This is a genomic window from Streptomyces sp. NPDC001502, from assembly GCF_042894785.1.
Taxonomy (GTDB): Bacteria; Actinomycetota; Actinomycetes; order Streptomycetales; family Streptomycetaceae; genus Streptomyces; species Streptomyces kutzneri.
Map to the genome: position 1 here is coordinate 56109 of NZ_JBIAVW010000023.1, position 56829 is coordinate 112937.

Sequence of the window (56829 nt, forward strand, 5' to 3'; positions counted from 1 at the left end):
CGCCGGCGGCCTGCTGGGCGGACTGTGGCTGCTCGCCCGGCCGGGCCGCGCGCGGCGCTCCGAGGACAGCGCGACCGGGGCCCCGGCCGGGTCCGCGGGCGGCTCCCCGGTCGAGTCCTCGGTGGAGGCCGCCGCCCCGTCGCCGGTCGAGGAGTACGCCTCGCTGCCCGCCCAGGGTGAGCCGGCCTCGGCCAAGGAGAAGGAGTCCGTTCGATGAGTTCGGGCTCCGCCGGGGCCCTGTCGGTGACGCTGTGCCGCGACCCCCGGCAGTTCGCCGCGCTGGAGGAGTCCTGGAACAGGCTCTTCCGCGGCTGCCCCACCGCCACCCCCTTCCAGAGCCATGCCTGGCTCCACTCCTGGTGGCTGTCGTACGGCAAGGACGGCCGGCTCCGGATCGTCCTCGTCCGGCGGGGCGAGGAGCTGGTCGGCGCGGCCGCGCTGATGCTGGTACACCGGCCGATGCCCCTGCTGGTGCCGCTCGGCGGCCCCATCACCGACTACTTCGACGTGCTCGTGGCGGCGGAGTACGCCGACCAGGTCGTCCCGGCGCTGGCCCGCGGGCTGCACCGGGCCGCCCGCGGCGCCGTCGTGGACCTGCGGGAGGTACGTCCCGGAGCCGCCGCCGAGGAGCTGTACCGGCAGTGGCCCGGGGTCTCCAGCATGCTCGCCGACTCCACGTGCATGGAGCTGCCGACGCTGCCCTTCGACGAACTGGTCAAGCGGATGCCGGCCTCCGGCGCCCAGCGGGTCCGGGCCAAGCTGCGCAAGACCGACGCGGCCGGGATCGAGGAGCACGAGGTCACCGAGCAGGAAGTGCCGCGTGCCGTACGGACCCTGCTGCGGCTGCACGAGAAGCAGTGGCGCGGCCGCGGGGTGACGCCCGAGCACCTGCGGCCCCGCTTCGCCGAGCACCTGACCCGGGCGACGCGGCGGATGGTGCGGGCGGGGGAGAGCCGGCTGACGGAGTTCCGGCTGGACGGCAAGGTGGTGGCGGCCAACGTCACGCTGCTGTCGGCCGGGCTCAGCGGCGGCTACCTGTACGGGGCCGACCCCGACCTGCGGACGCGGAAGGTGGACGTCGCGACGCTGCTGCTGCGCTACGAGGCGGGGCGGGCGCTCGCCGAGGGCCGGCCGGTGGTGAGCTTCCTGCGCGGCAACGAGCCGTACAAGAACCACTGGCGGCCCGAAACGGTCGTCAACCGGCGTTTCCTGCTGGCCACGGCGGCGCTCGCGCCCCTGCTGCGTGTACACGAGTCGCAGGTGACGGGGCGCGAGCGGGCGGTGGACGTACTGCGGGAGGCGCTGCCGGCCGCCAGGGACTGGCGGGCGCGGCTCAACGAACTGCGGGTGCGATGACCCGTCTAGAAGGGCCAGAAGCTGGATTCCTTCCCGAAGTCCAGCTTGATGCAGACCGACTGCGTGCCGACCAGCTTGGAGAGCCACTCGCCGAAGTTGAGCGGCACGCACCAGTGCTTGCTGTTGACCGGCGGCGGCGTGGGCTGCGGCAGGGGCTTCGGCGGCGTGGGCTCGGGCTTCGGCGTGACCGGGCTCGGCGTGAGCGGGCTCGGGGCGACCGGGCTCGGGGTGACCGGCGAGGGCGCCGGGACCTGGGGCGTCGGGACCGCCGGCGAGGGCCGGGGGGAGGGCTCGGGATCGGTGTCGGGGTCGGGGACCTCGGGTGTCGGGACGAGCGGGCTGGGCGTGACCGGCAACGGGACCTGCGGGCTCGGGGCGACCGGGCTCGGGGTGACCGGCGCCGGGACGACCGGGCTCGGGCTGACCGGCAGCGGGGTCTGCGGGCTCGGGACCACCGGAGTGGGCTTCGGGACCTCGGGCGTCGGGACCACGGGTGTGGGGACCAGGGGCGTCGGGGCGACGGGCGTCGGGACCACCGGCGTGGGCGTCGGGACCTGGGGCGTCGGGACCTGAGGTGTGGGGACCTGAGGCGTGGGCACCTGCGGGATCGGCACCTGCGGGGTCGGCACCTGGGGCGTCGGGATCTGCGGGGTCGGCACGACCGGCGTGGGCACCACGGGGGTCGGGACCACCGGGGTCGGCACCACGGGCGTGGGCACCACCGGGGTCGGGATCACCGGGCCGGGCCGCTCCGGCGTCAGCGCGTCGCGGAAGGCCTTCGAGGACTCCGGGTTCTGCTTGCACTGCCACACGCCGTGCGGGCAGTAGTCGGTGATGGTGTGGTACAGCGGCTTGTGCTGCCCGATCCACTTCAGCATGCGCCGCACGTACTCCGGATTGTCCCCGCGCCGGAACAGCCCCCACTCCGGGTAGGAGATCGGCTTGCCGTGTGCTTTCGCGAAGTCGACCTGCTGCTGGAGCCCGTACGGCTGGGTGATCTGGTCGTCGAAGGTCTGGCCGGGACCCTGGTCGTACGAATCCATTCCGATGACGTCGACCACGTCGTCGCCCGGGTAGCACCTCGTCCAGCCGATCGCGTCCGCACCCCTGTTCGGGGCGAAGTCGAACTTGAACTCCTGCCCGGGTACGGCGCGCATCGTGTTGACGATGCGCTTCCAGTACAGCTTCCAGTTCTCCGGGTCCGGTGCGCACCGGTGGGTGTACGTGACGCCGTTCATCTCCCAGCCGAGCACGATCACCGTGTCCGGCACGCCCAGCTCCACCAGCCGCTCGGCGAGCCGCTCGAAGTGCCGGTCGAACCGGCCCTCGGCGCCCGCCCTGATCAGGTGGGCCACCTGGTAGTCGGGCACCCGGCCCTCGTTCCGCTCCTGCATGGGCACGTTGAGGACGAACAGCCGGTCGTCCTCGGCCAGGCGCCAGTCGGCCCAGTCCTCCAGGAACGAGACCCTGCCCTCGATGCCGGCCCAGTTGTCGCCGGGGAGATAGGTGTGCCCGACCCGGATCTCCTTGCCGCCCAGCCAGCTCGACAGGTACGGGATCCGGGCCACCCCGGGCGGCCCGTAGTCGAGATAGGCGCCCATGGCGATGTCCGAGCCCTCGGGCCGCTCCTTCTCGGGTGCCGCGAGCGCGGCACCGGTGGCCAGCAGTCCGGCCGTGACCGTACCGATGCAGGTGCTCGCCAGTCGGCGGCGTGGTCTGGGCATGGCGTCTCCCGAGCTTTCCTGAATCGGTGTGCTTACCAAAGACGTTAGGCATCAGATCTGACGAATGGCCTGTCCGGTGACTGCCGCGTAGGCCATTAGCAGGTGCGCACCACCCCCGCTTGGTCCGACTAGGTGAAAGACACCGTTGCCATGCACGCGTATCTCAACCATGTGCCCGCCGTTGTGCTCAGACTCGACCGCAATCCGTTCCACCACGGAACCCTCGGCGCCGTCAGATCCCTTGGCCGCAAGGGCGTGGAGGTCCATGCCGTCGTCGAGGCCGGGGGAGGTCCCATGGGGCGTTCGCGTTATCTGCGCGCCGTGCATCCCGGGCCGGCGGGCGGGCTGGACCCCGAGGCACCCGAGGCGCTGCTGGAGTGCCTGACCGGGGTGTCGGAGCGGATCGGCCGCCCGGCCGTGCTCATCGCCATGGACGACCTGAGCGCGATCGCCGTGTCCCGGGTCGCGCCGATGCTCCGGGAGCGTTTCCGGATTCCCCATCAGCCCGACAACCTGCCCGCCCGGGTGGCCGACAAGGCCGAGCTGTCGCGGCTCTGCGCGCGGTGGGACGTCCCGCACCCGGAGACCGTGATCCCGGCGAGCGGGGCCGAGGCGGCCGAGGCGGCCTGGCGGCTCGGCCTGCCGGTGGTCGCCAAGTGGAGCCGGCCCTGGCTGCTGCCCGCCGGGGCCGACGGGCTGCGCAGCACCATGCTCGTGCACACCACCGCCGAGGCCCGCCGGCTCTACGAGCGCTCCGCCGAGGCCGGGAGCAGGCTGCTGCTCCAGCGGTTCCTGCCGGCCGGTCCGGACACGGACTGGTTCTTCCACGGCGCCTTCGCGCGGGGCGGGCGTCCGCTGCTCGCGGGCTCGGGCCGCAAAGAGCTGTCCTGGCCGGTGCGGACGGGGCTGACGGCCGTGGGGCGCTGGCTGCCGGATCCGGCGGTGGAGGAGGCGGGGCTGCGGCTCGCCGAACGGCTCGGCTACCAGGGGATCCTGGACCTGGACTTCCGCCGCGACGAGCTGGGCTGCTTCCGGCTGGTGGACTTCAATCCCCGGCCTGGCGCGCAGTTCCGGCTGTTCGCGGACTCGGCCGGGCTGGACGTCGTACAGGCGATGTACCTGGACCTGACGGGCCAGCAGGTCCCGCGGCCTTCGGGCGGGCCGGGCCGGGTGTTCGTCGCGGAGAACTACGCGCTGCTGGCGAGGATCCGGGGCGGGTCGATGCCGCGCCGCCCGGCGGCGGTCCCCGCGGACCCGGCCGGGCCGGCGGGGGCGTCCGCGTCCTCGGGCCCGGGCGGGGCCAAGGGGCCGGACGCGAAGCAGGCCCCCAGGCGGTCCGCCGAGCGGGGGCGCGTCGAGACGGCCTGGTTCGCCGCCGACGATCTGCTGCCGTTCCTGGCGATGCTCGGCGCCCTGCTGGGGCGGGGTGCGGGGAAGGGCGTACGGGCGCTGCGCGGGGTTCCGGAGCAGGGCCGCCGCACGGCGCTCGCGGTCGTCCGCGCGCCCCGGCAGCGCGGCCGGAACCAGGCGCCCGCCGGATCCGGTGGTGCCGACGGTTCCGCCGGATCCGCCGCGCCGGCCTCCCGTGCCGTTCCGCCGGAGGCCTCGGCCGAGCCGGACGAGCTGGTGACCCGTTGACCCGGACCGGCGCGGCCGACCGGGCCGGGCCGGTGACCATCGAGCTGGAGGAGCGGCGTTGACGCGGATCGACGATCTCGTGGTGATCGGTGCGGGCCCGTACGGGCTGTCGATCGCCGCCCACGCGGCGGCCGCGGGGCTCGGCGTACGGCTGCTGGGGCGGCCCATGGCCTCGTGGCGCGACCACATGCCCGACGGCATGTACCTGAAGTCGGAGCCCTGGTCGTCCAACCTGTCCGCGCCGGACGGGCGGCACACCCTGGCCGATTACTGCGCGACCCTCGGGATCGCCGCGGAACACGGCACTCCGCTGCCGATCGGCACGTTCAGTGCGTACGGGATGTGGTTCGCCCGGCAGGCCGCGCCCGAGGTGGAGGAGGTGACCGTCCTGGAGGTGACCCCGCAGGGCGACGGCTTCCGCGTCCGCACCGCCGAGGGACCGCCCCTGCTCGCCCGTACGGTGGCCCTCGCGGTCGGGGTGATGCCCTTCGTCCGTCACCCCGAGGCGCTGGGGGACCTCCCGCCCGCGCACTACTCGCACAGCAGCGGCCACCGGGACCTGAGCCGGTTCGCGGGCCGCGAGGTCGCCGTGCTCGGGGCCGGGCAGGCGGCCCTGGAGACCGCCGCGCTGCTGGCCGAGCAGGGCGCCCGGCCCTGCCTGGTCGCCCGGCGCTCCCGGCTGAACTGGAACACCGTCCCGCAGCCCCTGGACCGGCCCCCGCTGCGGGCCCTGCGCGATCCGCACAGCGGCCTCGGTACCGGCTGGCGCAGCTGGGTGTGGTCCGAGCTGCCCTGGGCGGTGCGCCGGCTGCCCGCGCCCACCCGGGAGCGGATCGCGGCGACGGCGCTGGGCCCGGCCGGTGCCTGGTGGCTGCGGGACCGCTTCGAGCGGCGCGTCCCCGTCCTGCTCGGACACCGGCTGCACCGGGCGGTGGCGGTGGGCGAGCGGACCCGGCTCGGGCTGACCAACCGGGCGGGGGAGTCCGTGGTGCTGGACACCGCGCACGTCATCGCGGCCACCGGCTTCGTCCCGGAGCTGGCCCGGCTGGAGCTGCTCGACGCGGGATTGCGGGCGGCGCTGGAGACCGTGGGGGAGAGCGGGGCGCCGGAGCTGAGCCCCGGATTCGAGTCCTCGTGGCCCGGGCTGTTCTTCGCGGGGCTGCTGACGGCTCCCTCATTCGGCCCTTCCATGCGATTCGTGCACGGCGCGGGCTTCACGGCGGGGAGACTGGTGAGAGGAGTCCGCAAGCGCCTCGGTGCCCGGGGTCCGCGGCCGGGTTCCCCCGGTGTCGCCCGGCCGGGCCGGGCTGCTTTCCCCGGGCACGTTCCGGGGGTACCCCCAGGGCATCCGAAGACGTATCTGCGGTGAGATCCGCGGAGAGAAGGGGTCCGTGATGAGCTCGGAGCGAGCGCAGGGCCGCGGCTGGGTACGCATTCCCGCCAGCCGCGGGGAACAGCCCGCCGGTCGGGCCAGGGCCGCCGGGTACGACCGCACCGCGTACCCGGGGCCGTACGCGGGCCCGTACGCGGGTCCGTACGCGACGGCCTCCCACGCCGACCAGCCCACGATCTACCTCTCCGTGGTCAAGCGCTGGAAGGAGGCCGGGCGCACCCTTCCGGGGCATCCTGACGAGGAGTGGGAGCGGTTGATCTCCCAGCCGTGCTGGCCCGGCCGTTAGGTGGTGTGGAACGTGGCAGCGGCGGAACGGGACGGACCCGAGCCGGTCCGGCAGTCCCCCGTGACCGTGCCCGGGGAGCGGTTCGCGCTCAACGGCATGGGCAGTCTCGAATGGGACCTGGGTGCCGGGACGGTGGTGCTGGACGAGGCCGCGATGGAGGTCTTCGACCTCGGGCCGGAGGAGTTCGACGGCACCGTTCCCGGTGTCGGACGGCGCATCCCGCACGAGGACGGGGTCCGGCTGACCGAGATCATCGACGGTGTCCTGGCGGACGGCGGGGACACGTACGGCGCGTACTTCATGGTGCAGCGGCGTGACGGCCGCGACCAGTGGACGCACACCTCGGGCCGGGTGCTCCGGGACGGCGCCGGGCAGCCCGAGCGGATCGTGGGGATCGTCCGGGACGCGACCGCCGAACTGGCCCACGCGACGCTGCTGCGCAAGCTGGAGGCGGCGCGCGCCCAGCAGACGACGATCGTGCAGCGGACCACGGAGGCCCTGTCGCGGGCGGTCACGGTCGACGACGTCACGGCCGCGCTGACCGGGGCGGGCGCGCTGGAACGGCTCGGTGCGGACGGGCTGGCCCTGGGGCTGGTCGAGGGCGGCACCATCAAGATCATCGCGCTGAGCGGGGAGTCCCTGGAGATCCTCAGCGAGCGCCGGTTCACCCGGCTGGACGGTTCGCTGCCGCTGTCGCGCGCGGTCCTCACCCGGCAGGCACGTTTCGTCACCTCGCTCACCGACCTCGGCGGGGAGTTCCCGCTCCTCGCGGACTACCTGAACCGGATCCGGTACGACGCCGCCGCCTACCTGCCGTTGATCGCGCAGGCCAAGGCGATCGGCGGGCTGGTCCTCTTCTACCGGCGGCGCACCGAGTTCAGCCCGGAGGAACGCAACCTCTGCCTGGGCCTGGCGGGCATCGTGGCCCAGTCCCTCCAGCGGGCGCTCCTCTTCGACCAGGAACGGGAGTTCGCGACCGGCCTGCAGGCCGCCATGCTGCCGCGCCGCATCCCGGAGATTTCCGGCGGGGAGATCGCGGTCCGCTACCACGCCGCCTGGAGCGGGCGGGAGGTCGGCGGGGACTGGTACGACGTGATCTCGCTGCCCCGCGACCGCGTGGGCGTCGTGGTGGGCGACGTCCAGGGTCACGACACGCACGCGGCGGCGATCATGGGCCAGCTGCGGATCGCGCTGCGGGCGTACGCGGGGGAGGGCCATCCGCCGTCCACCGTGCTGGCCCGGGCCTCGCGCTTCCTCGCCGAGCTGGACACCGAGCGCTTCGCCACCTGCATGTACGCGCAGGTGGACCTGGAGACGGGCGGCGTACGGGCGGTCCGGGCGGGGCACCTCGGACCGCTGATCCGGCACACGGACGGGCGTACGGGCTGGCCCAAGGTGCGCGGCGGCCTGCCGCTCGGGCTGGCCTCGATCTTCGGATACGAGGAGTTCCCGGAAACCCGGCTCGACCTGGTGCCCGGGGAGACCATGGTGCTGTGCACGGACGGCCTGGTGGAGGAGCCGGGCACCACGATCACCGCCGGGATGGACGCCCTCGCCCAGGCGGTGCGCAGCGGCCCCCAGGGGGCCGGGGCGCTCGCCGACCACCTCTCCGACCGGCTCTGGGAACGCTGGGGCTCCGGGGACGACGTGGCCCTGCTGGTGCTGCGCAGGGCCCCCGACCCGGGCACCCACCGGGCGCCGCGCATCCACCAGTACGTCCACCAGGCCGACCCGGAAGGCCTCTCGGAGGCCCGCTACGCCCTGCGCCAGGCCCTGCGCGACTGGGGCATGCCGGAGCTCGCCGACGACGTGGAGCTGGCGGCCGGGGAGCTGCTGGTCAACGCCCTGCTGCACACCGACGGCGGGGCGGTGCTGACGATGGAGGTGCTGCCGGAGCCGGTCCGGCGGATCCGGCTGTGGGTCAAGGACCGCTCCAGCGTGTGGCCGCGCCGGCGCACCCCGGGCGAGGCGGCCACCACGGGGCGCGGGCTGCTGCTGGTGGACGCGCTGGCCACGCACTGGGGCGTGGAGTCCCGGGGCGACGGCAAGGCGGTGTGGTGCGAGTTCGACGCGGGCGGCAGCCCCCGGAGCGCGGGGTGAGCGGACGATCACCCCGGGTTGTGGGGCGCCGGGGGCGGGGTGATGATGCGAGCCATGGAACGGATCGTGTTGTGCGCGGGCTGAGCAAGGCCGCCGTGACGGGCGCCCTGGCCGTGCTCCTGCTGGTGGCCGGGGTGTCGGCCGTCGTGGACCGGGCGACGGGGCGGCCGCACGCGGACCCCGCGTGCCGGTCGGTGGCCTTCATGTCGATGACGGACGTCGCCCCCGACTGCCGGTAGCGGCGGCTACCGGCCCCGGCCCCGGCCCCGGGCGCGAGCCGCAGGCCCGTGCCGCAGGCCGCCACCGCTCAGTGCCCGTGGACCTCGACGTGCTGCGAGTCCTGGGCGACCGTGGTGACCGACCTCGGCATCAGGCCCGAGAGCCGGACCTCCTGGAGCTCCGCGGTGACCACCGCGGAGCCCGGGTGCACGTTCACGAAGGCGCCCGGGGCGTCGGCCACCCAGCGGCGCTCCTGGCCGTCGCAGACGATCTGCTCGGCGCCGATGCTCAGCCGGCCGCCGCCCTCCTGCTCGACGGTCGCCTTGATCTGCATCGCCCCCATGGGTGACGCCTGCTCGCAGTGGTACATCCCGGAAAGAGTGACGGCGCCGTCCTTGGCGACGTAGGCGTCACGATGTACGGAAATCCCTTGATTGAAAACCGTGGCGCCGGCCGGAGCGGTGAATAGCGTGGTGGCGGCCAGTGCGGAGAAGGCCGTCAGGGCCATTCGGCGGGCGGGGATGAGCATTCTTCCTCCAGGTTCTGCGGATGGCGGGATTCCACCGGAACGCATTGTGCTGGCAGGTGGGCGTACGCACTTGCTCCTTGCGCTCGTGTCGTTGTGCGCAATTACCTGCCCGGGCGCGTGAAACTGGCCGAAATACGTCCCCGAAGGGATCTTGCATGCGCCAGCCCGCCCTCCCCCTGCCCGTCCTCGTCCTGCTCCCGCTCCTTCTGTTCGGTGCCACCGCCTGCCAGAGCGCCCCGGAACCGGACGCGCTCGCGCCCGCTGCCGCGCCGGCGGTCGTGGTGGACGACGGGGCGCCGGGCGCGGCCCAGGCCCCCGCACGGCCCGGCGTGCGGGACGCCCATGTGGGCGGTACCGCACGGATGCACGGCAGGCAGGTCGGCCGGCACCTCCAGGTCGAACTCGGGGCGTTCGTGGACCCGGCGATCAGCGTGGACAAGAACTTCGCCCCGCCCGCCGGGAAGCGCTGGGTGGCCGCCTCGATGTCCTTCGTCAACGTGGGAGGAGCCTCGTACGGGGCCCTCGGACGCATGTGGGCGCACGACAGCGCGGGGCAGCGTCACCCGGTGGTGACGACCGGCGAGCTGACGACCGGCAAACCGATGGTCTTCGATTCCCTGGAGGTCGGTGAGCGGGCCGAGGGGTGGGTGGTGTTCGAAATCCCGGAAAGCGCGCGCATTGTGCGGCTCCAGTACCAGGACGCGAACACGCAGGCGAATTCCGGAGAGGGATTCTGGGCCGTCTAGCCCGCCCGGGTGAAGGGCCGTGAAAGGCGCGGCGGAGAGACCACTAGGGTGCGCGCATGACTTCTACTCAAGCCGAAATCGACCGGTCCCAGCTCGGCACCCTTTCGGTGCTCGCCTGGATCGGAGACCCCGAAGAGGCGCACGACATCCCGTACCTCCTCGCCTACACCCTCGGTGACGGACCGCAGGGCCGGGAGGCCGGCGAGGCGGCCGCCCGCGGGCTGCTGGAGGAGATCGGCCTGCCCATCGGCGACGTGGTCATGGACGGCACCCTCAAGGCGGCCACCTTCCCGGTGCAGATCCTGCTGGAGGGCAACCAGATCGCGCTCACCCTGCCCGGGATGAACGCGCGCTGCACCGCCCCCGACGAGTGGGTCGCCGCGGCGGACGAGAGCGGGCAGGCGTACTTCCTGTTCGCCACCCGTGCCTGGCCCGAGGCGGTCCCGGGCCGGCCGGTCGCACCGGAGACCCTGCAGGCCTTCGCGGGCGACGAGTCCGTGCTCACCAGCAGCGCCCACTGCGTCCTCGCCGTGCGGCGCGTACAGCGGTAACAGCGGTAACCACAGGCCGGGTGCCGCCACCACCCGCTCCGGCCGCCGGGCTCCCAGCCTGCCCGGTGGCCGGTCCCGCTTCACCCGGGGCCGGGGTCAGGGCCGTTCGAAGACGAACCGCAGCGAGCGGACCCGGTTGTCGAAGTTCGACCCCGCCAGGTCCGGCAGGCCCACCGCCCGCAGCCCGACCGGCCGGGTCAGCAGCTCACGGAAGAGGGCCTTCATCTCCACCCGGGCCAGGTGCGCGCCCAGGCAGAAGTGCGGTCCGCCGCCGCCGAACCCCAGGTGCGGATTGGGCGAGCGGGTGATGACGAAGGCGTCCGGGTCGGGGAAGACCGCCTCGTCGCGGTTGGCGGAGGCGTAATAGAGGACCACCTTGTCGCCAGGCCGGAACACGTGCCCGTCCATGGTGTGCTCGGCGGCCACGGTCCGGCGGAACTGGATGATGGGCGTCGAGTGCCGGATCATCTCGTCCACCGCCCCGTCCGCGTACTTCTCGAAGTCCGAGAGCAGCAGGTCCCGCTGGTCCGGATGGTCGGTCAGCAGGGACAGCCCATGGGTGATCGCGTTCCGGGTGGTCTCCACCCCGGCGACCATCAACAGGGAGAAGAAGGCGCCGAGCTGGCGGGCCCCGAGGGCCTGGCCGTCGACGTTCGCACAGACCAGCGCCGAGATCAGGTCGTCGGTCGGGTGCTTGCGCCGCTCCCGCCCGATCCCCGCCACCATCCGCTGCATACGGGCGAGCGCACGCAGCCCGCGCCCGGGCATCCGCAGCCGGGAGGCCAGGCCCCGCTCCACCCCGATGTTCTCCGAGGCGTGGTTGACGCGGTCGGCGATCTCGGCCCGGTAGTGCTCGGGGATGCCCATCATGTTGCAGATGACCTCCAGGGGCAGGCGCGAGGCCACGGCCGAGACGAACTCGTCGGGCCGCTCGGCCAGTACGTCGTCCACGATGCGGGCTGCCACGGCGTGGATGTCCTCCTCGGCGGCCGCCAGCAGGCGGGGCGTGAAGGCACGCTGCACGATCTTGCGCAGCTGGGCGTGGTCGGGGCCGTCCAGATTCACCATCGAGTCCCCGAACAGCGCCCGCACCCAGCGGGCCGGCTCGGGGGTGGTCACGCCGGGGGCACTGGCGAAGACCTTGGGGAGGCGGCTGGCCTCCTGCACCTGGGCGTGGCGCACGAGGGCCCAGTGGCCGCGCCCGGACCCTTCGGGGACGAACACCGGGCCCTCGGCCGCGCGCAGCCGGGCGAAGGCCGCGAGGCGGTGGGCGGGGGGCTGCTGCCAGAAGCCTGGCTCGGCCAGCTCCCTGCCGGGGTCGGTGCCGTGGCGTTGTGCCGGGAGTGTCAAGGCAGGTCCTCCAGTAGGTGCGCGTCGTTCTGCGCTGGAGAACGGCGGCGGGGGCGCGGGAGTGACGGTTCGGCGGGGTGCGGGTGCGGGCCGCAGGGGCGCAGGCGCGGCCCGGGGGAGTCAGACGGCGGCGCCGGCGCTCGCACCGGCCCGCGTGGACAGGGTCAGGCCGACCGCCACCGTCAGCACCCCGACAAGGCCCGCCCAGAGGACGGCGTACGTACCCGACCAGGTGCAGGCGAGCGTCACGAGGGCGGACACCGGCAGGACCAGCTGCTGGGCGAGGCCGCGCTTGAAGTGCCGGGAGTGCAGCAGCCACACCATCATCAGGAACAGCGCGGTCGGGACCATGACGGCGGAGTTCGCGGCGACCTGGGAGATGTGCGCCTTGCCCACCGCCTGCTCGACGGCGACCTCGATGCCGGCGCCGATCGCCGCGCCCGAGGCGAAGATCAGCAGGTGCCCGTAACCCCACGGGATGGCCTCGCGGTTGGAGGTCAGGTGCTGGTGCATCGGCACGGCGAAGTAGATCCACCACGCGGCGAAGACGATCAGCAGCCCGCCCGCCGCGATGGGCAGCAGCCGGCCCAGCGCCTCGTGCTCGTCGATCGCGGACTTGACCGCCACCGTGGCCGCGGCGATCGTCTCGCCGAGCACGATGATGGTGAACAGGCCGTACCGCTCCACGATGTGGTGCGCGTGCCAGGGCGTCTGGTGCCCGCGCTCGGCGATCACCGGAACCCCCAGCTCGGCGATGAGCAGCACGAGGAACAGCCAGCGCTTCAGGTCGTCCGGGACGAACAGCAGGCCGATCCAGCCCAGCTGGCAGATCACCAGTCCGGCCGCGTACTTCAGCGCCGACGTCCGGGCCTCGCCCTGCTCCCCGGAGGCGGCCCGCAGCCACTGCGCCGTCAGGGCGACGCGCATGATGATGTAGCCGGTGACCGCGACCGCCCAGTCGTTGTCGTCGAAGGCCCGGCTCACCCCGGCCGCGTACACGAGAACACCGGCGATCTGTACGAGCGTCGCGATCCGGTACGGGACGTCGTCCACGTCGTACGCCGAGGCGAACCAGGTGAAGTTCATCCAGGCCCACCACACGCCGAAGAAGACGAAGAAGTAGCCGACCACCCCGGCGCCGGGATGGCCCTCCGCGAGCGAGTGCACCAGCCGGGCGCCGGCCTGGGCGATGGCGACGACGAAGCAGAGGTCGAAGAACAGCTCCAGCGGGGTGGCGGCACGGTGGAGCTCGTCGGGGCTGCGAGCGGTCATGGGGGAGAAGGCCATACCGGCCAGGAGACCAGAGGCAGGGACCTCCGGCAGGGCGGACGCGCGGCCCGCAGGGCCCGTGTGCCCCGGGCGGATGCCAGGCGCGGTCCGCGGCCCCGAAGCGGTCGCGGACGGAGGCGGGCGCCGTCACCGGCCCCGCATCGGCCTCCGTGCCAGGTGCCCGGCGGTGTGCCGGTGGTCCGACGCCCGCCCCGGAGCCGGGGCGCCCGGCCGGATCCGACCGGGGAACGGGGCGGGGGACGGGCCGGGGGACAGGTGGGGGGCCGGGGCGGGGGAGAGGGCGGCCGTACCCTGGAGACATGAGCAGCGCCCCCGCCCCCGACCCGCAGCCCTCGCGTACCGCCCCCGAGGCCGCCAAGCCGCGGCCGAAGCCCAGGCTGGTCTTCGACGACCCGCTGGACCAGCAGTCCTCGGACGACACCGACCACGGCTGGGGCGAGCGGCCGCCCGCCGGCGGTAGCGCGGCCGACCTGGCCCGCTTCCTCGACGAGAAGCCCCCGCACCACGTCTGACCGGCCCGGCCGGCCCGGCCGGCCGGAGAGGTCAGAAACCGTTGCGTGAACCGGTGGGGGGCGTGCCACCACCGCGCTGCGCGACCAGGGCGTCCCGGATCTCCTTCAGGAGCTCCAGTTCGGTGATCTCGACGACCTCCTGGACACCTTCCTTCGCCTTGCGCCGGGCCTCCTGCTTGGCGAGGTACTTCGACATCGGCAGCACCATCAGGAAGTACACGACCGCGGCGGTGATGACGAAGGTCAGCGTCGCATTCAGCACCGAGCCCCAGAGGATCTCCACGCCCGTCGGCTGGCCGTCCGGGCCGATGGCGCAAGGAGCCTTGAGGCAGGACTTGTAGCCGTCGAGGCTCTTCGTGCCGACCGCGCCCACCACCGGGCTGATGATCCCCTTGACCACCGAGTTCACGATGCTCGTGAACGCGGCGCCGATGACCACGGCCACCGCCAGGTCGACCACGTTGCCGCGCATCAGGAAGGCCTTGAAGCCTGCCAGCACGCTCTCCTTCTTCTTCTCGCTCACCACTGAGCCTCTCTTCACATCTGCCGAACACGGAGCCAACGGTTCCGAAAGCTACGGCAGTCCAGGAGCGGAGTGTCCAATCGGCCCCCACCTTGAGGTGAATTGACTGCCCGTGTGTGCGAATCAGCACAACGTCACCGCCAGCCGCGTCGTGGCGCCGGCGCCCACGAGACCCGGCGCGGCATCCCGCGGAACGGACAGCACCACCAGCGCCCCACCGTCCGCAACATCCTTGTCCGGATCGGGAACTTCGGCGACCAGCACCCCCGCGGCCACCACCCTGGGCGGCCCGGCGCGCTCCGCCGCGACCACGTCCACCCGGTCCCCCGGCCGCAGCAGCCGCACCGCCGCCGCGTCCGCGATGCGCACGGGCGCCGACACCATCCGCACCGCGGCGGGTGGCGCCGCACGCTGAGAGGCCCGCACCTCGGGCCGCGCGGCGCCCCGCGAGGCCTGAGCCTCCGCCCCGCCCACCGCCACGGCCGCCGCCACCACGGCCAGCGCGGCCGAGGCGGCCCGGCGCCGCCGTCGCACGGCCCGGCGCAGCCGGTCCCCGCCGCGCCCCACGCGAAGCGGCGGGAACGGCGGGACCGGGCGCGCGGGGGGACACGCGGAGGACGTCGCGCACGCGGCGGGAGCGCGGGCGGCAAGGGAAGCGGAGGAAGCGCAGGAGACGGAGGGAGCGGATGAGGCGGAGGAAGCGGATGAGGCGGAGCGGGCCGAAGAGGACGCGGACGTACGGGACATGACGAACACCACCAGACCGAGTGAGTCGCTGTGTCCGGACCCGGCGCCCGGACACATCTCACGATCCCGCCTCCCCGGAAATCCCGTCGGAGCCTGTGGACGATCCCCAGCTTGTGGACAACCCCGTCACCCTCACGAGTCAGTCGGCGCAGGCACGCACCCGCCGCAGCGCGGCCACCGGGTCCGCCGCCCGGCCGACCGACCGGCCCACCACGACGTGCGAGGCCCCGGCCGCGAAGGCGGCCCGCGGTGTCCCCGGCCGGGCGTGCCCGCCCGCCGCGCCCTCCGGCTCCAGGACCACCCCCGGCGTGACGATCAGCCGGTCCGGCCCCAGGAGTTCCCGCAGCACCCCGGCCTCCCGCGGCGAGGCGATGACCCCGTCGCAGCCCGCGCCCGCGGCCAGCCGGGCCAGCCGCAGCACCTGCTCCTCGGTGCCGGCGGCCACGCCGATGTCCGCGAGGTCGCTCCCGGTCATGCTGGTGACCACGGTCAGCGCCAGTACCCGCAGCCGCGGGAACTCCCGCGCCGCCTCCACCGCCGCGGACAGGATCCCCGTACCGCCCATGGCGTGCACGGTCACCATGGACGCGCCGAGCGCGCCGGCGGCCCGGACCGCCCCGGCGACGGAGTTCGGGATCTCGAAGAGCTTCAGGTCGAGGAAGACCTCGTGCCCCCGCCCGACGAGGTCCCGCGCGAGTCCGGGGCCCGCCGCGGTCAGCAGCTCCAGGCCGATCTTGTAGAAGCCGCACGCGTCGCCGAGGCGCTCGACGAGCGCCTCGGCGGCCCGGCGGTCGTCGAAGTCGAGGGCGACGATGACCCTGCGGTCGGCGAGAGGGAGGCCGGAGAGAGGGAGGCCGGAGAGAGGGAGGTCGGTGTTCACGCCGCCATTGTCGAGGTCACCGCCGGGCCGGGACCTGGCAGGCCTCCGCGAACCCCTGACTGGTCAGGCCGAAGGCGCTGTTGACGCGCGAGCGCAGGTTCTCCAGCGCGACCATCGCGGTGAGCTCGACGAAGGCCTCCTCGCCGAGCCGCGCGATCAGTTCGCGCGCGAGCTCGTCCGTGACCGTCGGCTCGGTCTCCGTCATGGCCTCGGCGTACTCCATGACCAGCAGTTCCAGCTCGGTGAACACCTCACGGGCCTCCCGCCACTGAGGCACCCGCTCGATCTTCTCGGCCGGCAGGCCCAGCTCGTGGCCCTCCCAGTAGCCGAAGTCCATGCACCACGAGCAGTTGATACGGGCCGCCGCCGCCATCACGGCGAGATGCTTCAGCCCGGCGTCGAGCGCATTCCACTTCGCCACGCTCCGCTCCAGCCGGACGTAGGAGAAGAGCACGCGCGAGTTGTGCCCGTAGGCCTGCCCGGGGTCGAGCACCTTGCCGTAGGTACGGCGCGAGTACCAGGCCCCGATCCGCATGAGCAGGGTGCGGGGCGGGGTGAGCGAGATACGCGGCATGTCAGTCATCTCCCTGGCTGGGGCGGTCTTCGTTTCCGCCTTCACCAGGGAGGACCGGACAGCCGCGCCGGATGTGACAGCCGCCGGCCCCTTTTCTAGACGCTTTCCTCACCGGGCGCCGCGGGCGCGATCCCGAGCGCGCCGAGGAGCCGTTCCGCGAGGTCCTCGGCGAAGGCCTCGGAGCCGGTGAGGACGGCCCGCACACCCTCCGGGTCGGCGGTCAGCCCGCCCGCGGCCGCCCAGTCGAGGGCGCCCGCCAGGGCCGCTTCGACGGGGAACCGGTCGACGGGTATCTCGTAGTCCTCGGCCGTGTCCCGGTTGAGCAGCGCCTTCCAGCGGCCCCCGGCGAAGGTGGCGCCCTCGACGAACCCGACATCGCTGTCGAGGAAGGCCACCGTGAGCACCGGCGCCCCGGTCCGCCGCGCCAGCGCCGCCGCGGCGCCGTCCGGCTGGTCGGCGCAGTACACGACCGACCAGCCGCCACCCAGGTCCGCGTCGGCGTCGACGCCCTCGACCCCGGCCTCCGCCGCGAACTCACGCAGCTCCGTCACCGTGGCGCGCGCCACGGCCATCCCACCCGAACTTCCCATGCGCGCAGGCTAGGGGCCGCCACTGACAACCCGGCCGGGGCGTCCACAGGGTGGCCCCAGGGCGTTCCCCCGGGCAGCCCGGAGGGGGTTACGGGAGCTCGATGCCCAGGTCCCACCCGTCGTGCGCGTGCGTGCACAGGCAGGCCCGGGTCTCCGTGGCCGGCAGGGCCGCCACCGCGTCGAAGAGGACCTCGCGCAGCCGCCCGACGTTCTCGCCGAACACCTTCAGGACCTCGGTGTGGGAGACGCCCTCACCGGTCTCCGCGCCCGCGTCCAGGTCCGTGACCAGGGCCATCGAGGTGTAGCAGAGCCCCAGCTCACGGGCGAGGACCGCCTCCGGGTGGCCGGTCATGCCGACCACCGACCAGCCCGCCGCCGCGTGCCACCGTGACTCGGCGCGCGTCGAGAAGCGCGGTCCCTCGATGACGACCATGGTGCCGCCGTCCACCGGCTCCCAGTCCCGCCCGCGGGCCGCCGCCATCGCCACGGACCGGCCCACCGGGCAGTACGGGTCGGCGAAGGTGGTGTGCACGACGTTCGGGACGGAACCTCCCCCAGAGCCTCCGGCCTGGGAGGGACCCCCGGGCAGCGGCTCACCGTCGAAGAAGGTCTGGATGCGGGCCTTCGTACGGTCGACCAGCTGGTCGGGAACGAGCAGCGTGCCCGGCCCGTACTCGGCCCGCAGACCGCCGACCGCGCACGGGCCCAGCACCTGGCGGACGCCGACCGAGCGCAGGGCCCACAGGTTGGCCCGGTAGTTGATCTTGTGCGGGGGGACGGTGTGGCTGCGTCCGTGCCGGGGCAGAAAGGCCACCTGGCGCCCGGCCAGCTCACCCACGTACAGGGAGTCGCTCGGGGGTCCGTACGGGGTCTCCACCTGGATCTCGGAGACGTCCTCCAGGAAGGAGTAGAAGCCCGAGCCGCCGATGACACCGATCTCTGCGTTCACCATGCGGTCCACCCTAAGGCCCTGCCGTGGGCATGCCGAAGGCCCCGCTGCCGGTAGGGGCGGCGGGGCCTCGGGGAGAAGCGATCAGGCGGCCGACGTGGAGCTGCTGCTCGACGAGCTCGACGACGTCGAGGAGGACGAGGCGGCAGGAGCGGCGGCAGCGGTCGACGTCGAGGACGACGAGGAGCTGGACGACGGCTTCGAGGCAGGGGTGCTGCTCGACGACGCGCCACGGCTGTCGTTCCGGTAGAAACCGGAGCCCTTGAAGACGATGCCGACCGCGGAGAACACCTTCTTCAGGCGTCCGTCACAGCTCGGGCACACGGTCAGTGCGTCATCGGTGAACTTCTGCACGGCCTCAAGGCCCTCACCGCACTCGGTGCACTGGTACTGGTAGGTCGGCACGAATTTCCTCCTGGCACTCTGACTCAATGAGTGCTAACGACGCTCCATGGTGACGTATTCCGGCGGATCAGTCCACCGTCACCGGCACGCGGTGACCCATCCCACGCTCGTTCACCCGGTTACGGGAGGCCGGCGAGGGGGTGGTGCGGGTGGCCACCTGGGTGTTCGCCTGCGTCTTCGCCGGAGCGGCGGCCTCCTGCGCGGACGCGTTCACGATCCGGCTCGGGGCCTTCGGGGCCAGCTTCGCGCGCAGCGCCAGCAGGGTGGTCAGCGCGAGCGCGGTGGCACCCATGGGCACCAGGAAGCCGAACGAGGATCCGTGCGCGTCCGTCAGACGGCCGGCCAGGATGACGGCGATGGCCTGACCGAAGGCGATCGAGCCGGTCAGCCAGGTGAAGGCCTCGGTCCGCGCGTTCGCGGGGACCAGCTGCTCGACCATCGTGTAGCCGGTGATCAGCGCCGGGGCGATGCACAGGCCGACGACCAGGCCGAGCGCGCCCAGCAGGATCATCGAGTTCGCCGCCCACAGGACGGACGCGGCGGCGGTGAGGCCGATGTAGCCCAGGATCAGCCGGCGGCGCGGGCCGATCTTCCAGGCGATGGCGCCCATGGCGATACCGGAGATCATGTTGCCCGCGGCGAAGACTCCGTAGAGCAGGCCGTTGGCGCCGGGGTTGCCGATCTCGTCGGAGAAGGCGGCGAGCGAGACCTGCATGCCGCCGAAGACGGCGCCGATCCCGAGGAAGGCGAAGATCAGGACGCGCAGGCCCGGGAAGGACAGCGCGAAGGCGCGCTTCTCACCGGTGAGCGACGGGGCGTGCGTCTTGGGCTGGCTGGCCCGCTGGGCCGCGAAGAGCAGGCCGCCGAGCAGGGTCAGCGTGGCCTCGGTGACGAGGCCGGCCGCCGGGTGGACGCCGGTGCACAGCGCGGTCGCCAGGACCGGGCCGACGACGAAGGTGAACTCGTCGGTGACGGACTCGAAGGCGGCGGCCGTCGGCAGCAGCGGCGAGCCCTCCAGCTTGGCGGCCCAGCGCGCCCGGACCATCGGTCCGACCTGCGGCACCGAGGCACCGGTGGGTACGGCGGCCAGCGCCAGCGCCCAGACCGGCGCGTCCAGCAGCGCGAGCGCGGCCAGGCCGGTGACGGCGGCGGAGTGCGCGAGGACCACGGGCAGCAGGACGGCCGTCTGGCCGAAGCGGTCGGTGAAGATGCCCATCAGCGGGGCGGACAGTGCCATGGAGATACCGGTGACGGCGGCGACGATGCCGGCGCTGCCGTAGGAACCGGTGGTGTGCTGGACCAGCAGCAGGATGCTGATCGTCAGCATGCCGAAGGGGAGCCGTGCTGCGAAGCCGGGGAGTACGAAGCCGAGGGCGCCGGGAGTGCGCAGGAGCTGCCCGTAGCCGGGGCGGGCGGACGTGTCGGTCGTGACCGCGGATGTCACGGCCTTGCCTTTCCGCTGCCTGGTAGAGCGTCCCCGTCTGCGGACGGTGCTTCGCCTTGTGAGCGACCGCACCCGTACATGTGGGAGCCCCGAGAGCTGTCCTCTTGCGCAGAACCGAGTGATACCTGGGCGCCCACGTCGGGGTGGTGCCACGGCCGCTTTGCGGTCGCGCCAGCTCTGCGTCAGGCAGAGTTGGTTCGATCTGGTGTGCCTTCATCGTACAGGGAAAGCCACTACCACGCCCTGTGAATTCGGCGACAAGGGGTGTCTTCACCTGGGATTAACGGCTGCTTCGCATGTAAAGAGCCCGGAAAATTAGGCAAAAGCGGGCATATCTCAGCTAAATTGGCGAATTAGAACGACGCTCAAACGGCGCTCTGGCGGTGCGCCGACGACGCTCCGGCGGCGCTCCGGCGGCGCACTAGCGCGAGACGGGTCCGCCCGTGCCCAGCCACCCCGCGAGCTTGCCGCCCCGGGCCACCGCCCGCAGCCGTGCCTCCGCCGCGTCCCGCACCGGATCCGTGGCCACCACCAGCAGCTCGTCCCCTCGCCGCAGCACGGTCGACGGCGCCGGCACGAAACTCTTCGCGTCCCTGACCACCAGCGTGACCGAGGCCCCCGGCGGCAGCCGCAGCTCGCTCACCTCCACGCCGTGCATCCGCGAGGCCGGCGGGATGGAGAAGGAGAGCAGGTGTCCGCGCAGCTTCTCCAGCGGCGCCGACTCGATCCCGAGGTCGAAGGCGCCCTCGTCCCCGCTCCCGAGGTTCAGCTTGCGCGCGAGCCAGGGCAGGGTCGGGCCCTGCACCAGGGTGTAGACCACGACCAGCACGAAGACGATGTTGAAGACCCGGTCGCTGCCCTCGATCCCGGACACCATCGGGATGGTCGCCAGGATGATGGGCACGGCCCCGCGCAGGCCCGCCCACGACATCAGCACCTGCTCCTGCCAGGTGATCCGGAAGGGCAGCAGGCTGATGAAGACCTCCAGGGGGCGCGCCACCATCGTCAGTACCAGCCCGATGACCACGGCGGGCCAGAAGTCGCGGACCAGCTCGTGCGGGGTGACCAGCAGGCCCAGCAGCACGAACATGCCGATCTGGGCGATCCAGCCGAGCCCGTCGGCGAAGCCCCGGGTGGCGGGCCAGTGCGGAAGCTTCGCGTTCCCGAGCACCATCGCCGCCAGGTACACCGCGAGGAAGCCGGAGCCGTGCGCGATGGCGCCGGCCGCGTACGCCACGATGGCGATGGCCATCACGGCGATCGGGTAGAGGCCGGAGGCGGGCAGTGCCACGTGCCGCAGCCCGTACGCGCCCAGGAAGCCCACCGTCAGGCCGATCGCGGCGCCGATGGCCAGCTCCAGGGCGATCTTCCCGATCAGGACGTACCACTCGTCCACCGGGCCGACGGTCGAGAAGGCCACCACCAGGATGACGACGGGTGCGTCGTTGAAACCGGACTCGGCTTCCAGCACACCGGTGATCCGGGCGGGCAGCGGCACCTTGCGCAGCACCGAGAAGACGGCCGCCGCGTCGGTCGAGGAGACGACCGCGCCGATCAGCAGGGCCTGGCGCCATTCCAGTCCGACCAGATAATGCGCTCCCGCCGCCGTCACGCCCACGCTGACCGCAACGCCCACGAGTGACAGCATGACCGCGGCCGGCAGGGCCGGCTTGATCTCTTTCCACTTGGTGCCCAGACCACCCTCGGCGAGGATCACGACGAGCGCGGCATAACCGATGACCTGGGTCAGCTCGGCATTGTCGAATACGACGTTGCCGATGCCGTCCTGTCCTATCGCGATGCCTATGCCGAGGTAGATGAGCAGGCTGGGGAGGCCGCTGCGTGAAGAGATGCGTACCGCCGCCACGGCGACGAGCAGCACGAGCGAGCAGACCAGCAGAAGCTCATTGAGCGTGTGGACAGTCAGCGGGCGGCCCTCCTCAATGCGCCCGGCGGATCGATCCTCCCGGCGACAAGTTCGGCAAGTAGTTCGTTACCTTACCTAATCTTTGACGCGCCCTTTACGCGATAACCACATTGTGAAACGCCTGTTCCCCCCTGTCCTCAGCACCTCGACCCCTGGCGGATCAACGAAGGCGGTCGTGCGCCTATGGTTGCTCCCAGTACTCCCAGGACCACCCTGCCCCTCTAAGGACAGCGATGCCCGCCAACGAAACCGCTCCTCCCGTCAAGAAGAAGGGACGACGCGCCCGTCTGATCGTGCTCGTCCTGGTCCTGGCGCTCTTCGCGGGCCTCGGCTACGGGGCGTACTGGAGCGTGGACAGCGTGCGCGCCTCCTTCCCCCAGACGACCGGCTCCCTCAAGGTGCCGGGCCTGACCGGGACCGTCGACGTCAAGCGCGACGCCCACGGCATTCCGCAGCTCTACGCGGACAACGACGACGACCTCTTCCGTGCGCAGGGCTTCGTGCACGCGCAGGACCGGTTCTGGGAGATGGACGTACGACGTCACATGACGTCCGGCCGGCTCTCCGAGATGTTCGGCTCCGGCCAGGTCGAGACCGACGCCTTCCTGCGCACGCTGGGCTGGCGCCAGGTCGCGCAGGCCGAGTACGACACCAAGCTGTCGGCCGAGACCAAGAAGTATCTCCAGGCCTACGCCGACGGGGTCAACGCGTACCTGAAGGGGAAGTCCGGCAAGGACCTCTCCGTCGAGCACGCGGCGCTCAAGCTCAGCGACGACTACAAGCCCGAGCAGTGGACGCCGGTGGACTCGGTGGCCTGGCTCAAGGCGATGGCGTGGGACCTGCGCGGCAACATGCAGGACGAGATCGACCGCGCGCTGATGGCGACCAAGCTCTCGCAGGCGCAGATCGACGAGCTCTACCCGCCGTACCCCTTCGACCGGAACAAGCCGATCGTCGAGGGCGGCAAGGTCGACGGCGGGAAGTACACCCCGCAGGGCGCCGCCGCGGGCAGCGGCTCGGGCACCGGGACCGGCACCGGGACGGGCACCGGCACCGGGACCGGCTCGGGCAGCGGTAACGCCGCCGGAACCCAGACCTCGGCCGTCACGGGCCCGGTCGACGGCCCGGCCAACGGCCTGGCCGGCAACACCGCCGCCCAGGGCGCGACCGTGGGCCTGCGCACCCAGCTGACCTCGCTCGCCGGCACCCTGGACAAGATCCCCGCGATCCTCGGCCCCAACGGCAGCGGCATCGGCTCGAACTCCTGGGTCGTCTCCGGCAAGTACACGACCACCGGCAAGCCGCTGCTCGCGAACGACCCGCACCTGTCCCCGCAGCTGCCCTCGGTCTGGTACCAGATGGGCCTGCACTGCCGCGCGGTCTCGCCCCAGTGCCAGTACGACGTGGCCGGCTACACCTTCTCGGGCATGCCCGGCGTGGTCATCGGCCACAACGCCGACATCGCCTGGGGCATGACCAACCTCGGTGCCGACGTCACCGACCTCTACCTGGAGCAGGTCAAGCCCGAGGGCTACGTCTACGACGGCAAGGTGCTCCCCTTCACCACCCGTGAAGAGGTCATCAAGGTCGCGGGCGGCGACAGCAAGAAGATCACCGTCCGCACCACCAACAACGGCCCGCTCGTCTCCGACCGCAGCGTGGAGCTCGGCACCGTCGGCACCCGCGCCCCCGTCGCCAGCTCCGCCCCCGACCGCGGTGACGGCTACGCCGTCGCCCTGCGCTGGACGGCGCTGGACCCGGGCAAGTCCATGGACGCGGTCTTCAAGCTCGACAAGGCCAAGACCTTCGACGACTTCCGCAAGGCGGCCGCCGACTTCGAGGTCCCGTCCCAGAACCTGATCTACGCCGACAACAAGGGCGCCAACGGCAGCATCGGCTACCAGGCCCCGGGCCGCATCCCGGTGCGCGGCCAGCACGACGGCCGGATGCCCGCCCCGGGCTGGGACTCCAAGTACGCCTGGAAGGGCGGCAAGGACAGCAACGCCGGCTACATCCAGCAGAACGAGATGCCCTGGGACCTCAACCCGTCCCGCGGCTACATCGTCACCGCCAACCAGGCCGTCGTGGAGAGCGGGACCGGCGCGGGCAAGTACCCGTACCTGCTGACCACCGACTGGGGCTACGGCGCCCGCAGCCAGCGGATCAACGACCTCATCGAGGCGAAGATCAAGGACGGCGGCCGGATCTCGACCGACGACATGCGCACCATGCAGATGGACAACAGCAGCGAGATCGCCGCGCTGCTGACCCCGATGCTGGCGAAGATAGAGGTCTCGGACCCGGGCGTGCGCGCCGCGCAGAAGCTGCTGGACGGCTGGAACTACACGCAGGAGCCCGACTCGGCGGCCGCGGCCTACTTCAACGCGGTCTGGCGCAACATCCTCAAACTCTCCTTCGGCGACAAGATGCCCAAGGAGCTGCGGATCGAGGGCAGCTGCATGAACGTCCTCGGCAACGGCACCGGCCCGGCCGACGACCTCGCCAAGACGGTCCGCGAATGCGGCACCCGCGACTCCGACTCGGCGCAGCCCGACGGCGGCGACCGCTGGTTCGAGGTGGTCCGCCGCCTGGTCAAGGACGAGAAGTCGCCGTGGTGGACCTCGCCGCAGACCGTGACCCAGCCGGCGGCCACCACCCGCGACGAGCTCTTCGCCCGGGCCATGAGGGACGCCCGCTGGGAGCTGACCGCCAAGCTCGGCAAGGACCAGTCCACCTGGAGCTGGGGCCGGCTGCACCAGCTGACGCTGAAGAACCAGACGATCGGCACCGAGGGCCCCGGCTTCATGCAGTGGCTCCTCAACCGCGGCCCGTGGAACGTGGGCGGCGGCGAGGCCACGGTCAACGCCACCGGCTGGAACGCCTCCAGCGGGTACGGGGTCACGTGGGTGCCCTCGATGCGGATGGTCGTGAACCTGAACGACCTCGACAAGTCGCGCTGGATCAACCTGACGGGTGCCTCGGGGCACGCGTACAACGCGCACTACACGGACCAGACGACGATGTGGGCCAAGGGCGAGCTGCTGGAGTGGCCCTTCGGCAAGGACGCCGTCGAGAAGGCCACGGTCGACACCCTGACCCTCAAGCCCGAGGGCTCGTAAGGGTCAGGGCGCGGACCAGGTCGTCATGCACTGAAGCGGCGCACCCCTGACGGGGTGGCCACCGCCTGGACGGGGTGGTCGTGCGGTTCCTCCGGGACCCGCGCGACCACCTCGTCGTCGTAGAGGAGCACGACGAGTGCGGGATGCGCCCCGGCGCGCTCCAGCCGCTCCAGCACCCGGTCGTACGAGCCCCCGCCGCGGCCGAGGCGCATGCCGCGGCCGTCCACCGCGAGCCCGGGCAGCAGCACGGCGTCGGCCCCGGTGACCGCGTCCGGTCCGAGCGCGGGGCCGGTCGGCTCCAGCAGCCGCATCTTGCCCGGGTGGGCGGCTTCGGCGAGTGTGGCCGGGCCTTCGTACGCCGCCCAGTCGAGGTCGTCGTCGGGCAGCAGCAGGGGGAGCAGCACCCGCTTGCCGGCCGTGCGCAGGGCGTCGAGGAGCTCCCGGGTGCCGGGTTCGGTGCCGACGGAGACGTAGGCCGCCACCGTGCGCGCACCGGCCAGTTCGGGCAGTTCGAAGGACCTGACGGCGAGTGCGGTGGCCGCCGTGCGGCGGTTTTCGGGGGACAAGGCGCGGCGCGCGGCAAGCAGTTCTCGGCGCAGTTCGGCCTTGGCGGCGGCGGTGGGCTGGTTCTCTGCCACGAGGAAATCAAATATCCTTCCGAATCGGGGCATACCTGTATCTACCTGATGCGATCTCGTCCGGTGTTCGACGGAAGCCCACTATCGTTCGGGGCATGACTATGTTGCACCCCGTGATCAAGAAGGCCGTGATTCCGGCCGCTGGCCTCGGCACCCGCTTCCTTCCGGCGACCAAGGCGACCCCGAAGGAAATGCTCCCGGTTGTGGACAAGCCGGCCATCCAGTACGTGGTCGAGGAGGCCGTCGGGGCCGGGCTCGATGACGTTCTCATGATCACTGGGCGTAACAAGCGTGCCCTGGAAGACCACTTCGACCGGAACTACGAGCTGGAGTCGGCCCTCATCGCCAAGGGCGACGACGACCGCCTGAAGAAGGTCCAGGAGTCCAGCGACCTCGCCACCATGCACTACGTCCGCCAGGGTGACCCGCGGGGCCTGGGCCACGCCGTGCTGTGCGCCGAGCCGCACGTCGGCCGCGAGCCCTTCGCCGTCCTGCTCGGCGACGACCTCATCGACCCGCGCGACCCGCTGCTGCGCCAGATGGCCGACATCTACGCCCGCACCGGCGGCACCGTCATCGCGCTCATGGAGGTCGACCCGGCCAACGTCCACCTCTACGGCTGCGCCGCCGTCGAGGCCACGGACGAGGACGACGTCGTCCGCATCACCGGCCTCGTCGAGAAGCCGGACCCCGAGGACGCCCCCAGCAATTACGCGGTCATCGGCCGCTACGTCCTCAACCCCGCGATCTTCGACATACTGCGGGAGACCGAGCCGGGCCGCGGTGGGGAGATCCAGCTCACCGACGCCCTGCAGAAGCTGGCCGCCGACGAGACCGTCGGCGGTCCGGTGCACGGCGTGATCTTCCGGGGCCGTCGCTACGACACCGGGGACCGCGGCGACTACCTGCGGGCCATCGTCCGCCTCGCGTGCGAGCGCGAGGACCTGGGCCCCGAGTTCCGCACCTGGCTTCACCGTTACGTCACGGAGGAGATGTAGCACCTTGAGCAGTTCCGCACCGCAGGACACCGGCCACCGTCTGTGGTCCGTGGACGAGCACCTCGCGGACGTCCTCTCGGCCGTCCGGCCGCTGGAGCCCATCGAGCTCCAACTGCTGGACGCCCAGGGCTGTGTCCTGGTCGAGGACGTGACCGTGCCCGTCGCCCTCCCGCCCTTCGACAACAGCTCCATGGACGGCTACGCCGTCCGAACGGCCGACGTCCAGGGTGCGAGCGAGGAGTTCCCCGCGGTGCTGACCGTCGTCGGGGACGTCGCGGCGGGCAGCGGTGAGCTGCCCACCGTGGGCCCCGGCGAGGCTGCCCGGATCATGACCGGCGCCCCGCTGCCGCCCGGCGCGGAAGCCGTCGTACCGGTCGAGTGGACCGACGGCGGCACGGGCGGCGGCGCGGCCGCCGGGATGACCCCGGCCAGCGCCGCCCCCGAACACGCGGGCGGCGAGGTACGGGTGCACCGCGCCGCCGAGGCACGGGCGCACGTCCGCGCCCGCGGCAGCGACGTACAGGCCGGTGACCTGGCCCTCGCGGCCGGCACCGTCCTCGGGCCGCCGCAGATCGCCCTGCTGGCCGCCATCGGGCGCGGCACCGTACGGGTGCGGCCGCGCCCCCGCGTGGTGGTCCTGTCCACCGGCAGCGAGCTGGTCCAGCCCGGCGAGGCGCTCACGGCGGGCACCATCTACGACTCCAACAGCTTCGCGCTGGCCGCGGCCGCGCGGGACGCCGGCGCCATCGCCTACCGGGTCGGCGCCGTCGCGGACGACGCCGACACCTTGCGCTCCACCATCGAGGACCAGCTGATCCGGGCCGACCTGCTGGTCACCACGGGCGGGGTCAGCGTCGGCGCGTACGACGTCGTCAAGGAGGCGCTGTCCTCGGTCGGGCAGTCCGACGAGGGCGCGGGCGAGGACGTCGACGGCGGCCGGATGGACTTCCGCAAGCTCGCCATGCAGCCCGGCAAGCCGCAGGGCTTCGGCACGATCGGCCCGGACCACACCCCGCTGCTGGCGCTGCCCGGCAACCCGGTGTCCTCGTACGTCTCCTTCGAGCTGTTCGTGCGCCCCGCGATCCGCACCCTCATGGGGCTGCCGGAGTCCGAGGTCCGGCGGCCGAGCGTGCGCGCGGTGCTGAGCGCCGACAAGGCACTCGGCTCCCCGGCCGGCCGCCGCCAGTTCCTGCGCGGCAAGTACGACGCCGAGAGCGGCACGGTCAGCCCGGTCGGCGGATCGGGCTCCCACCTGATCGCCGCGCTGGCGCACGCCGACTCCCTCATGGTCGTACCGGAGGACGTCACCTCGGTGGAGCCGGGGACGGAGCTGGAAGTGATCCTGCTCGGCTGAAGTCGGGCCGGTGCGGGTAGCGTGTGTCGCACCACACAGGCTCCCCGGGAGCCCAGAGCGGAGCGGCGCAGCAATGAGTACCGAAAGCAGGCTCACCCACATCGACGAGGCCGGCGCGGCCCGGATGGTCGACGTGTCCGGGAAGGACGTCACCACCCGGACGGCACGGGCCAGCGGACGGGTACTCGTCGCCCCGCGGGTGATCGAGCTGCTGCGCGGCGAGGGCGTCCCCAAGGGCGACGCCCTCGCGACCGCGCGCATCGCCGGGATCATGGGGGCGAAGAAGACCCCCGACCTGATCCCGCTGTGCCACCCGCTGGCCGTCTCGGGCGTGAAGGTGGACCTGCGGGTCGCCGACGACGCGGTCGAGATCCTCGCCACCGTGAAGACGACCGACCGCACGGGCGTCGAGATGGAGGCGCTGACCGCGGTCGCGGTCGCCGGCCTCACCGTGATCGACATGGTGAAGGCGGTCGACAAGGGCGCGGTCATCACGGACGTCCGGGTGGAGGAGAAGACCGGCGGCAAGTCCGGCGACTGGGCGCGCTCGTGAACGCCCCGCGCGGCGGCGAGGTCCACAGCCACAGCCACGGCCACAGCCACGGCCACAGCCATGGCGCCGCCGCCGAGGCCGTGGGCTCCGCGCAGCCGCTGGGCCGGGCCCTGGTCGTCACGGCCTCGAACCGGGCCTCGCAGGGCGTGTACGCCGACAAGGGCGGCCCGCTGCTGGCCGAGGCGCTGCAGGAGCTCGGCTTCACCGTGGACGGCCCGCGGGTCGTCCCGGACGGCGATCCCGTCGAGCAGGCGCTGCGCGAGGGCGTGGCCGCCGCCTACGACGTCATCCTGACCACCGGCGGGACCGGGATCTCGCCGACCGACCGCACCCCGGACGCCACCGCGCGGGTGCTGGACTACGAGATCCCCGGCATCCCGCAGGCCATCCGCGCCGAAGGCCTGGCGAAGGTGCCGACCGCGGCCCTGTCCCGGGGCCTGGCGGGCGTGGCCGGACGCACCCTCATCGTCAACCTCCCCGGCTCGACGGGCGGGGTGCGCGACGGCCTCGCCGTCCTGGCCCGCGTCCTGCCGCACGCGGTGGACCAGATGCGGGGCGGCGACCACCCCAGACCGGCGGCACCCTCCGGGAGCACGAGCTGAACGGCCCGACCTGGCCGGTGGTCCTGTCGGACGGCGACGTCACGCTCCGGCCGATAAAGCTGCGGGACCAGAAGGCCTGGCGCGAGGTCAACCGGCGCAACCGCGACTGGCTCCGGCCGTGGGAGGCCACGATTCCGCCGCCCGCGCCGTGGGGGCCGGTGGTCCAGCGGCCCACCTACCGCCAGATGGTCCGCCACCTGCGGGCGGAGGCGAACGCCGGCCGGATGCTGCCCTTCGTCATCGAGTACCAGGGCCGGCTGGTGGGCCAGCTGACGGTCGCCGGGATCACCTGGGGCTCGATGTGCGCGGGCCACATCGGCTACTGGGTGGACCGCGAGGTGGCGGGCCGCGGTGTGATGCCGACGGCGGTCGCGCTGGCGGTGGACCACTGCTTCGGGAAGGTCGGCCTGCACCGGATCGAGGTGTGCATCCGCCCCGAGAACATTCCGAGCCGGCGGGTCGTGGAGAAGCTGGGCCTGCGCGAGGAGGGGCTGCGGCCGCGCTATCTGCACATCGACGGCGCTTGGCGCGACCACCTCGTCTACGCGGTGACGGTCGAGGAGGTCCCGGAGGGGCTGCTGCGCCGCTGGCACCGTGCGCGCCACTCGCAGTCCCCGCCGAAATAGCGGGGACCGCCCGGACCGCCGATAAACGAATATCTGTTCGAATTAATGGCCTCGGGTAACCGATTCGCCCATAACCTGATCCGAAGAATCACAAAAAAAGTCCGTGATATCAGCGAGATCGCGCGACACACCGGCCCAATTGGCCGATCCCCTCGGCCGCGCCCCTCTACGGTGTGAGGTGTGAGCAGCAGCGGCCTCATCTACGCAGTCATTGTCGGGGCCTGGGCCGCCTACTTGGTGCCCATGTGGCTCCGGAGGCAGGACGAGCTGAACGAAGCCCGTCCGACGGAACGCTTCTCCACTGCCATTCGGCTGCTTTCCGGCCGGGCGGGAATGGAGCGCCGTTACGCCAAGGGGCTGCGTGAGCGTGGTGACGACCAGGCGGAGCCCCACGCGGACCCGGACGCCGCGACGGAAACGGTTGATTCCGTCGACGCCGACGCCCGGGCCTTTGCCGTGCCCCCGACCAGGGCGGAGCCGAGACCGGCCACCGCCGAACGGGAGCAGCGGGCGGAGCGGGCCCGGCGCGAACAGCGGCTCCAGGTCCTCGCGCGCCGCCGGCGCACCACCGCACTCCTCTTCCTGGTCTTCACCCTCGGCGCCGTCGTCGCCGCGGTGGGCGGCCTGCGCTACCTGTGGGCTCCCGCCGTTCCCGCCCTGCTGCTGAGCACGTACATCGTGCACCTGCGGGTCCAGGAGCGACGGCGCTACGAGTTCACCATGGACCGGCGGCGCGCCGAGGCGGCCGCGCGGCAGCTGCGGGAGAACCGCCCGAGCCGCCGTGAGCCCGAGGCCGCGGCGGGCACCGAACCGGACCCTGCGCCACCGGTTTCCCCGCAGGAGGCCGGACGGCGCGCACTGGTCGAACAGACCGACCACGCCGAGTGGGTGGACCAGCAGCGCGAGCGCGAACGCGGCCCCGCCCGCGGTGACAGCTGGGAGCCGGTCCCGGTCCCGCTGCCGACGTACGTGACCGCCCCGGTGGCCCCCCGCGCCACGGGCCCGGCGGCCCCGGACGCCTGGAGCGCGACCCGCTCCAGCACGGCCGAGCCGACGGAGCCCCGCCTGCGCGCCCAGCCCGGACCCCCCAAGCCGGAGCCGAAGCCCCAGACCACCCCGCGCCCGCGCGGGCAGGGCAAGGGCCGCACCCCGCTGTTCGACCAGTACGAGGGCGAAGACCGCCCGCGCGCCGCGAACGAGTGATCGGTGACCTGCGCGGACGCTCCGGGATATCGGTTTTGGAGCACCCGCGCGGGGATGCTAATGTTTCACACGTCGCAAGGGCCTGTGGCGCAGTCTGGTAGCGCACCTCGTTCGCATCGAGGGGGTCTGGGGTTCAAATCCCCACAGGTCCACAGACGACAGTTCGCGAGTAGCTCTCGTGAACGTCACGAGATCCCGTCCGGTCGAAAGACCGGGCGGGATCTCGGCGTTTGTGGCGCTTGTCCGAGGTGACGTCCGAACGCGGGCCGGGCCGCGGGTGGCTGTCCGGCAGCGCGACAACCACCTCCGGTACGTCCGTACGGACGCCCCTTCGATGCCGCCGACGCGAGAGAGCCGCGAACGCGTCGATCACCTCGTTGCGCAACCACGCATCCGCAGGGCCACGACATCGGCATGGCCGGTCCCCGCTGGGGCCCACAGCTCGGCGCATCACCGCGTCCGGGTCCTCGTCAGCAGCGGTAGCCGTCGGGGACCTGGAGGAGAGCCACAAAGATCCACACCATGACCGCGGTGCCGACCGTGCCGCCCAGGAGCGCGACCGTGAGGTTCCATCGTCCTACGTACCCGATGAGCACCCCCCACCACACGGTTGCCGCGATCGCGAGCAGGGCTCCGTAGAAGGCCAGCGCGAGCCCGTTGGCCGCGCCGTTCACCCCTACGTCGCATGCCCGCCAGGCGGCTGCCAGCAGCACCGACCCGAGCACGCCAGTGGCCAGACCGGCCACGGGGGCGACCGCGCAGCCCCACTGTCCCCGCGTCACTTCGGGTTCCTGACCTGCGGAACGTTCTCGCCATTGCGCTGCGCTTGTTCCATCCGGTCCATCGCGTCGTTGATCCCTTGCCGGAGCTGTTCCTCGGTCAGGTCGTCGCCGTACTTGTCGTAGAGATCCATGCCGACGCGCATGGTGATCTGATCGCCTTGGTCGTCGTCCCCGGTGAGCAGCGTTTCTCCAAGGGAGGCACCCTTGATCAAAGTGTCCGCGTCGAAGCCGGCCGCCCGGCCGACGTATCCGTAGTGGACGTTGGAGTAGATGTCGTAGAAGACTTCGCGGTTCGTTCCGGGCTGCTTGAAGTAGTAGTCGTCAAGAGTCTGGAGGTCGTACCGCTCCTGGAGCTGCGGCTTGTGGTCCCAGTCCTGCCCCGGGGCCACCTTCACGCCCCACATGGTCAGTGCCGCGTTGATGTCGGAACCGTAGTTGCGCCCGAATTCGTACCACTCGGGTTCGTCCAGCAGGGAACGTATCTGCCCGACCGTGTCCGACTTTGCGTTCCGTTTCATCTCCTCGAAGATCCACTTCTCGGCGTCGGTGAACTTCTGCTCGCTCCGCGCCGACCCCGTCGGCGGGATGACGGGACTGGCCGAGGCGTTGAACCCCCCGATGGTGCCGTCGAGGGCGTTTCCGTCGACGACCACGGCTTCGAGCGCTTGCTTGACGGCCTTGTCGAACTCGTCCACCGCCCTCACCGCCGCGGCGATGTGCGTGGTCCAGGACTGCTCCACGCTCTTCAGATCCGGGTCGCGCCGCAGCGTCCGCGCTTGAGCCGGGTCCTGGACCCGCGTGAAGTCGAAGGTCGCACGTCCCTCTGCCGAGACCGCCATGCCCGCGGCCACGGCGTCGTCCCGCGCCGATTCGACCTTCTTCTTCAGGTCCACGAAACCGGTGTGCGCGTCCGTCAGGAGCTTGGCCACTGCCTTCGCCTCGGTCTGCGCGGACTTGTACTCGCGCCGAGTCGTCGCGAACTTGGTCTGCGCCGCTTCCACACTGAACCCGAGCCAGTTCTGACCCAGGGTGATCTTCTGGACCGTCTCCCCGTAACGCTCTTCCACCTTCGACAGATCAGCGGCCATGGATTGCCACTTTTCGGCAGCTGTCGTCAGGACGCCGAGGTCAGTCGTCATGACTTCCTGGTATGTCAACACGCGCCCGATCCCCCTACAGTCCTTCGAGCTTGGATTTCGCTCCCAGCGCGCGCAGTTCGTCACCCGTGCGTACGTCGTTCTGCACGAACAGGCCCGAGGTGCCACGCAGTGAGGTCTTTTCGGCGCTCAGGCGTCCCATCAGCATCTTGACCTGCTGGTCCCAGGTCTCCGTTAACTTCTTCAAGCCGTAAGCCGTCTCCCAGCCGCCAAGGTTCCTTGCCGCCGCGCTCGTGTTTTCCTTCGCACCGTCGGCGGCCTTCTTGGTGTTGGGCTCCAGCTCGGTCTCGATGGTGTTCGCGGCTGCCTTCTTCTCCGCCGGCGTCGAGCCGAACACGCTTCCGCCTCCCGGAACCAGGGAGCCGGCCGGTCCACCTTCCGCGCCGTTCAGCCTTGTTCCCGTGCCTTTTGCGTCTCCTGACATGCTCATCCTCCCCAGTTCCCCTGGTTTGGATCGTAGGAGGCCCCCGCGCCGCAGCCAGAAGTACGGCCAGAGGTGTCCGTAAACAGCCGTCGGGCGCCCCAGCACCTTGAAGGCGAATGAACCACCGGACGCCGTTCAGTGGCCTACGGTCGCGACCACATGTCCGACCGGTCAGCTCGGACGGGATCTCGGCGTTCGTGGGTCAGTGCGCCGCGTCGAGGCGGGTGCGCTGGGCCGGGGTGAGGTCGAGGTCCACCGCGGCCAGGCTCTCCTCCAGCTGGTCCACCGACGAGGCCCCGACCAGGGGGAGGATCGGGATGTCGCCGCCCATCAGCCAGGACAGCACCACCTGGTTGACGGTGGCTCCGGTCTCGGCGGCCACCTCGCGGACCGCGCGCAGGCGCGGCTCGGTACCCGCGTGGTCGAAGCCCGGACCCAGCGGCTTGTCCTCGCGGACGTAGGCGCCGGCGATCAGCGGGGAGTACGCGACCTGCGTCAGCGACGGGTTGTCCCGCAGGTAGCTGAGCAGGTCGCCGCCCACCAGGCCCTGGTTGCCGTCGGGCGAGCGCAGGCTGGGGAGGTCGGTGCGCTGGCGCAGGTAGCTGTGGTGGTGCTGGAGCACCTCGTAGCCGGGGACGCCGGCCGCCGCGGCCAGCGCGCGGGCGCGCTCCACCCGCCAGGCCCAGTGGTTGCTCGCGCCCAGCAGGCCCGCCGTGCCGTCCGCGACGACCTCTGCGAACCCCTGGACCGTCTCCTCCAGCGGGGTGTTCTCGTCCATGATGTGCGCGTACAGCAGGTGGATGCGCTCGATGCCGAGCCGGTCCCGGCTGCGCTCCGCGGACTCCCGGATGACCTTCGCGGACAGCCCCTCCACGTCCAGACTGAAGCCGCTGGTCGGCTGGTTGGGGCGGGCTCCCAGCTTGGTGGCGACGGTGATGCCGTCGCCGACGCCACGGCTGCGCAGCCAGCGGCCGACCAGTTCCTCGCTCTCGCCGCCCTGGGTGCCGTTGACCCAGAACGCGTAGTTGTTGGACGTGTCGATGAAGGTGCCGCCCGCCTCCACGAAACGGTCGAGGATCGCGTACGACGTGGCCTCGTCGACGGTGGTGCCGAAGGTCATCGTGCCGAGGCTCAGCACACTCACTTCGCGGCGGGTCTCGACGGCGGTGCCGATGACGCGGTACTTCACGGTGATGCCTTTCGGTTCAGGGATGTCCGGCCCGTAGGCCGGCCGCACAACGTACCTGACACCTCCGGCGGGGCGAACTGCTCATTGCCACGGCTCTGTTGGGAGGGTCGGTCGCGCGAAGATGCGTTCATGACGATCGGTGAGGAACGAAGCAGCGGGACGGCCCAGGCCTGGGAGGCGCTCGGCGGGGCGCCCGAGCTCGTCGGGCGGGTGCGCTACCGCGGTGCCGGCGACCTGGGGGAAGGGCCGCTTCCGGTGGCCGAGTTGGCGCGCGGGACCGTCGGGGTGTGCGGGCTGGCCGCGGCCGAGCTGGCCGCGGTGCGGGCCGGGGGCGGGGCGGAGGACGTGGCTCCGCTGGTGGTGGACGAGGGCGCGGTGGCGACGGCGTTCGTCAGCGAGCGGCACCTGCGGGTCGAGGGGCGCACGGCGGTGACCTTCGCGCCGTTGTCCGGCTTCTGGCGGACGTCGGACGGCTGGGTGCGCACGCACGCCAACTATCCGCACCACGAAGCCGCGCTGGTACGGGCGTTGCGGCTGCCCTCGGCGACACCGGCGGCGGTGAGCGGCGCGGTCGCGGGGCGCGCCGCCGTCGAGGTGCAGGAGCTCGTGTACGGGGCGGGCGGACTCGCCGTCGCCGTGGCACGGGAGTACGGGGAGCCGCAGCCGCTGGTGGAGCCCGTACGCGTGACAGGGGCGCGGGGACGGACCCTCGGCGATGCCCCGGCCGGCCGGCCCGCCACGGGGGTACGGGTACTGGACCTGACCCGGGTCATCGCCGGGCCCGTCGCCACGCGCACGCTCGGGCTGCTGGGGGCGGACGTGCTGCGGATCGACCCGCCGCGGCTGCCGGAGGCGGACGATGCGTACGCGGACACCGGCTTCGGGAAGCGGTCGGCGCTGCTGGACCTGGCGGAGGCGGGGGACCGGGCCGTCTTCGAGGGGCTGCTCGCCGAGGCCGACGTGGTGGTGACGGGCTACCGGCCGGGCGCGCTGGAGCCGTACGGGCTCGGGGCGCGGCAGCTGCTGGAACGGTGGCCGGGGCTGGTGGTGGCCGAGCTGTGCGCGTGGGGGTGGCGGGCGGCGGAGCCGTGGGCGGGGCGGCGGGGGTTCGACTCGCTGGTGCAGGCGGGGTACGGGATCGCCGCCGCGTGTGCCGGGCCCGACGTGAGGCCCGGGGTGCTGCCGGCGCAGGCGCTGGACCACGGGACGGGGTACCTGGTGGCGGCCGGGGTGCTGCGGGCGCTGGCGGAGGGGGGCGGGCGGGGGCTGCGGTTCTCCCTCGCCGGGACGGGGTCGTGGCTGGTGCGGGGGCTCTCCCGAGCGGGGGCGGGGGCGGGTGCGGGTGCGGAGGCGGGGGATTCGGGGTATGCGGCGGAGCCGTGGCTGCGGGTGACTCCGTCGGGGTACGGGGTGCTGCGGCACGCCGCCAGTCCCTTTGGGGAGTGGGGGGTGGGGCCGTCCCGGTGGGGGACGGACCGGGCCGTCTGGCTCCCGCGGTAGGGGTGGGGCGGGTGCGGCGCCGTGCGGGGGCGCTGCCCCGGGCCCCCGCGCCTCAAGCTCCCCCAGCTACCGCTGGGAGGTGCCCCCTGGCGGGGCTGAGAGGCGTCGGCGGGGCTGGTTGGGGCGGGAGGGGGGATCAGGCGTCGGTCAAGGGCTTCGTCATGCAGCGGCTGGAGTCGTGGAAGCGGTAGTGGCCGAACTTCGCGGACAGGGTGTAGCCCGAGGAGAGGTACAGGGCTATCGCCTCCGGCTGCTGGTCGCCCGTTTCGAGGACCATGCGGTGGCGGCCCGCCGCGCGGGCGTCCGCCTCCAGGACCGCCAGGATGCGGCGGGCGAGGCCGAGGCCCCGGGCCTCCGGGACGACGTACATGCGCTTGAGCTCCGCGTCGCCGTCCGCGTAGCCGTGGTCGTTCTCGTCCTGGGTGCGCCAGCCGCCGCTCGCCACCGGGGTGCCCGTGGCGTCGTACGCCAGCAGGTACAGGCCGTGCGGCGGGGCGAACATCGCCGGGTCCAGGAAGGTGGCGTCGCCCTCACCGTCGTACCGCTCCTGATACTCCAGCTGGACCTGGTCGTTGAGTTTGACCGCGTCCGGGTGGTCGTACGGCACGGTGCGGAGGTCTATCCGGTGAGACATTCGAATATCGTACGGAACCCTCCCGCTATGGTGCTGGGATGCTCACAGTGACCTCCGTGAATGTGAATGGGATCCGCGCCGCCGCCAAGAAGGGCTTCGGCGCGTGGCTTGAGGGATCCGACGCCGATGTGGTCTGCCTGCAGGAGGTGCGGGCCGAGGAGGGGCAGATCCCGGCCGATGTCCGGACCCCCGCGGGGTGGCACACCGTCTTCGCGCCGGCCGCCGCCAAGGGGCGGGCCGGGGTCGCGCTCTACACGCGGCGGGCGCCCGAGCGCGTGCAGGTCGGGTTCGGCAGTGAGGAATTCGACACCGCCGGGCGGTACCTGGAGATCGACCTTCCGGGTGTGACCGTGGCCAGCCTCTACCTGCCCTCGGGTGAGGCCGGGACGGAGAAGCAGGACGAGAAGTACCGGTTCATGGGGGAGTTCCTGACGTACCTGGCGGCGCTCGGGGAGCGGGCCGCCGCCGACGGCCGCGAGGTCGTGGTGTGCGGTGACTGGAACATCTGCCACCAGGAGGCCGACCTCAAGAACTGGAAGACGAACCGCAAGAACGCGGGCTTCCTCCCCGAGGAGCGGGAGTGGCTCGGCAAGGTGTACTCGGACGCGGGCTACGTCGACGTGGTGCGGGAACTGCACCCGGACACCGAGGGACCGTACTCCTGGTGGTCCTACCGCGGGCGGGCCTTCGACAACGACGCCGGCTGGCGGATCGACCTCCAGGTGGTCACCCCCGGGCTGGCGGCGAAGGCGGTGAAGGCCTTCGTGGAGCGGGCCGAGACGCACCCCGAGCGCTGGTCCGACCACGCGCCCGTGACCGTGGTCTACGAGCTGGGCGTCTGACCGGAGTCCGTGCCGGAGGCCAGTAGGCGGTCCATCGCCATCGTCAGTTCGGCCTCGACCACGCTCTTCGCCAGCGGGCGCAGCCGGGTGAGCGCGTCCGGTGCCATGTGGGCCGATATCAGCTCGGTGAAGAGCAGGGCCATCGCGTCCGCGTGCTCGCGGACGCGGCGGCCGGTCTCCAGGACGGCCGCCAGCGGGACGCCCTCGCGGACCAGGGCCGAGGAGACGTCCAGCAGGCGGCGGCTGACGTGCACGATCGCGTCGCCGTCGACGGCGACGTAGCCGAGGTCCAGGGAGGCCGCCAGGTTCTCCGGGGTGACCTCGCCCTCGAAGTAGTCGGCCAGCGCCTCCGGGGTGAGCCGGACCGGGGTCTCCTCGGACCAGCCGATGCCGAGCAGCTCGCCGAGCTGGCTCACGTCGCGGCCGTTCTCGAAGGCGGCGGTCAGCTCGGCGATGCCGCCGAGGGTGTGGCCGCGTTCCAGCAGGGCGGCGATGGTGCGCAGCCGGGCCAGGTGATGGTCGTCGTACCAGGCGATCCGCCCTTCGCGGCGGGGCGGCGGGAGCAGTTTGCGCTCGCGGTAGAAGCGCAGGGTGCGGACCGGGATGCCGGCCGCTTCGGCCAGTTCCTCCGTGCGGTACTCGCGCACCGTCTTCGCTCGCGTCTCTTCCTTCGCCACAGACGCACCTTATGGCGTACCGGCAGTAACTTTCCGGGTCGGACCCCTACCCATGGGTACGGGGCTGCTCTACCCTCCCGATTGTGCCAGTGATTGCTGGCAATGTTTCGATGGTGCGTTGCGGTGCGGCGTTGCGGTGCGTGGCTGGGACTGCGGATGAGCGGAAGGCGGCGGGCATGGGTGGCACGAGTGGCATGGGCGGACGCGAGCACGTACGGGTGGCGGTGATCGGGTCCGGATTCGGCGGACTCGGCGCGGCCGTACGGCTGCGGCGCGAAGGGATCACGGACTTCGTCGTACTGGAACGGGCCGACTCGGTCGGCGGCACCTGGCGCGACAACAGCTATCCCGGGTGTGCGTGCGACGTGCCCTCCCACCTCTATTCGTTCTCGTTCGCTCCCAATCCCGACTGGCCGCGGACCTTCTCCGGGCAGCCGGCCATCCGCGCCTACCTGGAGCACGTCGCCGACACCTTCGGACTGCGCCCGCACATCCGGCTCGACTCCGAGGTGCGGACGATGCGCTGGGACGCGGACGAGCTGCACTGGGAGATCGAGACCTCGGCCGGATCGCTTGCCGCCGACGTCGTCGTCTCCGCGACCGGGCCGCTGTCCGACCCGAAGATGCCGGAGATCCCCGGGCTCGCCGAGTTCCCGGGCAAGGTCTTCCACTCCGCGCGCTGGGACCACGACTACGACCTGCGCGGCAAGCGCGTCGCCATGATCGGTACCGGCGCCTCCGCCATCCAGATCGTGCCGGCCATCGCCCCTGAGGTGGAGCGCCTCACCCTCTTCCAGCGGACCCCGCCGTGGGTCATGCCCCGTACCGACCGGTCCATCACCGCCGTGGAGCGCTGGCTCCACCGCCAGCTGCCCTTCACCCGGGCGGCACGGCGCGGGCTGCTGTGGGGGATCCGGGAGCTCCAGGTCAGCGCCTTCACCAAGCGCCCGAACCAGCTCGGCCTGATCGAGTCCCTGGCCAAGGCCAACATGGCGCGCTCGGTCAAGGACCCGGTCCTGCGCGCGAAGCTGACGCCCTCCTACCGGATCGGCTGCAAGCGGATCCTGCTCTCCAGCGAGTACTACCCGGCCCTGGCCCGGCCCGATGTGGACCTGGTCGCCTCCGGGCTCAAGGAGATCCGCGGCTCGGTGCTGGTCGCCGCCGACGGGACCGAGACCGAGGTCGACGCGATCATCTTCGGCACCGGCTTCCACGTCACGGACATGCCGATCGCGGACCGGGTGGTGGGAGCGGAGGGCCAGACCCTCGCGGACGCCTGGAAGGACGGGATGCAGGCGCTGCGCGGGGCCACCGCCGCCGGCTTCCCCAACTGGATGACGATCATCGGGCCGAACACCGGACTCGGGAACAGCTCGATGATCCTGATGATCGAGTCGCAGCTGAACTACATGGCCGACTACCTGCGGCAGCTCGCCCTCCTCGATGGAAGCAGCCTGGGCGGGAAGGTCGCGCTCGGCGCCCGGCCGTCCGCGGTGAACCGGTGGAACCGGGAGGTGCAGGCCCGGATGGAGCGGACGGTGTGGAACACCGGCGGCTGCACCAGCTGGTACCTGGACGCGCAGGGGCGCAACACGACGGTGTGGCCGGGCACGACGGGGGAGTTCCGCCGGGAGACGCGGAGCGTCGATCTGGCGGAGTACGAGGTCCTGCGGGTGGGGGAGCGCGAGCGGGTCCCGGTGGCGGTTTCGGCCGCCGCCGTGGGGGCCGGTGCGGCGCCGCTGCCGGGGGCCCTGCCCCCGGACCCCCGCGCCTCAAACGCCGGCGGGGCTGAAAGGGGCGCCTCAAACGCCGGCGGGGCTGGAAGGGGCGCCTCGAATGCCGGTGGGGCTGGAAGGGGCGCCTCAAACGCCGGTGGGGCTGGAAGGGGCGCCTCGAACGCCGGCGGGGCTGAAGAGGGCGCCTCGAATGCCGGCGGGGCTGGATTCGGCGAGACCGCGGAGGAAGTCGCGTGAGTCGGTTGATGCATGTCGTCTCCGGGCCCTACGCCCCGCCCGTCGCGCGGCGGGAGCTCGTCGCCGTTTCCGCCGACGGGGCCCGTCTGCACGTCGAGGTCCACGGGGACGAGGACGCGCCGGCCGTGGTGCTGGCCCACGGCTGGACCTGTTCCACCGCCTTCTGGGCCGCGCAGATCAGGGCCCTGGCCGCCACCCACCGGGTCGTCGCATACGACCAGCGCGGGCACGGGCGCAGCCCCGCCGCCGCCGGGGCAGCGGGGCACAGCACCACCGCGCTCGCCGACGACCTGGTGGCCGTCCTGGAGGCCACCCTCGTCCCCGGGGAGCGGGCGGTCGTCGCCGGGCATTCCATGGGCGGAATGACGATCATGGCGGCCGCGGGCCGGCCGGAGTTCGCCGAGCGGGCCGCGGCCGTGCTGCTGTGCAGCACCGGCAGTTCCCGGCTGGTCTCCGAGGCGCTGGTCCTGCCGGTGCGCGCCGGGCGCGTCCGGACCCGTGTCACCGGCGCGGTCCTCGGCTCCCGCGCCCCCCTCGGGCCGGTCACGCCGGTCGCCCGGAAGGTCCTCAAGTACGCCACCATGGGCCCCGGGTCCGCGCCCGACAAGGTCGAGGCGTGCGCCCGTATCGTCCACGCCTGCCCCACCGGGGTGCGGCACGCGTGGTCGCAGGTGCTGGCCGGCCTGGACCTCGACGCCGACGTGGCCCGCCTCACGGTGCCCACCGCCGTCATCGGCGGCACCGCCGACCGGCTCACCCCGATCGTGCACGCCCGCGGGCTCGCCGCCGCGCTGCCGAACTGCGTGGGCCTGACCGAGCTCACCGGCATGGGGCACATGACCCCGGTCGAGGCCCCCGAGGCCGTCACCGGCGTCCTGCGCGAGCTTGCCGGGCTGTACCTGGGCACCACCGATCTCGACACCACCGTGAAGGAGAAGACGCCGTGAGCGCTCGCAGGAGTCTGGAAGGCCAGGTCGCCGTCGTCACCGGCGCCGCCCGGGGGGTCGGCGAGCTGCTCGCGCGCAAGCTGTCGGCCCGCGGCGCGAAGATCGCGCTCGTCGGCCTGGAGCCGGAGGCCCTCAAGGAGGTCTCCGAGCGGCTGCACACCGACAGCGACCACTGGTACGCCGACGTCACCGACCACGAGGCCATGGCCCGGGTGGCCGAGGAGGTCAAGCAGCGCTTCGGCAAGGTGGACATCGTCGTCGCCAACGCGGGCGTGGCCGCCGGCGGGCCGTTCGCCGACTCGGACCCGGACGCCTGGCGCCGGGTGATCGAGGTCAACCTGATCGGCGGGGCCGTCACCGCCCGCGCCTTCCTGCCCGTACTGATGGAGAGCCGCGGCTACTTCCTCCAGATCGCCTCGCTCGCCGCGATCACCCCGGCGCCGATGATGACCGCCTACTGCGCCTCCAAGTCCGGGGTCGAGGCCTTCGCGCACTGCCTGCGCGCGGAGGTCGGGTACAAGGGGGTCAAGGTCGGCGTCGGTTACCTCTCCTGGACCGACACGGACATGGTGCGCGGCGCCGATCAGGACGAGGTCATGCGGGAGTTGAGGCAGCGGCTGCCGTGGCCGTCGAACCGTACGTACCCGCTGGGGCCGGCCGTCGACCGGATCGTCGCGGGCATCGAGCGGCGCTCGCCGCACGTGTACGCGCAGTGGTGGCTGCGCGGCATGCAGGGGGTGCGCGGCTACCTGCCGGGGATGATCGCGACGGTCGGGCAGCGCGAGATGAAGCGCTTCGAGCCGCGTCTGGGCGGTGTGTCCAAGGGGCTCGTCGGGGCCGGCGGGGCAGCGGACGAGAAGGCGCGCACACAGAGTCACTGATCGAAATGCGCCCTTTGTCCGCCCGTGCAAGTCTGGTCGAGGCCCAACCACCGACACCCCTCATGGAGTGAACAGCATGGGTATCAAGGACCAGTTCCAGGACAAGGCGCAGGAGCTCAAGGAGAAGGCCCAGAAGGGGCAGAAGCAGCCCGGCAAGGGCCCGCAGGACCCGAAGTCCCAGCGGACCCCGCAGCCGAAGGACTCGCCGCAGCGGTCGTTCGACGACATCCGGGACGAGCTCGACGACCGGACCTAGGCTTCTGGCCCGACCGTTACGGGCCCGCACGCAGCGCCGAGGGGCGCGATCCCCGCTGTTCCCGGGGATCGCGCCCCTCCCGCATGCCGTGCCCGCTCACTCCCTCGGCGGCAGCTTCGGACGGCGCCGGTCCGGTACGTCCGTGTAGCCGGGCGGCACCGCGGCCGGGTCCTGTTCCAGCAGTTCCAGCGCCAGGTGCACGGCGTCGTCCAGCTGGGCGTGGCGCCCCTCCGCCCAGTCGAGGGGGGTGCGCTGGATCTCCAGGTCCGGCTCCACGCCGTGGTTCTCCACCGACCAGCCGTACTCCGGGAACCAGGCGGCATTCATCGGCACCGTGATCACCGTGCCGTCCCCGAGGGTGTGGCGGCCGGTCATGCCGACCACCCCGCCCCAGGTGCGCAGGCCCACCACCGGGCCCAGGCCCAGCAGTTTGAAGGCCGCCGTGATCATGTCCCCGTCGGAGGAGGTCGCCTCGTCGGCCAGCGCCACGATCGGACCGCGGGGCGCGTTGGAGGCGTAACTGACCGGCTGCGCGTTGCGCGTCAGGTCCCAGCCGAGGATGGACCGGGTCAGCTTCTCCACCACCAGCTCGCTGATGTGCCCGCCCGCGTTGCCGCGTACGTCCACGATCAGCGCGGGCCGGGACATCTCCATCCGCAGGTCGCGGTTGAACTGCGCCCAGCCCGAGCCGCCCATGTCGGGGATGTGGAGGTAGCCGCACCGGCCGCCGCTGATCTCCCGGACCGCCTCGCGCCGTTTGGACACCCAGTCCTGGTAGCGCAGCGGCCGTTCGTCGATCAGCGGCACGATGGCGACCCGGCGGGCCCGGCCCTCGCCCGCCGCGGGCTGGAAGGTCAGCTCCACGGTGGTGCCGCCCGCCGCCGCCAGCAGCGGATAGGGCCCGGCGACCGGGTCCACCGGACGGCCGTCCACGTGCGTGAGCACCGCGCCCTCCCGGATGCCGGTGCCGGCCAGCGGGGAGCGGGCCTTGGAGTCCGAGGACTCGCCGGGCAGGATCCGGCTGACCACCCATTCCCCGTCCCGGGGGAAGAGGTTGGCGCCGAGCAGGCCGATCGCCCGCTGGTAGTGCGGGGGGCCTTCGTTGCGGCGTGCGGGAGAGACGTAGGCGTGCGAGGTGCCGAGTTCGCCGAGGACCTCGCGCAGCAGGTCGGCGAACTCGTCGGGCGAGGCGACCCGTTCGACCAGGGAGCGGTACTGGCTCAGGATCCCGTCCCAGTCGATGCCGCACATCTTCGGCTCCCAGAAGTACGCGCGGATGATCCGCCCGGCCTCCTCGTAGGCCTGGCGCCACTCGGCCGCCGGGTCCACCTCGTGCAGGATGCGCCGCAGGTCCAGATAGACGGTCGAGTCGCTGTCGCCCGACTCGGCCGCCGGGACCGCGCGCAGGTCGCCGTCGTCGTTGATCACGAGCCGGGTGCCGTCGCCGCTGACCGCGAACCAGTCCAGCCCCGAGGCCAGTTCGGTCTTGCGGGCCTTGGTGAGGTCGAAGTGCTCCAGCGTCGGCTTGCCGCTGATGTCGGCCGGGTTGGCGAAGGTCTCGCCGAGCGCGCCCGAGATGGGCCAGCGCAGCCACACCAGCCCGCCGCCGTGCACCGGATACAGGGCCGAGTACTTGGACGCGGTCACCGGGAACGGGGTGACGCGGCTCTCCAGCCCCTCCACCTCCACGGTCACGGCGCCGTCGGCCTCGCCCGAGTCGCCCTCCGCCAGGTCGAGTCCGCCGGCCGCGGGCCGGCCCTCGGCGGAGAGCGCGAAGGGGGAGGGGGTCGCGGAGTTCAGCGGCACCAGGTAGGGGCGGCAGCCCAGCGGGAAGGACAGGTCGCCGGTGTGCACGTCGTAGACCGGGTCGAAACCGCGCCAGGACAGGAACGCCAGGTAGCGCCCGTCCCGGGTGAAGACCGGATTCTCGTCCTCGAAGCGGCCGTTGGTGACGTCGACGACGGTGCGGGCGCCGGGGCCGGAGATCCGGGCCATCTTGATCTGCCGCAGCGAACGCCCGATGCCCGGGTGCGACCAGGTCAGCCAGGCCCCGTCGGGGGAGAAGGCGAGGTCGGTGACGGGGCCGTTGATGGACCGGATCAGCTCGGTGACCTCGCCGTTGGACTCCTCGGTGGCGTCGATGAGCAGCAGCCGGCCGTCGTTGGAGGCGATGGCGAGCCGCTCGCCGTCCGGGTCCGAGAGCAGCTCGGTGACCCGCCCCAGCTCGCCCGAGGCCAGCCGGCGCGGCTCCCGTTCCCCGGAGGCCCGCGGCAGGTAGCCGATCTCGATGGCGTCCTCGCCCTCGGCGTCCGTGATGTAGGCGACCTGCCCGCCGCTGCCGAGCATCTCCGGCAGCCGTACGCGTACGCCCGGGGTGTCGGCGATGGTGCGGGCCGGGCCGTCGCGGTGGGTCAGCCAGTAGAGGCTGCCGCGCACCACGACCGCGCTGGCGCGCCCGGTGGCGTCCACGGAGAGCGAGTCGACGTGGCTGGCGGCCGGCACCTGGTACGTACGCCGGCCCGCGCGCGGGCCGCCGAGGCGGACGTCGAGCTTGCGCGGGACGGCGTCCCGGTCCAGGGACTCGACCAGCCAGAGGTCGCCGGCGCACTGGTAGACGACGCGGGAGCCGTCGCTGGAGGCGTGCCGGGCGTAGAACTCCTCGTGGTCGGTGTGGCGGCGCAGATCGGTGCCGTCGGGCAGGCAGGAGTACAGGTTGCCGATGCCCTCGTGGTCGGAGAGGAAGGCGATCCTGCCGCCCACGAACATCGGGGAGTCGAGGTGGCCCTCGACCTCCTCCAGCAGCCGCTGTCCGTGCAGCCACAGCCGGCCGGTGGCCCCGCCGCGGTAGCGCTTCCAGGCGGCGGGCTCGTGCGGCGGCTTGCCGGTGAGCAGCAGGGAGTGCCGCTCGCCCTCTTCCGTGGCGTGCACCTGGATGTCGGAGACGGGCCCCCAGGGCAGGCGCCCGCCGGGGCTGCCGTCGGTCGGCAGGGTGTAGGCCCAGGCGAAGTAGGAGAAGGGCTGGCTGTGCGAGGACACGGCCAGGATGTCGCTGCGGCCGTCCTCGTCGGGCGGGGTCCAGCCGCAGACGCGGGTGTCGAGGGCGCCCCAGTGGCTCAGCTGGCGGGCGGGGCCGCCGTCGACGGGGGCGAGGTGGATCTCGGGGTCGAGGCTGCGCCAGGTGGTGAAGGCGATGTGCCTGCCGTCGGGGGAGAAGCGCGGGTGGCCGACGCGGGTCCGGTCGACGGTGATGCGCCAGGCCCGTCCGGGTGTCTGGCCGTCGGGGACCAGCGGGGCGACCCAGAGGTCGTCCTCGGTGGCGAAGCAGAGAAGGTCGTCGTGCAGGTGCGGGAACCGGAGGTACGCGACGTCGTGACTCACCCCCCAATGCTTTCCGCGTAGGGGGGCCCTGGCAACTCGTACAGGTGATCCATGCCACTCCCTCAAGCGAAACGGAACGGTTTCGTTTCGCTTGGGGTGGGGGTATCGTCTTAAGCGTACGGAACAGTTTCGCTTCGACGGGAGGCACGGACATGACCGAGGCGATGGCGGCCCGGCGTAGCCGGATCACCCCCGAGCGGCAGGCCGAACTGCACGAGGCGGTCCTCGACCTCCTGCGTGACGTCGGCTACGAGGCGCTGACCATGGACGCGGTCGCCGCCCGTACGAAGTCCAGCAAGGCCACCCTCTACCGCCAGTGGGGGAGCAAGCCGGAGCTGGTCGCCAAGGCCCTGCGCTGCACGCAGCCGGTCTCGCTGCGCGAGATCGACACGGGCAGCCTGCGCGGGGACTTCGCGCTCATGGTCGAGCACTCCGACGACGCGCAGATGGCCAAGGACACCGCGCTGATGCGGGGTCTGGCCCATGCCGTCCACGAGAGCCCGGAGCTGCACAAGGCCCTGCGCGACCTGCTGGTCGACCCGGAGATCAACGGTCTCCAGGCGATGCTGCAACGTGCGGTGGACCGGGGCGAGATCCGCCCGGACTGTCCCGCGCTCGACTTCGTACCGCACATGCTCATCGGGGCGTTCATCGCGCTCCCGCTGATCGAGGACCGCCCGGTGGACCGGGCCTTCCTCGGTGACTTCATCGACGCCGTGGTCTTCCCCGCCCTCGGCGTCTGATCCTCACTCCTCCCCGTCCCCGCACAGCCTCTTCGCTGTTCCTGACACGCCGCTCTCGTCGTCGGGCCGGCTCCTCATGCCCTGATCCGATCCGGATCCATCCCACGACCTGAACGGGAGAACCACCGACGTGGCTACCTTCCTCTACCGACTCGGCAGGGGCGCCTTCCGGCGTCGCGGCCTCGTCGCCCTCCTCTGGGTGGCGCTGCTGTTCGCGGCCGGCTTCGGCGCCGCCTCGGCGGGCGCGCCCACCTCCGGCTCGTTCTCGATACCCGGTTCGGAGGCCCAGAAGGCCTTCGACCTGCTGGACGAGCGCTTCCCGGGCATGGCCGCCGACGGCGCCACCGCCCGCATCGTCATCAAGGCCCCCGAGGGCGCCAAGGTCACCGACCCGGGCCCCAAGGCCGAGGTCCAGAAGATCGTCACCGGGCTGAAGACCGGCCCTGGAGCTGCGGAGATCTCCTCCGTCGCCGACCCGTACGAGGCCCAGGCCGTGAGCCAGGACGGCTCCACCGCCTACATCAGCGCCAAGTACACCGTCAGCGGCATGGAGCTGAAGGACGACACCCGCGAGGCGCTCAAGGTCTCCGGTGAGGGCGCCAAGGCCGCCGGGCTGAACGTCCAGATCGGTGGCGACGCCCTGATGGCGGCCCCCGAGACGGGCTCCGGCGAGATCATCGGCATCGCGGTCGCCGCGATCGTCCTCGTCATCACCTTCGGCTCGCTGATCGCCGCCGGTCTGCCGCTGCTGACCGCGATCATCGGCGTGGGCATCGGCGTCTCGTCCATCACCGCGCTCGCCAACGTGCTGGACCTCGGCAACACCACCGCCACCCTCGCGACGATGATCGGCCTCGCGGTCGGCATCGACTACGCCCTCTTCATCGTCTCCCGCTACCGCGTGGAGCTCGCCGAGGGCCGCGAGCGCGACGAGGCCGCGGGCCGCGCCGTCGGCACCGCCGGCTCCGCCGTCGTCTTCGCCGGTCTGACCGTGGTCATCGCCCTGGTGGGCCTGGCCGTCGTCAACCTCCCCATGTTGACCAAGATGGGCTTCGCGGCCGCGGGCACCGTGGTCATCGCCGTGCTCGTCGCGCTGACCCTGGTCCCGGCCATCCTCGCCTTCGCGGGCAAGAGGGTGCTGCCCGCGGGCGAGAAGAGCCGGCTGTTCGGCAAGGGCAAGCCGGCCGGCGCCGAGAAGAAGGCCAACGGCGGCACCCGCTGGGCCCGCTTCGTCCTGCGCCGCCCCGTCATGGTGCTGCTGGCCGGCGTGATCGGCCTCGGCGTCATCGCCATCCCGGCGAGCAAGCTGGAGATGGGCCTGCCGGACGACGGCGCCCAGCCGGTCTCCACCACCCAGCGCCAGGCGTACGACCTGCTGTCCGACGGCTTCGGCCCGGGCTTCAACGGCCCGCTGATGGTCGTCGTGGACGGGGACAAGGCACTGGCCGACTCCACCGTCGACCGGATCAAGGGCCTGGACGGCGTCGTCGCGGTCACCCCGCCGACCCTCAACAAGGCCGGCGACGCCGCGGTGATCACCGTGATCCCGAAGGACCGTCCGTCCTCCACGCAGACCGAGAGCCTGGTCCACGAGATCCGTGACGGCAGCGGGGACGACGTCCTCGTCACCGGCGCCACCGCGATGAACATCGACTTCTCGCAGAAGATGAACGACGCGCTGCTGCCCTACCTGGCACTCGTCGTCGGCCTCGCCTTCCTGCTGCTGATGCTGGTGTTCCGTTCGATCCTGGTCCCGCTGAAGGCGGCCCTCGGCTTCCTGCTCTCGGTCGTCGCCGCCCTCGGCGCCGTCGTCGCGGTCTTCCAGTGGGGCTGGCTCGGCTCGGTCTTCGGAGTGGAGCAGACCGGTCCGATCATGTCGATGATGCCGATCTTCATGGTGGGTGTCGTCTTCGGTCTGGCCATGGACTACGAGGTCTTCCTCGTCACCCGGATGCGTGAGGCGTACGTCCACGGCGAGCGCCCGGGCCAGGCCGTGGTGACCGGCTTCCAGTACAGCGCGCGGGTCGTCGTGGCCGCCGCCGTCATCATGATCGCGGTGTTCGCGGGCTTCATCGGGGCCAGCGAGCAGATGGTCAAGATGATCGGCTTCGGTCTGGCCGTCGCCGTCTTCTTCGACGCCTTCGTGGTCCGCATGGCCATCGTCCCCGCGGTGCTCGCCCTGCTCGGGCACAAGGCCTGGTGGCTGCCGAAGTGGCTGGACCGGCTGCTGCCGAACGTGGACGTGGAGGGCGAGAGCCTGCGCAAGCACCTGGAGTCCGCGCAGTCCCCGGAGGGCCCGGACAAGGACCGCGAGCTGGTCAACGCCTGACCCCGCCCGACCCGTCGGCCCCGCACCTGCCGACAGGACAGCCCGGCCCCGTACCGCCCGATCACCGGGCGGTACGGGGCCGGGCCCGGTTACGCCCGACGGGTGACGGCGGCCGCGGGGGCGTACGTACGCCGCAGGAACCGGCGCAGCGCGGCGATGTCGAACTGGACGACGGCGACGCCCTCGGGGGAGTGGAACTCGACGACCGCCTGGACGCGGCCGCAGGGCCAGATGCGTACGTCCCCGGTCCCGGTCGGGGCCTGGAGGCCCGCCTCCAGGAGCGCCCGGGGGAAGACCCACTCGTTGTCGGTGCCCTCGGGGGACAGGCCCGCGGGGAAGACGATCCGCACGGCCAGCGGTTCGTCGCCGGCGAAGCGCAGGGCGACCGGGATGGTCCGGTAGAGGGGATCGTCCGTGATGACGCGGGCACGGACCCGTTCCTCGACGGCGGTGGCGGTGGCCGTCGCGGTGCCGGTGGCGGTCGCTGGCGGATTCTCGGCGGTTGCTGACATCGACAAGACTCCTCGAAATCAGAACATTTGCGTCCTTTTGTCCCGTCCAGCCTCGCACATTCCCACGAAAGCGCGCGGTTCTATTTGTGATGCGTCCGCTCTTGCCAACGATTTGCAACTGGGCACTATGGTTGAACAGCTAAAGACTGAGTAAGAAGCGGAGCCACTCCATGCATGTGCCCGACGGATTCATCAACGCACCCGTCTCGGTGGCCGCCGGAGTGGTGGCCGCCGCCGCGGTGGCCGTCAGCCTCCGCGGCGCCCGGCGCGAACTCGACGAGCGCACCGCGCCGCTCGCCGGACTCGTCGCCGCCTTCATCTTCGCCGTCCAGATGCTGAACTTCCCGGTCGCGGCCGGCACCAGCGGCCATCTGCTGGGCGGGGCGCTCGCCGCGATACTCGTCGGCCCCTACACCGGCGTGCTGTGCGTGTCCGTCGTCCTGCTCATGCAGGGCATCCTCTTCGCCGACGGCGGGCTGACCGCCCTCGGGGTGAACGTCACCGTCATGGGCGTCGTCACCGTCGTCGTCGCCTACGCGATCTTCCGCGGCCTGCTCGGGATCCTGCCGCCCACCCGCCGCTCGGTCACCGTGGCCGCCTTCACCGGCGCCCTGCTCTCGGTGCCCGCCGCGGCCGCGGCCTTCACCGCCGTCTACGCCATCGGTGGCACCACCGACGTGCCCATCGGCAAGGTGATCACCGCCATGGTCGGCGTGCACGTGCTCATCGGCATCGGCGAGGCCGCCATCACCGCCGCCACCGTGGGCGCCGTGATCGCCGTACGCCCCGACCTGGTGCACGGGGCCCGCGGGCTGGCCTCGCCCCTGAAGCTGCGCGTCGACGGCGCGCTCGTCGACGCCCCGGCCCCGGCCGCCGCGCCCGTCGCCGCCGGCGCCGGATCCACGAAGAAGGTGTGGGCGACCGGCCTGGTCACCGCCCTCGTGCTCGCCGGCTTCGTCTCCTTCTACGCCTCCGCCAACCCCGACGGCCTGGAGAAGGTCGCCGCGGACAAGGGGATCGACGAGAAGGTCGAGGAGCACGCCGCGGCGAACTCCCCGCTCGCCGACTACAGCGTCAAGGACGTCGACGACGCCCGCCTGTCCGGCGGTCTCGCCGGGGTCATCGGCGTCGGCGTGACCGTCGTCGCCGGCACCGGGATCTTCTGGGCCGTGCGCCGCCGCCGGACCGAAGACCTCACCGCCACCTCCACCACCGTCTCGGCAGGCTGACATGGGGGCCGGCCACGCCCACAAGCTCTACCGCCACGGCCACTCGCCGGTCCACGCCCTGCCCGCGCACTGCAAGCTCGCCGCGACCCTGGCCTTTGTCGTGGTCGTCGTGTCCACACCGCGCGAGGCGGTGTGGGCCTTCGGTCTGTACGCCGCCCTCCTCGTGGCGGTGGCCGCCGTCGCCCGGATCCCGGCCGGCTTCCTGCTCCGGCGCCTGCTGATCGAGGTGCCCTTCGTCGCCTTCGCCGTGCTCATGCCCTTCGTGGCCGAGGGCGAGCGGGTGCAGGTGCTCGGCATGTCGCTCAGCGTCTCGGGCCTCTGGGGCGCCTGGAACGTCCTCGCCAAGGGAACCCTCGGCGTGGCCGCGTCCGTCCTGCTCGCCTCGACGACCGAGCTGCGGGCCCTGCTGCTGGGCCTGCAGCGGCTGAAGCTGCCGCCGCTGCTCGTCCAGATCGCCTCCTTCATGATCCGCTACGGCGACGTGATCAGCGACGAGCTGCGCCGGATGTCCATCGCCCGCCGCTCCCGCGGCTTCGAGGCGAGCGGAATCCGGCACTGGGGGGTGCTGGCCAAGACCGCCGGCGCGCTGTTCATCCGCTCCTACGAGCGCGGCGAGCGGGTCTACCTCGCGATGGTCAGCCGTGGCTACGCCGGTTCGATGCCGGTGATCGACGAGGTCGTGGCCACGCGCGCCCAGTGGGCATACGCGGCCGTACTCCCGGTGACGGCGCTCGCCGTCTGTCTGATGGGATGGACCCTGTGACCAGTACCCCCTCCCTCGAAGTCGCCGGCCTCGCCTATGCCTACCCGGACGGCCACCAGGCCCTCTTCGGGGTGGACCTGACCGTCGGGCAGGGCGAGCGGGTCGCCCTGCTCGGACCCAACGGCGCCGGCAAGACCACCCTGGTCCTGCACCTCAACGGCATCCTCACCGGCGGGGTCGGCACCGTGGCCGTCGCCGGGCTGCCGGTGGAGAAGCGGAACCTCGCCGAGATCCGCCGCCGGGTCGGGATCGTCTTCCAGGACCCCGACGACCAGCTGTTCATGCCGACCGTCCGCGAGGACGTGGCCTTCGGCCCGGCAGCGGCCGGAATGCGGGGCGCCGAGCTGGAGGAGCGGGTCCGGGAGGCCCTGGACCAGGTCGGGATGGCGGACTTCGCCGACCGGCCGCCGCACCACCTGTCCTTCGGCCAGCGCCGCCGCGTCGCGGTGGCGACCGTCCTGGCCATGCGGCCCGACATCCTGGTCCTGGACGAGCCCTCGTCCAACCTGGACCCCGCTTCGCGCCGCGAGCTCGCGGACATCCTGCGCTCCCTGGACGTCACCGTGCTGATGGTGACGCACGACCTGCCGTACGCGCTGGAACTGTGCCCGCGCTCGGTGATCCTCAGCGAGGGGGTCATCGCGGCGGACGGCCGCACGCAGGAGCTCCTGTGCGACGACAAACTGATGCGGGCCCACCGGCTGGAGCTCCCGTTCGGCTTCGACCCGCGCACGCCCCTTCTGACGCGCCCCTCGCGCTGATCGGCGCCGGGGCGCCTCCCAGGCTTCGAGCCGCTGCGTCGGACTCCGTCCGCCGGGCGGGGGCCGGGCCCCGGTGAGCCGCTCCGGGGCGACCCGGGAAGCAGGGCCGTCCGGCAGGCGTTGCACTGTGGCGTAGGCGCCGTCGGGGCGCCACAGCAGGTGCTGGGAGTAGACGTGGATGTCCACGGGACGGTGGCGGAGGGCTTCGAGCCCGTCAGAGACGCGTTCCTACGCAACTTCGAGGTGCTCGGGGACCGGGGAGCTGCCGTCGCCGTCTACCGGGCCGGCCACAAGGTCGTCGACCTGTGGGGCGGCACCCGCGACGCGGAGGGCACCGAGCCCTGGACCGAGGGCACCGCGCAGATCGTCCGCTCCGCCACCAAGGGCGTGGCGGCCGCCGTACCGCTGCTGCTGCACCAGCGCGGACTGCTGGACCTGGACGCGCCCGTGGGCTCGTACTGGCCGGAGTTCAAGTCGGGCGGCAAGGAGCGGATCCTGGTCCGCGACGTGCTCGCGCACCGCGCGGGCATACCGGCGCTGGACCGGGGACTGAGCGCCGCCGAGGCCGCCGACGGGGTGTCCGGGGCGCGCGCGGTCGCCGCACAGCAGCCCTTCTGGGAGCCGGGCACCGAGCACGGCTACCACGCGCAGACCTACAGCTGGCTGGTGTCCGAGCTGGTGCTGCGGGCGACCGGCCGCACGGTCGGCTCGGTCCTCGCGGAGGAGATCGCCGAACCGCTGGGGCTGGAGTTCTGGATCGGCCTGCCGGAGACCGAGACCCACCGGGTGGGCCGGGTGGCGCCGGTCGAGCCGCCCGAGAGCGCGGGCATGCTGCGGACCCGGCCGCGGCGCAACGTCTCCGAGGCCTACGCCGACCCCCACTCCCTCACCCGCCGCGCCTTCGCGGCCATCGAACCGCTGCCCGACGAGAACGCCCCCGCCTACCGGGCCGCCGAGCTCCCCGCCTCGAACGGCATCGGGACGGCCCGCGCCCTGGCCCGTTTCTACGGGGCCACCATCGGCGTGGTCGAGGACGGCGCGCGGATCTTCACCCCGGCCACCACCGAGCTGGCCGCCCGGGAGCACTCCGCCGGACCGGACCGGGTCCTGGTCGTCAACACCCGCTTCGGCGCCGGCTACATGCTGCACGGCCCGGCCTCCCCGCTGCTCTCGCCGGCCTCCTTCGGCCACCCCGGCCGCGGTGGGTCCCTGGGCTTCGCGGACCCGGAGGCGGGCATCGGCTTCGGCTACGTCACCAACGCCCTGGCCAAGTCGGTCACCGCGGATCCCCGGGCGCAGGCCCTGGTCCGGGCCCTGAAGTCGGCCCTGTCAGCCCCGTCAGCCCTCTGAGGCCTGCGCGTCGGTGTGCGCGTCAGCCTGCTCGCGCACATCGGCCAGCGTGGCCCCCGCGTACGAGATGAGCTCCTCCGGGGCCATCGGGAACACCGTGGTCGGGGTACCGGCCGCCGCCCAGATCTCCTCGTGGGCCAGCAGCGACCGGTCGGCCAGCACCCGGGTACGCGTGCGGTGCCCGAAGGGAGGGACCCCGCCGATCGCGTAGCCCGTGGTCTCCCGGACCAGGGCGGCATCGGCCCGCGTCACCTTCCCGGCGCCGAGCTCGCGGCGTACGGCGTCCACGTCCACCCGTGAGGCCCCGTCCATGAGGACCAGCACCGGGACCCCGTCCGCCGAGAAGACCAGCGACTTGACGATCTGGCTCAGCTCGCAGCCGATCGCGGCCGCCGCGTCGGCGGCCGTACGGGTCCCTTCGGGAAAGCTCCGGACGGTGAGGTCGAGGCCCAGCTCGGCAAGGGCCTCGGCGAACAGGGGATGCGTGGACGTCGTCATGCCGCGACGGTAACGCCGCCCGGCGCGGCGGCACGACCGATTCCGGCCCGAGCCGGTCGCGCCGCCGCCGGCCGGTCAGCCCGCGTTCAGTACCTGGGCGACGATCGGCCCCGCCGCGTCGCCGCCGTGGCCGCCGCCCTCGACCATGGCCGCCGCGGCCACGTCACCGCTGAAGCCGGTGAACCAGCTGTCCGGGCTGTCCCCGGCGCCGCCGACCTCCGCCGAGCCGGTCTTCGCGCCCTTGTCCGAGCCGCCGACCGAGGCCATCGCCTTCTGTGCGGTGCCGCTGGAGGCCGTCAGTTTCATCATGCCGACGAGCTGCTGCTGCACCGAGGACTTCATCCGGCGCTGGGCCGTCGCGATCTTCCGGTCATCGAGCTCCGGCGAGACCAGCAGCGGCTGGCGGAAGACACCGGTGCGCGCGGTCGCGGTGATGGACGCGATGTTCAGCGGGTTCATGGTGATCTTTCCCTGGCCGATGTACCCGGCGGCCTCCTCCGCGCCGGTCGCCACCGGGACCTTGCCGTCGGAGGAAATGATCCCCGTCTTCCAGTCCAGGTCGATGCCGAAGACCTCCGTGGCCTCCTTCGACATCGCGGCGTCGTCGTGCACGTCACGGATCGGCTTGATGAAGGCGGTGTTGCAGGACCGGGCGAAACTCGTCCCGAAGGTGGCGCCCGGCGCCTCGAAGTTGTTCAGGTTGTGGAAGGTGCGGCCGCCCCAGATCACGTCCTTGGTGCACTGCGCGGGCTTGTCGGCGGCGACCAGCCCGCGGTCGATCAGCATCGCCGCCGTCACGATCTTCATCGTGGAGCCGGGCGCCCGCTTGCCCCGCATCGCCGCGTTGAAGCTGTCCTTGCGGTTGTTCGCGACGGCCAGGATGTGGCCGTTGCTCGGCTGGACGGCGACCACCGAGGCCTCCGGGAACTTGGTGACCGCCTGCTCGGCCGCCGCCTGCACCTTCGCGTCCAGGTACGTCTTGAGGGTGCTCGGCTCGCCCTCGACCAGGGTCAGGAGGGTCCGCTTGGGCGCCTCCTTGGCGACCGGCTCGATCCACACCTCGGCCCCGGGCTTGCCGCCCGCCTTGTTGCCGTAGTTCTGGCGCAGCTCGTCGAGGATCTGGCGCAGCGAGGGGTACTTCTCCGCGGTCAGCTCCTCGCCGTTGCGGTCCACGGCCTTGACGGGCGGGCTCGCGGGGGCGCCGGCGCGCAGTTTCTCGTCCTTCTGGAGCTGCGGGTGGATCACCGAGGGCTGCCAGTCGACCAGCGGCTTTCCGCTGTTCAGCCCGCGCACCACGGTCAGCTGGGAGTCGTAGGCCAGCGGCTTGGTGGTGCCCTCGTACGTGATCTCCGCCTCGACCTTGAACGGCACGGTGGTGCCGTTCGGCGTGCCGGGGGTGATCACGGCCTTGGACACGTACGCCTTGGTCTTGAATTCCCCGACCGCGGCCTGCGCGGCCGCGGCGTTGTTCGTCAGGTCGGCGGCCACCCGCTCGTCCCCGGCCGCCCAGGCGGCCAGGAAGGCCTTGGCGGTCTTCGCGGCGTCCTTCTCGCTGACCGGCCCGCTGCCCTTCTCGGCCTGGACGGAGGTCTCGCCGTCCTTGCCTTCCTTCGTGTCCCCGCCGGCGTCTCCCACCAGCGTGTACACCCCGTACCCGGCGCCGCCGAGCATGGCGAGGAACACCCCGCCGATGACGGCACCCTTCGCTGCCCCGTTCACTTGAGTCCTTCCCCCATGGTCACGGTTCCTGAACATGTTCAAAGAACCCTTGGTGCGGACTTTACTCTGTGCAGCGCTCCGGTACGTCATTGTTACCGGACCGGAACATCCGAACGAAAACTCGCTCGGCGCCGGCCGCACCCGTCCCTAGAGTGCCGCTGTGGACCTCACCTACCGGCGTTATGCCGATGCCGATGCCGATGACCTGGTCGCCTTCCTCACCGGGGACACCTGGCCGTTCCACGGCTCGGCCGTGGTCGACCCGGAGCAGGCCCGGCAATGGGCCGCGGAGGGCCGCTTCGACAACGCGGAGACCAGGTCGTTCTGGATCGCCGACGGCGGCGAGACCCTCGGCCTGGTCCGCCTGATGGACCTGGGCGACAGCACGCCCGTCATCGACCTGCGGATCCGCTCCCGGCACCGGGGCCGGGGGATCGGCGGCCACGCGCTGACCTGGCTGACGGGATACCTGTTCACCGAACTCCCGCGCATCCGCCGGATCGAGGGCACCACGCGCCAGGACAACGCGGCGATGCGCCGCGCCTTCCGGCGGTGCGGGTACGTCAAGGAGGCGCACTACCGGGAGGGATGGCCCTCGGCCGACGGTACGGTCCACGACGCGGTCGGGTACGCGATCCTGCGGCGGGACTGGGCCGCCGGTACGACCACGGCCCCCGCGTGGGACGACGAGCACACGCCGGAGGGCTGACACCGGCGCGGCCCGAAAGTGCGTGCACCGGTGCCGTGTTCTAGCGTCGGAAGGGCGAGGGTGACCGTTGCGCCGAGCCGGTCGCCCACCGGAGTGCCCGCTCCCCACCGCCGCCCCCGCCCGCGGTCCGGCGCGTCGGCGGCCGCGTGACCCACCGAGAGAGCAGGTGCATCCGCATGCGTCCGTCGGCTCGTATCCCCAGCATCCTGGCAGGCCTGGCCCTCGCGGTCGGCGGCGCCGTCGTCGCCGCCCCGTCCGCCCACGCGGACGTCAAGGCGTGCGAGCAGTACGTCGCCAAGCACGCCCCGAAGGCCACGGACGGCGCCGGGGAGGCGTGCTACCAGGGGTACATCGGCAACCTGACCAGCTGCAACGCCAGCCTGGTCGCGGTCGGCGCGAGCAAGGACGTCGCCTCCGCGGCCTGCGAGGCGTCCCGCTAGCCCCGACGACGAAGGCCCCGACGCCGTCCGGCATCGGGGCCCTCGTTTTGGCTGCGAGACCCAGGTGTCCAGCCACATGCGGTCGCCGCGCCAGGAGTCCATCGGGAGGGTCTGGCCGTGTAGATGGGGCCAGAAGCAGATGAGGTCTCGTGCCACGGCTGGCGCACGGCCACGACCAGGGCGTTCGGCTCTGGCCGGGGCTGTCTGGGACGGCTTGGGCCGCCTCTGGGCCGTGATCTTGGCGAAGCGGCGTTAGATGGAGGTCGGTTCGGCCGGTTGCGGACTCGCGAGGTCGCGCCTGTTCCACAGT

At 72.3% G+C, this 56829-nt stretch carries 54 protein-coding genes, 1 tRNA gene and 1 pseudogene (1 of these 56 cut by a window edge); 32 read left to right on the plus strand and 24 right to left on the minus strand.

Going from position 1 to position 56829, the window contains the following annotated elements; genetic code table 11:
* Both ACFY0D_RS31965 and ACFY0D_RS31970 read left to right on the plus strand, forming a co-directional pair.
* On the plus strand, positions 1 to 217 hold the 3' portion of the coding sequence (locus ACFY0D_RS31965) for a lipopolysaccharide biosynthesis protein (RefSeq protein ID WP_390801445.1). Its footprint begins 626 nt before the window's first position; 217 of the gene's 843 nt are visible here — the last part of the coding sequence; its start codon lies off the left edge, out of view; it ends in the stop codon at positions 215 to 217.
* Positions 214 to 1356 carry a GNAT family N-acetyltransferase gene (locus ACFY0D_RS31970; RefSeq protein WP_351150201.1) on the plus strand — a complete coding sequence of 381 codons (1143 nt, stop codon included), beginning with the start codon at positions 214 to 216 and terminating at the stop codon, positions 1354 to 1356. Before ACFY0D_RS31965 ends, ACFY0D_RS31970 begins: the two co-directional genes overlap by 4 nt.
* A gap of 5 nt (positions 1357 to 1361) precedes the next feature.
* Here ACFY0D_RS31970 and ACFY0D_RS31975 read toward each other — a convergent pair whose 3' ends face one another.
* Positions 1362 to 3080 (minus strand): glycosyl hydrolase, encoded by a 1719-nt coding sequence (locus ACFY0D_RS31975; RefSeq protein ID WP_390801446.1) that lies wholly within the window; start codon positions 3078 to 3080, stop codon positions 1362 to 1364.
* A 150-nt stretch (positions 3081 to 3230) separates the two neighbouring features.
* Here ACFY0D_RS31975 and ACFY0D_RS31980 point away from each other — a divergent pair, with 150 nt between their 5' ends.
* The 5 genes from ACFY0D_RS31980 (at position 3231) to ACFY0D_RS32000 (ending at position 8736) form a co-directional block, all read left to right on the plus strand.
* Entirely contained in the window at positions 3231 to 4718 is a 1488-nt protein-coding gene (locus tag ACFY0D_RS31980; protein ID WP_390801447.1) for an ATP-grasp domain-containing protein, read from the plus strand.
* Positions 4719 to 4785: 67 nt separating this feature from the next.
* On the plus strand, positions 4786 to 6087 hold the full coding sequence (locus tag ACFY0D_RS31985; protein ID WP_390801511.1) for an NAD(P)-binding domain-containing protein: 1302 nt from the start codon (positions 4786 to 4788) through the stop codon (positions 6085 to 6087).
* Between the two features lie 25 nt (positions 6088 to 6112).
* Entirely contained in the window at positions 6113 to 6397 is a 285-nt protein-coding gene (locus tag ACFY0D_RS31990; RefSeq protein ID WP_390801448.1) for a hypothetical protein, read from the plus strand.
* A gap of 12 nt (positions 6398 to 6409) precedes the next feature.
* Entirely contained in the window at positions 6410 to 8497 is a 2088-nt protein-coding gene (locus ACFY0D_RS31995; protein ID WP_390801449.1) for a SpoIIE family protein phosphatase, read from the plus strand.
* 71 nt (positions 8498 to 8568) lie between these two features.
* Positions 8569 to 8736, plus strand: coding sequence for a hypothetical protein (locus tag ACFY0D_RS32000; RefSeq protein ID WP_390801450.1), 168 nt, complete (start codon positions 8569 to 8571; stop codon positions 8734 to 8736).
* Between the two features lie 68 nt (positions 8737 to 8804).
* Here ACFY0D_RS32000 and ACFY0D_RS32005 read toward each other — a convergent pair whose 3' ends face one another.
* Positions 8805 to 9245: a DUF6299 family protein gene (locus ACFY0D_RS32005; RefSeq protein ID WP_390801451.1), complete on the minus strand. Its 441-nt coding sequence runs from the start codon at positions 9243 to 9245 to the stop codon at positions 8805 to 8807.
* A 155-nt stretch (positions 9246 to 9400) separates the two neighbouring features.
* On the opposite strand from ACFY0D_RS32005, the gene ACFY0D_RS32010 reads away from it, so the two are divergent.
* Positions 9401 to 9991, plus strand: coding sequence for a hypothetical protein (locus ACFY0D_RS32010; protein ID WP_390801452.1), 591 nt, complete (start codon positions 9401 to 9403; stop codon positions 9989 to 9991).
* Positions 9992 to 10047: 56 nt separating this feature from the next.
* A complete protein-coding gene (locus ACFY0D_RS32015; RefSeq protein ID WP_052872786.1) occupies positions 10048 to 10542 on the plus strand; it encodes a DUF5949 family protein in 495 nt (164 codons plus the stop codon).
* A 96-nt stretch (positions 10543 to 10638) separates the two neighbouring features.
* Here ACFY0D_RS32015 and ACFY0D_RS32020 read toward each other — a convergent pair whose 3' ends face one another.
* Both ACFY0D_RS32020 and ACFY0D_RS32025 read right to left on the minus strand, forming a co-directional pair.
* Complete coding sequence (locus ACFY0D_RS32020; protein ID WP_390801453.1) at positions 10639 to 11892, minus strand: cytochrome P450; 1254 nt, start codon at positions 11890 to 11892, stop codon at positions 10639 to 10641.
* A gap of 120 nt (positions 11893 to 12012) precedes the next feature.
* Positions 12013 to 13164, minus strand: a complete 1152-nt coding sequence (locus tag ACFY0D_RS32025; protein ID WP_390801454.1) for a low temperature requirement protein A — start codon at positions 13162 to 13164, stop codon at positions 12013 to 12015.
* A gap of 317 nt (positions 13165 to 13481) precedes the next feature.
* Between ACFY0D_RS32025 and ACFY0D_RS32030 the strand changes: the two genes are divergently transcribed.
* Positions 13482 to 13694: a hypothetical protein gene (locus ACFY0D_RS32030; RefSeq protein WP_390801455.1), complete on the plus strand. Its 213-nt coding sequence runs from the start codon at positions 13482 to 13484 to the stop codon at positions 13692 to 13694.
* A gap of 31 nt (positions 13695 to 13725) precedes the next feature.
* On the opposite strand, the gene mscL is transcribed toward ACFY0D_RS32030, so the two are convergent.
* From mscL to ACFY0D_RS32075, 9 genes are all read right to left on the minus strand, one after another.
* Positions 13726 to 14217, minus strand: coding sequence for a large conductance mechanosensitive channel protein MscL (gene mscL, locus ACFY0D_RS32035; RefSeq protein WP_390801456.1), 492 nt, complete (start codon positions 14215 to 14217; stop codon positions 13726 to 13728).
* 123 nt (positions 14218 to 14340) lie between these two features.
* Positions 14341 to 14784: a hypothetical protein gene (locus ACFY0D_RS32040; RefSeq protein WP_390801457.1), complete on the minus strand. Its 444-nt coding sequence runs from the start codon at positions 14782 to 14784 to the stop codon at positions 14341 to 14343.
* Between the two features lie 319 nt (positions 14785 to 15103).
* A complete protein-coding gene (pyrF, locus tag ACFY0D_RS32045; protein WP_390801458.1) occupies positions 15104 to 15844 on the minus strand; it encodes an orotidine-5'-phosphate decarboxylase in 741 nt (246 codons plus the stop codon).
* A gap of 16 nt (positions 15845 to 15860) precedes the next feature.
* Positions 15861 to 16418, minus strand: a complete 558-nt coding sequence (locus ACFY0D_RS32050; protein WP_390801459.1) for a carboxymuconolactone decarboxylase family protein — start codon at positions 16416 to 16418, stop codon at positions 15861 to 15863.
* 95 nt (positions 16419 to 16513) lie between these two features.
* Positions 16514 to 17008 carry a hypothetical protein gene (locus tag ACFY0D_RS32055; RefSeq protein ID WP_390801460.1) on the minus strand — a complete coding sequence of 165 codons (495 nt, stop codon included), beginning with the start codon at positions 17006 to 17008 and terminating at the stop codon, positions 16514 to 16516.
* 88 nt (positions 17009 to 17096) lie between these two features.
* Positions 17097 to 17960, minus strand: coding sequence for an S-methyl-5'-thioadenosine phosphorylase (locus ACFY0D_RS32060; protein WP_390801461.1), 864 nt, complete (start codon positions 17958 to 17960; stop codon positions 17097 to 17099).
* A gap of 81 nt (positions 17961 to 18041) precedes the next feature.
* Positions 18042 to 18362, minus strand: a complete 321-nt coding sequence (locus ACFY0D_RS32065) for an FmdB family zinc ribbon protein (protein WP_189735399.1) — start codon at positions 18360 to 18362, stop codon at positions 18042 to 18044.
* Positions 18363 to 18429: 67 nt separating this feature from the next.
* A complete protein-coding gene (locus tag ACFY0D_RS32070) occupies positions 18430 to 19806 on the minus strand; it encodes an MFS transporter (protein WP_390801462.1) in 1377 nt (458 codons plus the stop codon).
* A 421-nt stretch (positions 19807 to 20227) separates the two neighbouring features.
* On the minus strand, positions 20228 to 21751 hold the full coding sequence (locus tag ACFY0D_RS32075) for a potassium/proton antiporter (RefSeq protein ID WP_390801512.1): 1524 nt from the start codon (positions 21749 to 21751) through the stop codon (positions 20228 to 20230).
* Between the two features lie 215 nt (positions 21752 to 21966).
* Here ACFY0D_RS32075 and ACFY0D_RS32080 point away from each other — a divergent pair, with 215 nt between their 5' ends.
* A complete protein-coding gene (locus tag ACFY0D_RS32080; RefSeq protein WP_390801463.1) occupies positions 21967 to 24852 on the plus strand; it encodes a penicillin acylase family protein in 2886 nt (961 codons plus the stop codon).
* Between the two features lie 23 nt (positions 24853 to 24875).
* Here the strand turns inward: ACFY0D_RS32080 and ACFY0D_RS32085 are convergent, their stop codons facing one another.
* Positions 24876 to 25490: a 5-formyltetrahydrofolate cyclo-ligase gene (locus ACFY0D_RS32085; protein WP_390801464.1), complete on the minus strand. Its 615-nt coding sequence runs from the start codon at positions 25488 to 25490 to the stop codon at positions 24876 to 24878.
* Positions 25491 to 25585: 95 nt separating this feature from the next.
* Between ACFY0D_RS32085 and galU the strand changes: the two genes are divergently transcribed.
* From galU to ACFY0D_RS32120, 7 genes are all read left to right on the plus strand, one after another.
* Complete coding sequence (gene galU, locus ACFY0D_RS32090; RefSeq protein WP_266595593.1) at positions 25586 to 26488, plus strand: UTP--glucose-1-phosphate uridylyltransferase GalU; 903 nt, start codon at positions 25586 to 25588, stop codon at positions 26486 to 26488.
* 4 nt (positions 26489 to 26492) lie between these two features.
* Positions 26493 to 27842, plus strand: coding sequence for a gephyrin-like molybdotransferase Glp (glp, locus tag ACFY0D_RS32095; RefSeq protein WP_390801465.1), 1350 nt, complete (start codon positions 26493 to 26495; stop codon positions 27840 to 27842).
* Between the two features lie 73 nt (positions 27843 to 27915).
* A complete protein-coding gene (gene moaC / locus ACFY0D_RS32100; protein WP_030012065.1) occupies positions 27916 to 28395 on the plus strand; it encodes a cyclic pyranopterin monophosphate synthase MoaC in 480 nt (159 codons plus the stop codon).
* Between the two features lie 80 nt (positions 28396 to 28475).
* The gene (locus tag ACFY0D_RS32105; protein WP_390801513.1) at positions 28476 to 28997 is read left to right on the plus strand and encodes a molybdenum cofactor biosynthesis protein B; all 522 of its coding nucleotides are present in this window, start codon (positions 28476 to 28478) and stop codon (positions 28995 to 28997) included.
* A 17-nt stretch (positions 28998 to 29014) separates the two neighbouring features.
* A complete protein-coding gene (locus ACFY0D_RS32110; RefSeq protein ID WP_314250661.1) occupies positions 29015 to 29623 on the plus strand; it encodes a GNAT family protein in 609 nt (202 codons plus the stop codon).
* Between the two features lie 180 nt (positions 29624 to 29803).
* A complete protein-coding gene (locus tag ACFY0D_RS32115) occupies positions 29804 to 30826 on the plus strand; it encodes a hypothetical protein (protein ID WP_390801466.1) in 1023 nt (340 codons plus the stop codon).
* Between the two features lie 78 nt (positions 30827 to 30904).
* A tRNA-Ala gene (locus tag ACFY0D_RS32120) sits at positions 30905 to 30978 on the plus strand.
* A 318-nt stretch (positions 30979 to 31296) separates the two neighbouring features.
* Here ACFY0D_RS32120 and ACFY0D_RS32125 read toward each other — a convergent pair.
* The 4 genes from ACFY0D_RS32125 to ACFY0D_RS32140 all read right to left on the minus strand — a co-directional run bounded on the left by ACFY0D_RS32125 (position 31297) and on the right by ACFY0D_RS32140 (position 34378).
* Entirely contained in the window at positions 31297 to 31608 is a 312-nt protein-coding gene (locus tag ACFY0D_RS32125; protein WP_390801467.1) for a hypothetical protein, read from the minus strand.
* Entirely contained in the window at positions 31605 to 32696 is a 1092-nt protein-coding gene (locus ACFY0D_RS32130) for a polymorphic toxin type 44 domain-containing protein (RefSeq protein ID WP_390801468.1), read from the minus strand. The genes ACFY0D_RS32125 and ACFY0D_RS32130 overlap by 4 nt, the downstream gene beginning before the upstream one ends.
* An 85-nt stretch (positions 32697 to 32781) precedes the next feature.
* Positions 32782 to 33102, minus strand: a complete 321-nt coding sequence (locus ACFY0D_RS32135; protein WP_390801469.1) for a hypothetical protein — start codon at positions 33100 to 33102, stop codon at positions 32782 to 32784.
* Positions 33103 to 33391: 289 nt separating this feature from the next.
* Positions 33392 to 34378 (minus strand): aldo/keto reductase, encoded by a 987-nt coding sequence (locus ACFY0D_RS32140; RefSeq protein WP_390801470.1) that lies wholly within the window; start codon positions 34376 to 34378, stop codon positions 33392 to 33394.
* Positions 34379 to 34507: 129 nt separating this feature from the next.
* Here ACFY0D_RS32140 and ACFY0D_RS32145 point away from each other — a divergent pair, with 129 nt between their 5' ends.
* Positions 34508 to 35878 carry a CoA transferase gene (locus tag ACFY0D_RS32145; RefSeq protein ID WP_390801471.1) on the plus strand — a complete coding sequence of 457 codons (1371 nt, stop codon included), beginning with the start codon at positions 34508 to 34510 and terminating at the stop codon, positions 35876 to 35878.
* A gap of 136 nt (positions 35879 to 36014) precedes the next feature.
* Here ACFY0D_RS32145 and ACFY0D_RS32150 read toward each other — a convergent pair whose 3' ends face one another.
* Positions 36015 to 36512: a GNAT family N-acetyltransferase gene (locus ACFY0D_RS32150; protein ID WP_390801472.1), complete on the minus strand. Its 498-nt coding sequence runs from the start codon at positions 36510 to 36512 to the stop codon at positions 36015 to 36017.
* 38 nt (positions 36513 to 36550) lie between these two features.
* On the opposite strand from ACFY0D_RS32150, the gene ACFY0D_RS32155 reads away from it, so the two are divergent.
* Positions 36551 to 37354, plus strand: a complete 804-nt coding sequence (locus tag ACFY0D_RS32155) for an exodeoxyribonuclease III (protein ID WP_390801473.1) — start codon at positions 36551 to 36553, stop codon at positions 37352 to 37354.
* On the opposite strand, the gene ACFY0D_RS32160 is transcribed toward ACFY0D_RS32155, so the two are convergent.
* Positions 37336 to 38031: a MerR family transcriptional regulator gene (locus ACFY0D_RS32160; protein WP_390801474.1), complete on the minus strand. Its 696-nt coding sequence runs from the start codon at positions 38029 to 38031 to the stop codon at positions 37336 to 37338. The genes ACFY0D_RS32155 and ACFY0D_RS32160 overlap by 19 nt on opposite strands.
* A gap of 194 nt (positions 38032 to 38225) precedes the next feature.
* On the opposite strand from ACFY0D_RS32160, the pseudogene ACFY0D_RS32165 reads away from it, so the two are divergent.
* From ACFY0D_RS32165 to ACFY0D_RS32180, 4 genes and pseudogenes are all read left to right on the plus strand, one after another.
* A pseudogene (locus tag ACFY0D_RS32165) lies at positions 38226 to 39705 on the plus strand (flavin-containing monooxygenase); the annotation flags it as partial.
* A gap of 295 nt (positions 39706 to 40000) precedes the next feature.
* The gene (locus ACFY0D_RS32170) at positions 40001 to 40951 is read left to right on the plus strand and encodes an alpha/beta fold hydrolase (protein WP_390801475.1); all 951 of its coding nucleotides are present in this window, start codon (positions 40001 to 40003) and stop codon (positions 40949 to 40951) included.
* Positions 40948 to 41832, plus strand: coding sequence for an SDR family oxidoreductase (locus ACFY0D_RS32175; protein ID WP_390801476.1), 885 nt, complete (start codon positions 40948 to 40950; stop codon positions 41830 to 41832). The genes ACFY0D_RS32170 and ACFY0D_RS32175 overlap by 4 nt, the downstream gene beginning before the upstream one ends.
* Positions 41833 to 41908: 76 nt before the next feature.
* Entirely contained in the window at positions 41909 to 42088 is a 180-nt protein-coding gene (locus ACFY0D_RS32180; RefSeq protein ID WP_314254379.1) for a hypothetical protein, read from the plus strand.
* A 96-nt stretch (positions 42089 to 42184) separates the two neighbouring features.
* On the opposite strand, the gene ACFY0D_RS32185 is transcribed toward ACFY0D_RS32180, so the two are convergent.
* Positions 42185 to 45466, minus strand: coding sequence for a S41 family peptidase (locus tag ACFY0D_RS32185; RefSeq protein ID WP_390801477.1), 3282 nt, complete (start codon positions 45464 to 45466; stop codon positions 42185 to 42187).
* Positions 45467 to 45618: 152 nt separating this feature from the next.
* Here ACFY0D_RS32185 and ACFY0D_RS32190 point away from each other — a divergent pair, with 152 nt between their 5' ends.
* Both ACFY0D_RS32190 and ACFY0D_RS32195 read left to right on the plus strand, forming a co-directional pair.
* A complete protein-coding gene (locus tag ACFY0D_RS32190) occupies positions 45619 to 46209 on the plus strand; it encodes a TetR/AcrR family transcriptional regulator (protein WP_390801479.1) in 591 nt (196 codons plus the stop codon).
* 130 nt (positions 46210 to 46339) lie between these two features.
* Positions 46340 to 48538, plus strand: a complete 2199-nt coding sequence (locus ACFY0D_RS32195; RefSeq protein WP_390801480.1) for an MMPL family transporter — start codon at positions 46340 to 46342, stop codon at positions 48536 to 48538.
* Positions 48539 to 48627: 89 nt separating this feature from the next.
* Here the strand turns inward: ACFY0D_RS32195 and ACFY0D_RS32200 are convergent, their stop codons facing one another.
* Entirely contained in the window at positions 48628 to 49050 is a 423-nt protein-coding gene (locus ACFY0D_RS32200; RefSeq protein WP_390801481.1) for an SsgA family sporulation/cell division regulator, read from the minus strand.
* Positions 49051 to 49220: 170 nt separating this feature from the next.
* Between ACFY0D_RS32200 and ACFY0D_RS32205 the strand changes: the two genes are divergently transcribed.
* The 4 genes from ACFY0D_RS32205 (at position 49221) to ACFY0D_RS32220 (ending at position 53153) form a co-directional block, all read left to right on the plus strand.
* The gene (locus tag ACFY0D_RS32205; protein ID WP_390801482.1) at positions 49221 to 50279 is read left to right on the plus strand and encodes an energy-coupling factor ABC transporter permease; all 1059 of its coding nucleotides are present in this window, start codon (positions 49221 to 49223) and stop codon (positions 50277 to 50279) included.
* Between the two features lies 1 nt (position 50280).
* The gene (gene cbiQ / locus ACFY0D_RS32210) at positions 50281 to 51042 is read left to right on the plus strand and encodes a cobalt ECF transporter T component CbiQ (RefSeq protein WP_390801483.1); all 762 of its coding nucleotides are present in this window, start codon (positions 50281 to 50283) and stop codon (positions 51040 to 51042) included.
* Positions 51030 to 51803, plus strand: coding sequence for an energy-coupling factor ABC transporter ATP-binding protein (locus ACFY0D_RS32215; RefSeq protein WP_390801484.1), 774 nt, complete (start codon positions 51030 to 51032; stop codon positions 51801 to 51803). Before cbiQ ends, ACFY0D_RS32215 begins: the two co-directional genes overlap by 13 nt.
* A gap of 174 nt (positions 51804 to 51977) precedes the next feature.
* Positions 51978 to 53153 carry a serine hydrolase domain-containing protein gene (locus ACFY0D_RS32220; protein WP_390801485.1) on the plus strand — a complete coding sequence of 392 codons (1176 nt, stop codon included), beginning with the start codon at positions 51978 to 51980 and terminating at the stop codon, positions 53151 to 53153.
* Here the strand turns inward: ACFY0D_RS32220 and ACFY0D_RS32225 are convergent.
* A complete protein-coding gene (locus ACFY0D_RS32225) occupies positions 53142 to 53651 on the minus strand; it encodes a YbaK/EbsC family protein (protein WP_390801486.1) in 510 nt (169 codons plus the stop codon). The genes ACFY0D_RS32220 and ACFY0D_RS32225 overlap by 12 nt on opposite strands.
* 75 nt (positions 53652 to 53726) lie before the next feature.
* Positions 53727 to 55370, minus strand: a complete 1644-nt coding sequence (locus ACFY0D_RS32230; RefSeq protein WP_390801487.1) for a penicillin-binding transpeptidase domain-containing protein — start codon at positions 55368 to 55370, stop codon at positions 53727 to 53729.
* A gap of 160 nt (positions 55371 to 55530) precedes the next feature.
* Here ACFY0D_RS32230 and ACFY0D_RS32235 point away from each other — a divergent pair, with 160 nt between their 5' ends.
* Both ACFY0D_RS32235 and ACFY0D_RS32240 read left to right on the plus strand, forming a co-directional pair.
* On the plus strand, positions 55531 to 56079 hold the full coding sequence (locus tag ACFY0D_RS32235; protein WP_390801488.1) for a GNAT family N-acetyltransferase: 549 nt from the start codon (positions 55531 to 55533) through the stop codon (positions 56077 to 56079).
* A gap of 176 nt (positions 56080 to 56255) precedes the next feature.
* The gene (locus ACFY0D_RS32240; RefSeq protein WP_390801489.1) at positions 56256 to 56519 is read left to right on the plus strand and encodes a hypothetical protein; all 264 of its coding nucleotides are present in this window, start codon (positions 56256 to 56258) and stop codon (positions 56517 to 56519) included.
* The last annotated feature ends 310 nt before the right edge of the window (positions 56520 to 56829 follow it).

Coding starts and splice junctions, on each gene's coding strand:
- ACFY0D_RS31970 (WP_351150201.1), top strand. CDS start 214: ATGAGTTCGGGCTCCGCCGGGGCCCTGTCGGTGACGCTGTGCCGCGAC.
- ACFY0D_RS31975 (WP_390801446.1), bottom strand. CDS start 3,080: ATGCCCAGACCACGCCGCCGACTGGCGAGCACCTGCATCGGTACGGTC.
- ACFY0D_RS31980 (WP_390801447.1), top strand. CDS start 3,231: ATGCACGCGTATCTCAACCATGTGCCCGCCGTTGTGCTCAGACTCGAC.
- ACFY0D_RS31990 (WP_390801448.1), top strand. CDS start 6,113: ATGAGCTCGGAGCGAGCGCAGGGCCGCGGCTGGGTACGCATTCCCGCC.
- ACFY0D_RS32005 (WP_390801451.1), bottom strand. CDS start 9,245: ATGCTCATCCCCGCCCGCCGAATGGCCCTGACGGCCTTCTCCGCACTG.
- ACFY0D_RS32010 (WP_390801452.1), top strand. CDS start 9,401: ATGCGCCAGCCCGCCCTCCCCCTGCCCGTCCTCGTCCTGCTCCCGCTC.
- ACFY0D_RS32015 (WP_052872786.1), top strand. CDS start 10,048: ATGACTTCTACTCAAGCCGAAATCGACCGGTCCCAGCTCGGCACCCTT.
- ACFY0D_RS32025 (WP_390801454.1), bottom strand. CDS start 13,164: ATGACCGCTCGCAGCCCCGACGAGCTCCACCGTGCCGCCACCCCGCTG.
- ACFY0D_RS32030 (WP_390801455.1), top strand. CDS start 13,482: ATGAGCAGCGCCCCCGCCCCCGACCCGCAGCCCTCGCGTACCGCCCCC.
- ACFY0D_RS32050 (WP_390801459.1), bottom strand. CDS start 16,418: ATGCCGCGTATCTCGCTCACCCCGCCCCGCACCCTGCTCATGCGGATC.
- ACFY0D_RS32055 (WP_390801460.1), bottom strand. CDS start 17,008: ATGGGAAGTTCGGGTGGGATGGCCGTGGCGCGCGCCACGGTGACGGAG.
- ACFY0D_RS32060 (WP_390801461.1), bottom strand. CDS start 17,960: ATGGTGAACGCAGAGATCGGTGTCATCGGCGGCTCGGGCTTCTACTCC.
- ACFY0D_RS32080 (WP_390801463.1), top strand. CDS start 21,967: ATGCCCGCCAACGAAACCGCTCCTCCCGTCAAGAAGAAGGGACGACGC.
- galU (WP_266595593.1), top strand. CDS start 25,586: ATGACTATGTTGCACCCCGTGATCAAGAAGGCCGTGATTCCGGCCGCT.
- moaC (WP_030012065.1), top strand. CDS start 27,916: ATGAGTACCGAAAGCAGGCTCACCCACATCGACGAGGCCGGCGCGGCC.
- ACFY0D_RS32130 (WP_390801468.1), bottom strand. CDS start 32,696: ATGGCCGCTGATCTGTCGAAGGTGGAAGAGCGTTACGGGGAGACGGTC.
- ACFY0D_RS32145 (WP_390801471.1), top strand. CDS start 34,508: ATGACGATCGGTGAGGAACGAAGCAGCGGGACGGCCCAGGCCTGGGAG.
- ACFY0D_RS32150 (WP_390801472.1), bottom strand. CDS start 36,512: ATGTCTCACCGGATAGACCTCCGCACCGTGCCGTACGACCACCCGGAC.
- ACFY0D_RS32155 (WP_390801473.1), top strand. CDS start 36,551: ATGCTCACAGTGACCTCCGTGAATGTGAATGGGATCCGCGCCGCCGCC.
- ACFY0D_RS32180 (WP_314254379.1), top strand. CDS start 41,909: ATGGGTATCAAGGACCAGTTCCAGGACAAGGCGCAGGAGCTCAAGGAG.
- ACFY0D_RS32190 (WP_390801479.1), top strand. CDS start 45,619: ATGACCGAGGCGATGGCGGCCCGGCGTAGCCGGATCACCCCCGAGCGG.
- ACFY0D_RS32200 (WP_390801481.1), bottom strand. CDS start 49,050: ATGTCAGCAACCGCCGAGAATCCGCCAGCGACCGCCACCGGCACCGCG.
- ACFY0D_RS32205 (WP_390801482.1), top strand. CDS start 49,221: ATGCATGTGCCCGACGGATTCATCAACGCACCCGTCTCGGTGGCCGCC.
- cbiQ (WP_390801483.1), top strand. CDS start 50,281: ATGGGGGCCGGCCACGCCCACAAGCTCTACCGCCACGGCCACTCGCCG.
- ACFY0D_RS32215 (WP_390801484.1), top strand. CDS start 51,030: ATGGACCCTGTGACCAGTACCCCCTCCCTCGAAGTCGCCGGCCTCGCC.
- ACFY0D_RS32225 (WP_390801486.1), bottom strand. CDS start 53,651: ATGACGACGTCCACGCATCCCCTGTTCGCCGAGGCCCTTGCCGAGCTG.
- ACFY0D_RS32240 (WP_390801489.1), top strand. CDS start 56,256: ATGCGTCCGTCGGCTCGTATCCCCAGCATCCTGGCAGGCCTGGCCCTC.